Origin of the sequence: Paenarthrobacter sp. PAE-2, assembly GCF_026013155.1 — a bacterium.
Taxonomy (GTDB): domain Bacteria; phylum Actinomycetota; class Actinomycetes; order Actinomycetales; family Micrococcaceae; genus Arthrobacter; species Arthrobacter ureafaciens.
The window spans coordinates 55,965-108,715 of sequence record NZ_JAPDNV010000013.1; the positions used below are offsets into that span (position 1 = coordinate 55,965).

Here is a 52,751-nt window from a genome sequence, read left to right on the forward strand (position 1 = left end):
TCCTCGCCAAAACCGAGGTCGACGGCGATTTCCGCCAGTTCCGCCGCGGGAATCGCCCGGGGAGAGTTGGACTGCGTAAAGCAGAACTCCTCAGCCAGGCCGCCCAGTTGTTCCTGGAGTGTCTTGAGGATTTCCTCGGCGTCCTTCTCCTGGAGGATGCCGACCACCACCACGAGCTTGCTGAAACTGAAGGCCTCATGGATGGCCTCGGCAGAGACCTTGATGCCATCGGGGTTGTGGGCAGCGTCAACCACGATCGTCGGCGCGGTCCGCACTACCTCCAGGCGGCCCGGGGAGGTGACGTTGCCGAACGCTTCGCGGAGGACATCGGCGTTCAGCTCTTTCTCTCCCCCGCCGAAGAAGGCCTCCAGCGCGGCAACTGCCACCGCAGCGTTCTCCGCCTGGTGGGCGCCGTGCAGGGGAAGCAGCAGCTCCTCATACCGTCCAGCCAGTCCCTGGATTGTCAGCACCTGCCCGCCAACGGCCACGCTGCGGGATTCCACGCCGAATTCGACGCCCTCGAAACGGAACGGAACGTCCACTTCACGGGCCTTGTCCAGGAGCACTTGGGCGGCATCCACGGGTTGCGCGGCACTGACCAGGAAGCCGCCGGGCTTGATGATTCCGGCTTTCTCGTAGGCGATGTCCTCCGTGGTATCGCCGAGGAGGTCCGTGTGGTCCAGGGATATGGGCGTGATCACGGATACTTGGCCGTCGCCGACGTTGGTGGCATCGGTGATGCCGCCAAGGCCCACTTCGAAGACCGCAACATCCACCGGCTCATCGGCAAAGATCGCGAAGCCAAGGATGGTGACACACTCGAAATAGGTCAGGCGAGGCTGGCCCTCGGCGACGAGTTCGTTGTCCACGATCTCCAGGTAGGGCCGGATCTCGTCCCAAATCCTGACGAAGGTCTCGTCGGAGACGGGTTCGCCATTGATGCTGATGCGTTCGGTCACCTTGGAAAGGTGCGGGCTGGTGTACCGGCCGGTGCTGAGCCCGTGCGCGCGCAGTCCCGCCTCGATCATCCGGGCAGTAGAGGTCTTGCCGTTGGTTCCCGTGATGTGGATGATCGGAAAGGCCTTGTTCGGCTCGCCCAGGACCTCCATGGCACGGAACAGCGGAGCAAGGCGGGGTTCCATCTTGTTCTCCGGTGCGCGGCCGAGCAGTTCCGCATAGACGCTTTCGACCGAGAATTCGTCAGTCATGGATCAGGCCCCTGCCTTGGTTACTGTGACCCGCGGCTCGTCGGCGCCGGACACCAGCACCTCAAGCTCCAGGGTCAGGGTCTCAGTCTTGACGAGCCCGGCATTGGCCTGCAGCGCCTCAACCACATCCTGCTGCGCCTCCACCGTGGTCTTGATGCGGTCGCTCACGTTCAATCCGGCGTCCTTGCGCGCCTGCTGGATTGCACGGACCATGTCACGTGCCAGGCCTTCGGCGGCAAGCTCGGGTGTGACCTCGGTGTTGAGCACCACGAAACCGCCGCTCGGTAGAACGGCAGCCGCGGCAGCTCCGCCGTCGGGCGTTTCAGCCACGACGGTTTCGAGCGTGTACTCCTGGGGCTCCAGCTCGAGTCCACCGGCCACCACCACGCCGGCGTCGTTGACCGACCAATCGCCCGACTTGGAGCCCTTGATGGCCTGCTGGACGTTCTTGCCCAGGCGCGGACCGGCCGCACGGGCGTTGACCACCAGCTTCTGCTGGATGCCGAACTCTTCGGGCGAAGCCGCAGCGGTGTCCAGCAAGCGCACGGAGCGAAGGTTGAGTTCATCGGCGACGACGGCGGCGAAGCCTTCCAGCGCGTCAGCACCGGGTGCCACGACCGTCAGTTCCTGCAGCGGCAAGCGGACGCGCAGGTTCGCTGCCTTGCGCAGGCTGGACCCGGTGGAGCAGATTTGCTGCACGCGGTCCATGGCCTCCACGAGCTCCGGGTTTGCCGGGAACAGTGCAGCATCAGGCCAGTCGGCCAGGTGCACGGAACGGCCGCCGGTCAGGCCGCGCCAGATCTCCTCAGTGACGAGCGGGAGCAGCGAGGCTGCCACCCGGCACACCGCTTCCAGGGCCGTGTAGAGGGCATCGAACGCGTCAACGTTCTCGTCGAAGAAACGCTGGCGGCTGCGCCGGACGTACCAGTTGGTGAGCATGTCCAGGTAGCTGCGCAGCTCATCGCAAGCACCGGAGATGTCGTAGGTGTCCAGGCTTTCGGTGACGTTGCGGACGAGGTCGCCGGTGTTGGCCAGGAGGTACTGGTCAAGGGTGTCGGAGTATCCGTCGTAACGCAGCTTGGAATCGTAGCCCGAACCGCCATTGGCAGCGTTCGTGTACAGCGTGAAGAAGCTGTACACATTCCACAGCGGCAGGATGACCTGGCGGACGCCGTCGCGGATGCCCTGCTCGGTGACGATCAGGTTTCCGCCGCGAAGGATGGGGCTGGACATGAGGAACCAACGCATGGCATCGGAGCCGTCGCGGTCCAGGACCTCGGAAACGTCAGGGTAGTTGCGCAGGCTCTTGGACATCTTCTGCCCGTCCGAGCCCAACACGATGCCGTGGCTGATGACGTTGCGGAAGGCCGGGCGGTCGAACAACGCCGTGGACAGGATGTGGAGCATGTAGAACCAGCCACGGGTCTGGCCGATGTACTCCACGATGAAGTCCGCGGGGTTGTGGGTGTTGAACCACTCCTCGTTCTGGAACGGGTAGTGCACCTGGCCGTAGGGCATGGAGCCGGAATCGAACCACACGTCCAGCACGTCTTCCACGCGGCGCATGGTGGACTTGCCTGTGGGATCGTCCGGGTTGGGGCGGGTCAGTTCATCGATGAACGGCCGGTGCAGGTCCACCTGGCCTTCGTTGTTGACGGGAAGGCGCCCGAAGTCGGCCTCCAGTTCAGCCAGCGAGCCGTACACGTCCGTGCGGGGGTACTCGGGGTCGTCCGACTGCCACACGGGGATGGGCGAACCCCAGTAACGGTTGCGGCTGATGGACCAGTCGCGGGCGTTCTCAAGCCACTTGCCGAACTGGCCGTCCTTGACGTTGCCCGGGATCCAGTTGATGTCCTGGTTCAGTTCGGACATGCGGTCCTTGAACTTGGTGACTTCCACGTACCAGGAAGATACGGCGCGGTAGATCAGCGGGTTCCGGCAGCGCCAGCAGTGCGGGTAGCTGTGCTCGTAGCTGGCTTGGCGGACCAGGCGGCCATCGGCGCGCAGGACCTGGGTGATGGGCTTGTTGGCATCGAAGACCTGCAGGCCAACGATGCCCGCGAGCTCACCGTGGGCGAACAAAGGCAGGAACTTGGCGCCCTCGTCAACGGAGAGGACAACCGGGATGCCGGCCTCTTCACACACCTTCTGGTCATCCTCGCCGTAGGCCGGAGCCTGGTGGACGATGCCTGTACCGTCCGTCGTGGTGACGTACTCAGCCACCAGGATGCGCCAGGCATTCTGCGTACCGTACTTTTCGGCGTCGGCGAAGTCGTTCCACAACGGCTCGTACTCGAGGCCCGCCAACTGGGAGCCTGTGTACGTAGCGGTGACGGCGGCAGCCGCGGCCGCCGCGCCAGCGGCACCATCACCGTACCCCAAATCCTTGGCGTAGGACGCCACAAGGTCAGCTGCCAGCAGGAAGCTACCCGTGACCGGCGCTTCGGCAGCAGCGGCCTTGATGCCGTTCGGCCCGGCAGGCAGGACTGCGTAGGAGATGTCGGGTCCGACGGCGAGCGCCAGGTTGGTGGGAAGCGTCCAGGGCGTGGTCGTCCAGGCGAGCGCCTGGACACCTGCGAGCGCCTGCGAGACCTCGGACTCCCCCGCCTTGATGGGGAACGTGACCGTGACGGTCTGGTCCTGGCGGTTCTTGTAGACGTCGTCGTCCATGCGCAGCTCATGGTTGGAGAGCGGGGTTTCGTCTTTCCAGCAGTACGGGAGGACGCGATAGCCGTTGTAGGTCAGGCCTTTTTCGTGGAGTTGCTTGAAGGCCCAGAGCACGGACTCCATGTATTCGACGTTCAGCGTCTTGTAATCGTTGTCGAAGTCCACCCAGCGGGCCTGGCGGGTGACGTAGGCCTTCCATTCGTTGGCGTACTTCATCACGGATGCCCGGCAGGCGTCGTTGAATTTGTCGATGCCCATGGCTTCGATCTGGGTCTTGTCCGTCATGCCCAGTTGCTTCATGGCTTCGAGCTCGGCGGGGAGTCCGTGGGTGTCCCAGCCGAAGCGGCGTTCGACGCGCTTTCCGCGCTGGGTCTGGTAGCGGCCTACGAGGTCCTTGGCGTAGCCGGTGAGGAGGTGGCCGTAGTGGGGCAGGCCGTTGGCGAAGGGCGGGCCGTCGTAGAAGACGAACTCGTTGCTGCCGGCTGTCCCCCCGGGAAGGTCGGCTTCGCGTTGGTCGATGCTTGCCTGGAAGGTGCCGTCCTGGTCCCAGTATTTGAGGATGCGCTCTTCGATTTCCGGAAATTTCACGGAGGCGGACACGCCGTGCGTGCCGGAAGGCGATGCTGAGGCCTTGGGGTAGTGGGTCATCTCATATCCTGGTGATAGCTGGTTGACTGTCAGGATGCGAGGACGGCTCCCATGCTGCTTTTTCGACAGCGCAGGTACCGCGGTACCACCTCACTTACCGGAAATGATTTCCCGGCCGCTCATTACTGCTGTGACGGGCTTACCCGTCCGGTTCTACTGGGCACTGTTGGCTGTGGGCTTGCAGTGCCGTTCTTCCGGAAGCTCACCGGTGATGGCCGGGTCAAAGCTGCTTCCATCAGTCTAGCGGCAGCGAAGCCCCATGCTCCACTTGAAGGTTCATCCCTTGGGAGGACCGTGTTTGCCGGAGCCGCTGCATAGACTCGACCGCATGACTGAAGCTGCTGCCCTGCCGGTTGTCCGTTCCCGGCGGCCGGGGGCGCCGCGTGTTTGGACGGTATTGGCGCTGCTGGTGGTGTTGCCAGTGGTGGTTCTGTCGGTTTTCCGTGCTGTCCCGGCAGAGTGGCCGTTACTGGTTGTTCAGTTGGTGGCGTTCACGCCGTGGCTTGTGGTGCCGGCGGGGCTGGCGCTGATGCTTGCTGTGGCCGGCCGGCGGGCTTGGGCGGTGCTCACGACGGCGGTTGTGCTGGCGGTTCAATTGTTCTGGCTGTTTCCGTTGGACTACGGCCGTCCGGAAGCCCTTCCGGAGGGACGGCAGGCGGTTCCGGTGACGGTCATGACGCTCAACTCGGAATTCGGCCAGGCTGATGCGGATGAGGTGGTTCGCCTGGTCCGGGAGAAATCCGTCCAGGTGCTGGCAGTGCAGGAGTTCTCGCAAGCCTTGCAGGACCGGCTTGAGCAGGCCGGGCTGCCCAAGACTTTGCCGCACTTGGTCAGCGATCCAACCGACGACGCCGCCGGAAACGCCGTGTACTCGGTGTTTCCCCTTGAGTACGCCGGCCGCTTGCCGGACTCACCCTTCCACATGCCAGTGGTGAGGGTAGACGCGCGCCTGGACGGACTCAGCGCGGCTTTCACCCTCACCAGTGTCCATACCCTGCCGCCTGTGGACGAACGGCTGGCACAGTGGCGAAGCGACCTCGAGTCGGCTGCCTGGCAAGCCGGAGCTGCGGGCCGGCAGGTTTTCATGGGTGACTTCAACGCCACGTACGATCACCGGGAATTCCGCGACTTCCTGGCTTCCGGACGTGACGGGTCAACCTTGGTGGATGCGGGTGTGGTGTCGTGGGGCCGTCTTTCCCCCACGTGGCCCATGGAAGGCCCGGCCCTGCCCGGCATTGTCCTGGACCACGTGGTCACTACTCCACAGATCAGCAGCACCGGCTACGCAGTGCACAGGGTTGCGGGGACGGATCACGCTGCCCTTGTGGCTACGCTGCAGGTCCCTGCCCGGTAACGCAGCCCGGCTCAGCTAGTTCTCTTTGCGGATGAGCTTGTGGTTGGCGGCCTGGGCCACGGGGCGGACAGTGATGTGGTCAAGGTTGATGTGGTGGGTCAGGGATACCGCGTACTTCACGACGTCCGCTACGTCCGCCGCCGTCAACGGCTTCTCCACTCCGGCGTAGACCTTGGCCGCCGCGTCCTTGTCCCCCAGGCGGTTCAAGGCGAATTCCTCGGTCTGGACCAGGCCGGGCGCTACCTCGATGACCCGGACGTTGTTCGCCACTTCTTCAAGCCGCAAAGCATTGGTCATGGCGTGTTGGGCGAACTTGGCTGCGTTGTAGCCGGCGCCGCCTTCGTAGGCCGAAAGCCCCGCGGTGGACGTCAGGTTGAGGACAGTGCCCTCGCCCGTGGCCCGGAGCATGGGCAGAAAGGCCCTGGTGATCTTCATGGTTCCCAGCACGTTGACCTGGTACATCCATTCCCAGTCCTCTGTGCTGGCGTTGGCAATGGTGTCGGCCCCGCGGGCGCCCCCGGCGATGTTGATGAGCGTGCCTGCTCCCCCGGTGTCAGCCACGGCGGCAAGGAGGGCCGCGACGTCGTCGTCACTGGTGACATCGGCAGCGAACGGCACTGCCCCTGTTTCGGCGGCCAGCGCCTCGAGGCGTTCGGCGCGGCGGGCCACGGCGAAGACCTTCCAGCCATCGGCGGCGAGGGTCCGCACCGTGGCCTCCCCGATGCCCGTGCTGGCGCCCGTTACTACTGCGGTTTTGTTCTGCGTCTGTGCTGCCGAAGTCATGGGACCACCCTACAGAGCGATCCCGCCGCAGCCGAAGGCAAACTGTAACGGCGGACCATGAAACAATTGAGCCATGGCTGAATCAACGCAGGGTACAGACACGCCCGCCACCGCCCCGATCAACGTTCCCGACAAGCCGGCCCTTGAAGGCCTGGAGGCTGCCTTGACGCAGCGCTGGCTCACGGAAGGAACCTACAAGTTCAACCCGGACACCACCCGGGAGCAGGTCTACTCGATCGACACTCCCCCGCCCACCGCATCCGGCTCGCTGCACGTGGGACACATGTTCTCCTTCACCCAGACGGACGTCCAGGCCCGCTACATGCGCATGACGGGCAAGAACGTCTTCTACCCCATGGGCTGGGATGACAACGGCCTGCCTACGGAGCGCCGCGTCCAGAACTACTACGGTGTGCGTTGCGATCCCGCCATCCCCTACAACGCCGATTACCGGCCGCCTGCCCAGCCGGCCAAGAACCAGCGCGATTTCGACGTCGTTTCCCGCCAAAACTTCATCGAACTGTGCGAGGAACTCGCCGTCGAGGACGAGAAAGTCTTCGAGAACCTTTTCCAGACCCTTGGCTTGTCGGTTGACTGGAACCTGACCTACCGGACCATCGACGACACCTCCCGCGCCGTATCCCAGCGTGCCTTCCTCGCGAACCTCGCCGCCGGTGACGCCTACATGGCAGAAGCCCCTACGCTGTGGGATGTCACCTTCCGCACGGCTGTGGCCCAGGCCGAGCTCGAGGACCGGGAAGTCCCGGGCGCCTATTACCGTTACCCCTTCTTCACCGAGGACGGGGACAAGATCTTCATCGAGACCACCCGTCCCGAACTCCTGGCCGCCTGCGCCGCGCTGGTGGCGAACCCCGACGACGAGCGCTACCAGCCCTACTTCGGCAAGACGGTCACGTCTCCGCTGTTCGACGTCGAGCTCGAAGTCAAGGCCCACCCCCTCGCCAAGGCTGACAAGGGCTCGGGCATCGCCATGGTCTGCACCTTCGGCGACCTCACCGACGTCACATGGTGGCGCGAGCTGCAGCTGCCCACCCGGGCCATCATGGGCCGCGACGGCCGCATCATTGCCGAAACCCCCGAGTGGATCACCACCGAGGCAGGCAAGGAAGCCTACGCCGCAATTGCCGGCAAGACGGCGTTCTCCGCGAAGGAAGCCGTCGTGGAACTCCTGAAGGCCGCGGACCTCCTGGACGGCGAGCCCAAGAAGATCACCCACCCCGTGAACTTCTTCGAAAAGGGCGACAAACCCCTTGAGGTCGTCACCTCACGCCAGTGGTACATCCGCAACGGCGGACGCGACGAGGACCGCCGTGAACGCCTGATCGCCCGCGGCCAGGAAATCAACTTCCACCCGTCCTTCATGCGTTCCCGGTACGAGAACTGGATTGCCGGCTTGAACGGCGACTGGCTGGTCTCGCGCCAGCGGTTCTTCGGCGTGCCCATCCCTGTGTGGTACCCGCTGGATGCCCAGGGCAACCCGGACTATGACAACCCGATCCTGCCCTCCGACGACATCCTTCCCGTGGATCCTGCCGCCGACGCCGCCCCGGGTTACGACGAGTCGCAGCGCGACCAACCGGGCGGCTTCACCGGTGACGCGGACGTCCTGGATACCTGGGCCACTTCTTCGCTCACCCCGCAGATCGTTGGCGGCTGGAGCCGGGACGAGGACCTTTTCTCCAAGGTCTACCCGTTCGACCTCCGCCCCCAGGGCCACGACATCATCCGCACTTGGCTCTTCTCCTCCGCTGTCCGGGCCGATGCTCTGCAGAAGAGCGCACCCTGGAAGCACGCGGCCATTTCCGGATGGATCCTCGACCCGGACCGGAAGAAGATGTCCAAGTCCAAGGGCAACGTGGTGGTACCCACCGATGTGCTTAACGAATACGGCTCCGATGCCGTGCGCTACTGGGCCGCTTCCGCAAAGCTCGGCGCGGACACCGCCTACGAGATCGCCCAGATGAAGATCGGGCGCCGCCTGGCCATCAAGCTGCTCAACGCCTCCAAATTCGTCCTCAACTTGGGAGCAACCGAGAACTCCGTGGTCTCCGCCGATCTCTCGGTCCTGACCAACCCCTTGGACCGGGCGCTCCTGGCGCAGCTCGCCGACGTGGTGGCCCAGTCCACCAAGGCGTTCGACAACTACGACTACGCCCGCGCCCTCCAGATCACCGAATCGTTCTTCTGGCAGTTCACCGACGACTACGTCGAGCTCATCAAGGACCGTGCGTACGGAGCGGCCGGCGACGCCGAGCAGGCCTCCGTTTTGGCGGCCCTGGCAACCACGCTCGATTCCCTCCTGCGCCTCTTCGCCCCCTTCCTGCCCTTCGCCACCGAAGAGGTGTGGAGCTGGTGGCGGACCGGTTCGGTTCACCGCGCAGCCTGGCCGGCAGCCTTGGAAATCGCCGACGGCGACACCACCATGCTGGGCACGGTCGGCTTGGCGCTCAGCGGCATCCGCAAGGCCAAGTCCGAGGCCAAGGTCAAGCAGCGCACCGAGGTGCTTTCAGCCTCGATCACGGCCAACGAGATGCTCATTGCACAGCTGAAGGCCGGTTTGGGCGACTTGAAGGCCGCCGCCAACGCCCAGGAGATCAGCCTCCAGTCGGGTGAAGGTGACCTGGCTGTCAGCGACGTTGTCCTGGCCCAGCCGGAAGAGGCGCCGGCCTCGTAAACAGGCAACGGCTTCGTAGCCGGTTGCGGCCCAGCAGTTTTCGGGCAAAGGGGAAGCCCCATCAGCGTTTTGCCGTTGGTGGGGCTTCGACTTTTCGGCTGTCCGGTGACGGCTTGACAGTCTGGCGGAATCCTTGGAATTTCAGGTCGTCCTACCACGTCACTGGTAGCTTGTTTCCAACTTTGCCAAAGGCTGCGTTGGTCGCAATCACTGAATCTTCGGTTTCCGTGTCCAGCTTCTTTCGAAGTTGGTAAGAACTATTGTTGTCCCGCGTTTGGGCTTGCGCAAGGTCTTTGCGGGAACTACAGAATTGTAGTTTTCGGACACGTCTACCAGCAGGTTTCCGGACTCGTTTTCCAGACTCCATTTCCAATGGGGTTGTGGCAGAGTTATGCCATGCCGGAACTGCCCGAAGTGCACGGCCTGTGCACCTACCTGGACACCCAACTTCGCGGAGCCGAACTGACGGGCGTGCGCATCAACTCCATTGCCGCGCTCAAGACTGCGGATCCTCCGTATGACGCCCTTGAGGGCCGCACGATTGAAGGCGTCCAACGGTTCGGCAAATTCGTGTGCCTCGACGCCGGCGGAATGTTCTTCGTGTTCCATTTGGCCAAGGCCGGATGGGTCCGCTACACCGAGCACCCGTCATCTGCAGCCCTGCGCATGGGCAAGAGCAACATTGCTGCGCGCTTACTGTTCCACCGGTCAGCAGATGACACCCACATCGGGTTGGACCTGACGGAGGCCGGAACCAAGAAGAGCCTCGCAATATACGTGGTCCGTGATCCGCAGGACGTTCCGGGCATCGCCAGCCTGGGGCCGGAACCGCTCAGCCCGGATTTCGACGTCGACGCCCTGGCGGCGATCGTCCGGTCCAGTTCCCAGCAAATCAAGGGCCTGCTGCGCAGCCAAAGCGTCATTGCGGGTATAGGCAATGCTTACAGTGACGAGATCCTGCACGCCGCGAAGATCTCACCTTTCGCCATCGCCAAGTCCTTGGACGAGGAGCACATTTCCAGGCTCTACGACGCCATGCAGGAGGTCCTGGTGAGTGCGGTGACCGCTGCCTACGGCAAGCCGTCGAGCGAATTGAAGGACACCAAGCGAAGCAACTTCCGGGTTCATGCCAGGACCGGCCAGCCCTGCCCCGTGTGCGGGGACGCAGTAAGGGAGGTGTCCTTCGCGGACACCTCCCTGCAGTATTGCGCTACCTGCCAAACCAACGGCAAGATCCTTGCTGACAGGAGGACCTCACGGTTCCTGAAGTAGCCGGGGTGGCTGGTCAACCGTGAGCTAGTTGAATTCAGGGCTTTCAGTGCGGCTCCGCTTGAGCTCGAAGAAATGCGGGAAACCAGCCAAGGCCACCGTGGCGTCCCAGAGCTTGCCCGCATCTTCGCCGCGGGGAATCCGGGTCAGTACCGGGCCGAAGAATGCCGTCCCGTTGAAGGCAACCACAGGCGTTCCCACGTCCTGGCCCACCAGTGATATCCCGGCCTCGTGGCTGGCCCGCAGTTGGGCATCGTATTCGTCGGAATCGGCAAAGCGGGCCAGTTCCGCCGGTAGGCCCACTTCTGCCAGGGCTTTACGGATCACGGACGGGCGGTCCTTGTTGCCCTCATGGTGGATCTCTTCGCCCATGGCGTCGTAGAGGGGCTTGACGTATTCACTGCCATGGAGTTCCTGCGCAGCGATGATCACCCGCACAGGACCCCAGCTCTGATCCATCAGCGCCCGGTAGTCTTCCGGCAGATCGCGGCCTTCGTTCAGCACGGAGAGGCTCATGACGTGCCATTCGGTCTCGATGCCGCGGACCTGTTCAACCTCGCCGATCCAGCGTGAGGTGATCCAAGCGAAAGGGCATGCGGGGTCGAACCAGAAGTCGGCTTTGTTGACTGCTTGATCTGTCGATGTCTTTTCAGGCACAAGAAACTCCTCGGAAGGGTGAAAACGGCACGCGGAAACGTGAGATGCGGAGGATCAACCTCCTGTGGGCTGCAACCGGCGCTTACGCCGACTTATTCCGGCGCTTGGCCACGACGTCGTGCGCGATCATGGTCGGCTGCGCCTTCTTGGCCACGACATCGGCGGTGATGACCACCGTGGCGATGTCGTCCCGGCTGGGTAGATCGAACATGACGGGAAGCAGGACTTCTTCCATGATGGCCCGCAGTCCGCGGGCTCCCGTCCCGCGCTCCAACGCCTGGTCCGCAATCGCATCCAGGGCGTCGTCGTCGAACTGCAGCTCCACACCGTCGAGTTGGAACATCTTTTGGTACTGCTTGACCAAGGCGTTCTTGGGCGTGGACAGGATCTGGATCAAAGCCGGCCTGTCCAGGTTGGACACCGTGGTAATGACGGGAAGGCGACCAATGAACTCAGGGATGAGGCCGAACTTCAGCAGGTCCTCAGGCATGACTTCCCCGTAGGAGTCCACGTTGTCCCGGACTTCGTTGAGCTGGGCGCCGAAGCCTATGCCTTTGCGGCCCGACCGCGAACCGATGATGTCCTCCAGCCCGGCAAAAGCACCGGCCACGATGAAAAGGACGTTCGTGGTGTCGATCTGGATGAATTCCTGATGCGGATGCTTGCGGCCACCCTGGGGCGGTACCGAGGCCACGGTGCCCTCAAGGATCTTCAGCAGTGCTTGCTGCACGCCCTCGCCGGACACATCGCGGGTAATCGAAGGGTTCTCGCTCTTGCGGGAGATTTTGTCGATCTCGTCGATGTAAATGATTCCCTGCTCAGCCTTCTTGACGTCGTAATCCGCGGCCTGGATGAGCTTGAGCAGGATGTTCTCGACGTCCTCGCCAACATACCCGGCTTCGGTCAGGGCTGTGGCGTCGGCGACGGCAAAGGGGACATTAAGGCGGCGGGCCAGGGTCTGGGCCAGGTACGTCTTGCCGCAGCCCGTGGGGCCGATGAGCAGGATGTTGGACTTGGCGATCTCCACGTCCTCGTGGTGGGCGCCGTCGCCAAGGCTGCCGCTCTTGGGGGCGTGGCCTGCCTGGATCCGCTTGTAATGGTTGTAGACAGCCACGGCAAGGGAACGCTTGGCCGGCTCCTGGCCAATGACGTACTCCTGGAGGAAATCGAAGATCTCCCGGGGCTTGGGAAGTTCGAAGCTGCCCAGATCCGATACTTCTGCCAGCTCTTCTTCAATGATTTCGTTGCAGAGCTCGATGCACTCGTCGCAGATGTACACGCCGGGCCCGGCAATCAGCTTCCGAACCTGCTTTTGGCTCTTTCCGCAGAAAGAACACTTCAGCAGATCCGTGCTCTCGCCAATCCGAGCCATGTGGGAATCCCTTCGTTGCATGCGGGTGATGCGGCTCCGCGCCGTACTCAAGTGTGCGGCCTTGCCGCGGTCGGCACCACCGTGACTTCTTCCACTCTAGGTCACAAAGTGCCGCTTGGGTGGAAACAGAACGCCGGTGCGGTCCATATTTCGCGAACCGCACCGGCGTCGATTTCCGTGTGCTACCGGGCGATAGCCTGGGGCTTGATCTTCCGGGAATCCAGGACCTGGTCAATCAGGCCGTAGGCCCGGGCTTCCTCGGCGGTAAGGATCTTGTCCCGCTCGATGTCGTTGTTGACCTGCTCGGAGGTCCGACCGGAGTGCTGGGCCAGGGTGTCTTCCAGCCAGGTACGCATACGCATGACCTCCGCTGCCTGGATTTCCAGGTCGGATGCCTGGCCGCCCTGGCCACCTGAGAGCGCCGGCTGGTGGATCAGCACGCGGGCGTTCGGAAGCGCCAGCCTCTTGCCGGGCGTGCCGGCCGCCAGCAACACAGCTGCGGCACTGGCAGCCTGGCCAAGGCAGACCGTCTGGATCTCCGGCCGGATGTACTGCATGGTGTCGTAGATAGCCGTCATGGCCGTGAACGAACCGCCGGGCGAGTTGATGTACAGCGTGATGTCGCGGTCCGGGTCGGTGGATTCAAGGACCAGCAACTGGGCCATGATGTCATCGGCCGATGCGTCATCAACCTGCACGCCGAGGAAGATGATCCGGTCCTCGAAGAGCTTGGTGTACGGGTCCTGGCGCTTGAAGCCATAGGGCGTGCGCTCTTCGAACTGGGGCAGGACGTAGCGGCTGGTAGGAAGATTGCCGGCAGACCATCCGAAGTTGTAGTTCATGTCAATTGCTCCTGGTTTCAGTGGTTCTAATGCCGGCTAGTTGTTGTTGGAGTCCGACTGGTTTGCCGTTCCGCCGCCTCCGGCCACGGAACCGGCGTGTGCCGAGATCTTGTCGAAGAAGCCGTATTCCAGCGCCTCGGTGGCCGTGAACCACTTGTCGCGGTCGTTGTCCTTGAGGATGGTTTCGACAGTCTGTCCCGTCTGCTCCGCGGTCAGTTCGGCCATGACCTTCTTCATGTGGAGGATCAGCTCAGCCTGGATCTTGATGTCCGATGCCGTGCCGCCAATTCCGCCGGAAGGCTGGTGCATGAGGATGCGGGCGTTGGGGGTGGCGTAGCGCTTGCCCTTGGTGCCCGAGGAAAGCAGGAACTGGCCCATGGACGCGGCAAGGCCGGTTGCGACCGTGACGACGTCGTTCGGGATGAACTGCATGGTGTCGTAGATGGCCATGCCGGCGGTCACCGAGCCACCCGGGGAGTTGATGTAAAGGTAGATGTCCTTCTCCGGGTCTTCGGCCGAGAGGAGGAGAAGCTGTGAGCAGATGGCGTTGGCGTTCTCATCGCGGACCTCGGAGCCGAGCCAGATGATGCGCTCTTTCAGCAGGCGGTTGTAGATGTAGTTGTCCTGGGCCGCGGGATCGACAGTTGCCATCCGGGGAGCCTCTGATTGCTGTGACATAAGTACTTACCTCTCGCTGGTGCCAGTGACCTCACTGAACTTCACTACATTGGACACTAACCGCTTTGGCCGGCGTTTTGTTCGCCGGAATCGCACTGTTCGCTGACGGCGCACGGGAGGGCCCGGGCCTTGTGTTCTGCCCTTAAAGCGAACCGGCCCCGGATCCAAGGATCCGGGGCCGGTTGAAGCCGTATTAGAACTTCACTGCTGCGGGGTCGTCGCTGGAGACGGTCTCTGCTTCAGCCTCGGCTTCTGCAGTTTCTTCAGCGGCAACTTCACCGGCAGGGCGCACGAAGTCGGTCAGGTCAACCTTGTTGCCTTCGGAGTCCACAACCTCGGCCTGGCCCAGCACTACTGCCAGTGCCTTGCGGCGGCGAACCTCGGAAACCATCATGGGGACCTGGCCGCTCTGATCGATGATCTGGGCGAACTGGTTGGGGTCCATGCCGTACTGGCTGGCGGTGGTGACGATGTAGTCGATCAGCTCGTTCTGGCTGACGTTGACTTCTTCCTTGTCCGCAATGGCGTCGAGGATGACCTCGTTCTGGAAGGCGCGCTCAGTGTTTGCCTTCACCTCTGCGCGGTGCTCCTCGGTGTCGTGGTCGCCTTCGCCGTGGGAGTTTTCCTGGGTGAAGTGGGCCTCGACCTGCTCTTCGACGACGGATGCCGGGACGGGAACCTCAACCAGCTCGACGAGCTTGTCCAGGACCTTGTCGCGGGCTTCCACGCCCTGGCCAACAACCTTGGACTCAGCGGCCTGCTTGGCGAGGTCTTCGCGGAGTTCAGCCAGGGTGTCGAATTCGGATGCCAGCTGTGCGAAGTCATCGTTTGCCTCGGGAAGCTCGCGCTCCTTGACGGCCTTGACTACTACCTTGACCTGGGCGGCTTCGCCGGCGTGCTCGCCACCAACGAGGGTGGTGTCGAAGATCGCTTCCTCGTCGGCGGAGAGACCGGAAACAGCCTCGTCCAGGCCTTCGAGCATGGTGGCGGAACCAACCTGGTAGGACAGGCCGGAAGCGGAATCGATCTCTTCGCCGTCAATCGAGGCGGTGATGTCGATGGTGAGGAAGTCATCGTTCTGCGCCGGGCGCTCAACGGACTTGAGGGTGCCGAAGCGGCCACGGAGTTCATCCAGGGCCTTGTCAACGTCAGCGTCGGAGGACTCGGCTGCAGCAACCTCTACCTTGATGCCAGCGTAGTCGGGCAGTTCGATCTCGGGACGGACGTCAACCTCGACCTGGAACTTGAGTTCGCCGTCGGTAGCGGACGGATCCGGAACCTCGGTGATTTCCACCTCGGGACGGCTCAGCGGGCGCACTCCGGTTTCCTGGACAGCAGCCTGGTACCAGCCATTGAGGCCGTCGTTGATAGCCGTCTCCAGAACGTAGCCGCGGCCGACGCGCTGGTCGATGAGCTTGGAAGGAACCTTGCCCTTGCGGAATCCGGGCACCTGGATCTGCGAAGCAACGGTCTTGTACGCGGCATCGATGCTCGGCTTCAGTTCCTCAAAGGGAACCTCAACATTGAGCTTGACCCGCGTTGCGGTGAGGTTCTCGACAGCGCTCTTCACAGTCTAAGTACTCCTGAATTGGTGGGTATGGGGTTCTGCCGCACTCAAGGAAAAGAATGCGAAACACAGAGTCGGGGTGACAGGATTTGAACCTGCGACTTCCTGCTCCCAAAGCAGGCGCTCTAGCCAAGCTGAGCTACACCCCGAATGCACAGGACAGTCTACGGGCAAGAGCGCCGCGAATGCACATTTGACAGCGCCGCCCGAATTAGGTTTAGTTATATCCGGCTTGAACAGCCAACCGGAAAGAAGCCCTGAACAGGGAATCCTTCTGGGGACGTAGCTTAATGGTAAAGCCTCAGTCTTCCAAACTGATTACGCGGGTTCGATTCCCGTCGTCCCCTCCAAGGAAGAAGGCCTCCGATCCCAGGATCGGAGGCCTTCTTGCGTTGTGCCGGACCATCGTCCCCGGAGGCTCAGGCCCGGCGGGGAAGCTCAGACCTGGCAGCCCGGGCACCAATAGAGTTTGCGGGCTCCTATTTCCGCCATGCCCACGATTGTCCCGCACGCGCGGCAGGGCAATCCGTGCCGCTTATAGACAAAGTGGGCGTCGGCGTCGGACACCATGGGTGCACCTTCGGTCCACAGAGCCGGGGGCGTCGTCACAATCCTGCCGTCGCGGACGCCGTCGGACATGGTGGACACGGCATCGTCCCAGAGGCGGCCGGCAGTTTCGACATCCACGGCCGCTCCGGGCGTCCAGGGATCCACTGCCTGCCGGAAAAGGACTTCCGCGCGGTAGATGTTTCCGACTCCCGCGAGGACGGACTGGTCCATCATCAGGAGCGCGACGGCGGTCTTCCGCTTGCGCAGCCGGCGGATGAACTCATCGCGGTCCCCCGGAAGGTTACGGAGGGGATCCGGCCCCAGGCGGTCAAGTACCTTGGCCGCCTCATCGGACGTCACTACGGCGCAGGTGGTCGCCCCTCGGAGATCGGCCCAGCCATGGTCCGACACGAGGCGGACGCGCACGGCCCCTACCGGTTCCGGCGGCCCGGAGTATTCCGCGTCCCCACCGGCAGGCCCGGATTCACGCTCACCGATCCTGCGCGGTGCTCCGATGCTCGAGGCACCCGTAAAGGAACTGTCCCCGCCGAAGCTCCACGCACCGTATAAGCCCAGGTGGACGTGGAGGTAGAGCCCGTGGTCGAAGGCCAGGAACAACTGCTTTCCGTGGGCGAGCGCCTCCACCAGCACGTGTCCGTCCAACAGCGCGGCGCCTTCGGTGAAGCGTCCCTGCGGACTGCTGACATGAAGGCGCCGGCCGACGAAGACATCCTGGAACTGGCGGGCCAGCCGGTGGATGGAATGACCTTCAGGCACTACTCGACGATCTCGCCCGTGGTCTCGTACACAGCGATCTTTCCAATGCGGCGGACATGGCGCTCGTCATTGCTGAACGGTTCCTGCAGGAACGCTTCGATGATTTCGGTGGCTTCGTCGACGCTGTGCTGCCGGCCGCCTACAGCCACGACGTTCGCGTCGTTGTGCTCACGAGCAAGCTTGGCGGTGGAGAGGTTCCATGCCAAGGCCGCGCGGACTCCCTTGACCTTATTGGCGGCAATCTGTTCGCCGTTGCCCGATCCGCCCAGCACGATGCCCAGCGCATGGACTCCGGCTGCCTGGTCGGCAACGACGGCTTCCCCGGCATTGATGCAGAACGACGGGTAGTCGTCCAGGGCGTCATATTCCCTGGGCCCGTGGTCCACAACCTCATAGCCCTTGGCCGTGAGGTAGCTGACCAGGTGTGCGCTGAGTTCCATGCCTGCGTGGTCCGTAGCGATGTGGACGCGGGGAGTAGTCACTGTAGTCCGTTCTTTGTGGAGCGCCGGTAAGCCGCTGGGCAGGTGCACAGCCCGGGCCAGGCGCGGCGGGGAGGGATGCTTACCTAGATTACCGTGACCGGCTTCATTGGGGCTGCCCGTCGTCATGGGCCCGGGCAGCGGCCCGGTTGAGGATTCCGGCCAACGTATCAGCTGCTGCCGCCGTTCCGGCGCTCAGGGCCACCCGGCCGCCGTTGAGTTTCCTGACGACGACGGCGGGCCCGCTGCTCACCAGCATCGCGGTCGCGTCGTCGTGGTGCCGAAGGCCCCAGCCGCCGTAGTCGGCAGCTTTGACGTCGGCGGGTGCCGCTGCGGCAATATCGACGGCGGGAACGCTCAGCACCGGGACGAGTCCGCCGGCCAGCACCCGAAGTCCTCCCCTGTCCGCACGGACACGGGCGAAAAGGAAGCCCGCACCCAGCAGCGCCACGGCGGCCACCAGGGCTCCGAGCCAGGGCAGCGCCACGGCAATCAGGGCTGCCGGGAACAGGGCAGAAACGATGATCATGATGAACACTGAACTGCGGGCGTGGACCCAGATCCGGAGGGTGTCCCGGGTCAGGTCCGGATCGGCAAGCAGCATCCGTTCGGTTTCCAGGGCCTGGTCGTCCTCAGGGGTCCAGCGGGCATCGGGCTTGAAGGCGAACATCATGACGACACCCAGCGCCAGGGCCGCGCCGCTTCCCATGGCCAGGACGATCGGGTCCACATGGGACACTCTGGCCTCCCCGATCCCCGACTGGCCGACCAGCCCGGCAGCGAGCACCGTGGTGACGAAGAGACTGACCATGAGGCCCAGCCCCATCATGACCCGGCGCATGACAACGGGCCGGGAGAGCGGAACGGCCTGCATGAAGGCGAGCCAGCCAAACAAGGTGATCATGGCTGCGCCGCCGGCAACATAGGCGCCGAAGGGCGCAAAGGCGCTTCCGCCGTCGGCATTCCACATGACAGCCACAGGGTCCGGGAGGCTGTTCCTCAACATCTGGGCGCAAACAACGAAGCCGATGGCCAGCAGAAGCGGAAAAAACAGCGCAAACCGCAAAGCGCGGGTGTCAAGAGAGTCGCGAAACGTTCCCATGGTTCCAAACTACTCCGGAGCATCGACATGCAGGGAGTGGACTCCACGACACCGTACGGGCATCCCTTGCGATCGCGGCAGAGAGTGAAAGAATGACTTCACACCAGCGGCGGGAGAACCGACCGGCCGCCCAGTCCAACTTCCGGAGGCACATTTGCCAGGCCTTAATCTCACGCGCGGGGAAGCCGCGAGCCGCGCTGAACTCCTCAACGTCGAGTCGTACAACGTCACCCTGGACCTGACCAAGGGGCCGACCGTCTTCGGCTCCACCACCACCGTCCGTTTCTCGGCCCGCGCCGGAGCCTCGACCTTCATCGATGCCATTACCGACACCGTCCACAGCGTTACGCTGAACGGCACGGAACTTGACCCGGCGGTCGTTTCCGACGGCGTCCGGATCCAGCTCCCCGACCTCGCCGAAGACAACGAACTCGTCATTGTTGCCGATGCTCCCTACATGAACACCGGCGAGGGCCTGCACCGCTTCGTGGACCCCGTGGACGGGGAGGTATACCTCTATACGCAGTTTGAAGTGCCCGACTCCCGGCGCATGTTCGCCGTCTTTGAACAGCCCGACCTGAAGGCAAGCTTCACTTTCACCGTCACGGCTCCGTCACACTGGGACGTGGTCTCCAACTCCCCCACGCCTGCCCCGGAAACCATTGAGGCCGGGGACGACGGCGGTGCGCGCTCAGTGTGGAAGTTCGCCCCCACCCCCCGGCTCTCGTCGTACGTCACCGCACTGATCGCCGGCCCGTACCAATCCGTACGCTCGGAAGTGACAAGTTCGGACGGCCGGGTGGTCCCGCTGGGAGTATTCGCCCGGAAGTCCCTCATGCAGTACCTCGACGCCGACAACATCTTCGAGCTGACCCGGCAGGGCTTCGAATTCTTCGAGGCGCAGTTCGGCTGCCCGTACCCGTTCGAAAAGTACGATCAGCTCTTCGTGCCGGAGTTCAACGCCGGTGCCATGGAAAACGCCGGTGCCGTCACTATCCTCGAAGGCTACGTTTTCCGCGGCAAGGTCACCGGCGCCCAAGTGGAGCGCCGCGCTATCACCGTCCTGCACGAACTGGCCCACATGTGGTTCGGGGACCTCGTCACCATGCGCTGGTGGAACGACCTCTGGCTGAACGAGTCCTTTGCCGAATACATGTCCCACCTCGCAGCGGTGGAGAACACTGAATTCGACCACGCGTGGACCACGTTCGCCTCCGTGGAGAAGTCCTGGGCTTACCGCCAGGACCAACTCCCCACAACGCATCCCATCTTCGCGGACATCAACAGCCTCCAGGACGTGGAGGTCAACTTCGACGGCATCACCTACGCCAAAGGCGCTTCAGTGCTGCGCCAACTGGTGGCCTGGGTGGGCCCGGAACAGTTCATGGCCGGGGTCCGGACCTATTTTGCCAAGCATGCCTGGGGCAACACGGAACTTTCGGACCTTATGCAGGAGCTCGAAGCCGCCAGCGGCCGTGACCTGGACCAGTGGGGCGGGTTGTGGCTTGAGACTGCGGGCGTGAACACGCTCGCCCCCGAGGTCACTGTTGATGAAAACGGCGTCATCACCGGATTTGCCATTCTCCAGACCGCCGTCGCCGAACAGCCCACCATCCGCCCGCACCGCCTGGCGGTGGGCTTCTACGACGTCGTCGACGGCAAGCTTGAGCGCGTCCACCGCGAAGAGCTCGACGTCGACGGCGCCCGCACGGAGGTCCCCACCCTGGTGGGCAAGGCCCGGCCCGACCTTGTCCTCCTCAACGACGACGATCTCGCGTACGCGAAGGTAAGGCTTGACCCGGAGTCGCTCGCCACCGCGAAGGCCCACCTGAAGGACTTCACCTCAAGCCTTCCCCGCACCTTGGTGTGGGGTTCGGCGTGGGATGCGGCCCGCGACGGCGAGACTCCCGCCCGCGGCTACGTGGACCTGATCCTGGCCAACATCGCCCACGAGACGGACTCGTCGGTGATCCTCGTCCAGCTCCGCCAATTGGCAACGACCCTCACTTACTACGTGGCCGCAGAGCACAAGGAGGAAACGGCAGTCAGGGCCGCCGACCGCTTGTGGGAGCTCGCTTCCAGCGTGGAAGCCGGATCCGATGCCCAGTTGCAGTTCGTGAAGTCCTACGCCCAGATCTCACGCAGCGACTCCCAACTGGACCGGATCCAGGCCCTCCTCGACGGCACGTCAACCTTGGAAGGCCTGACTGTGGACCAGGACATGCGGTGGGAACTGCTGACAGCACTGGTAGTCGGCGGCCGCCACGGGCAGGACCGGATCGAGGAAGAACTCGAGCGGGACAACACCTCCAACGGCCACAACGCAGCCGCCCTCGCCAAGGCTGCGATACCAACCGCAGAGGCCAAGGACGCTGCATGGGAGTCGATCGTGGTCAAGGGCGAGCTCTCCAATGCACTCCAGTCCTCAGCCGTTGCCGGCTTCACCCGTGTTCCGGACACCGCGCTGCTGGAACCGTTCGCGGAGAGGTACTTCCAGGCAGTACCTGGAATCGTGAAGGAACGGACCCATGCGCTGGCCCAGCAAATCGTAGTAGGCCTCTACCCCGCCCAGCTGACCACCCAAGCCACCATCGACCGGACGGACGAGTTCCTGGCGGCTTTGCCGGAAGACAGCGCGGCGCTCAGGCGCATGATGCTGGAGAACCGCGACGCCGTGGCACGCGCCCTGCGCGCCCGGGCCGCCGACGTCGACTAGCCGTTCGCCTCCTCCCATGCGGACAGTCTGCGCTGGCTAGACTGTCCGCATGGGCCTGAATGAACACCATTACGCGCTGACCGTCCGCTGGACCGGAAACCGCGGTGACGGCACGGCAGGCTACCGGGCCTACTCCCGGGACCACGACGTCGTTATTCCCGGACTACCGACGTTGAAAGGGTCAGCCGATCCCACGTTCCACGGTGACCGGACACGCTACAACCCTGAGCAATTGCTGCTGGCAGCTTTGGCCCAGTGCCACATGTTGTCCTTCCTGCACGTCGCGGTCAAGCACGGTGTGGTGGTCACCGGATACGAGGACAATGCCGAGGGGCTCATGAAGCTCAACCGGGACGGCAGCGGGCAATTCGAGTCGGTAACCCTCAAGCCCCGCGTCACCATCGTCGATGCCGTTGATGAAAGCCTCATGTCGCAGCTTCACCACGAAGCCAACCAAGTCTGCTTCATCGCGCGCAGCGTCAATTTCCCCGTGCTTCACGAACCAACCACGACGACGACGGCTGCCTAGCCGGGTGGCCCGCCGCTGCGGTCCCTCCAGAGCTCCAGCAGCCTGCGTTCCGTCGGACGGCTCAGGCCCGCCCTGCGTTCGCGGTCGAGGCCCCTGTTCCGTTCGTCCTCAAGGGTGTCCTTGAGGGTTTCCTGCCAGGGCCGCAGCGCAAGGCCTGCCGCGACGGCGGCTATGTTGTTCCGGGCCTGGAACCCTTCGTGCCCTGGCGGCAACCACAAGGGAAGCGAGTCCGGGCCGGCCCAGTAGTCGATCCCCTGCTGCACCAGCCAGTCTTCGCTGACGGGGACAACTTCTTCCGTAGCCCCGGACGCACTCCGTGACGCAGCGATATACCCCGCAAAGGGAACCACTTCCCCCACAGCGTTGAAGGTTCCCGACAGTCCCCGGTCCGCACCGTAAAGAACCCAGGCTGCAACGTCCCTGACGTCGACGATCTGGGTCGGTGAGTCCGGAATGTCCGGGACCAGGACGGGGCCGGCCTTCGCGGCAAACCGGGCGGGCCAATAACCGTACCTGTCCGAAGCATCCCCGGGACCTCCGATCAGGCCGGGCCTGAGAATGTGGGCCTTCTCCCCTGCTGCCCGGCGCGTCATCTCCTCGATGGCTGACTTTGACTCGCCGTACGTCTCCGGCGTTCCGTGTTCTCCTTCCGGCAGGGGTTGGAGCAATCCGGCGTCCTCTGCTGCGCCGGGAACCGACGGATCGGCATAGACGGAGCAACTCGAAACGAACGTCCAATGCCCCGCCCGGCCGGCCAGGGCGTCAAGGGCTGCCTTCGCGAAGACCGGATCCCGGGCCACCTCCACTACCTCATCCCAGTGACCGTCGAGGTCCGTGAAGGCCGCCGCGCCAACGGCGCGATCCGCACGGACCCACGTGGCGCCGTCGGGCACTGCCGCGGAAGTACCGCGCGCCAGGCAGGTGACCTCATGCCCGGCGGCGAGGGCTTGCCGCGTGATTTCAGCGGACAGGAAAGCCGTACCACCCAGGACGAGGATTCGCATGCGGCCACGCTACGGCGCGATCATGCAACGGCGCTAGGGTTAATGGTGGACAGAGTGTTCACCCCTGGGAGAACACGGGCCGACGACAAGGAGCCAATACACCTTGACCTTCATCTCTTGGATGGAAACCCTCACGATCGAACCGGAAAAAATCGACGTTGTCTCAATCCTCATCACCGTAGGCGTGGGCCTGCTGGTATGGACCGTGGCACGCTTCATCATCCTTCGCATCACCCGAAGGGTCGCCTCCGGCAGTTCGCTCTTCAAGAAACCGCACTTCAAATGGGTGCAGCCTGCCATCCGGGCACTGGACCACGAGCGCCGCTCGCAGCGGGCCCAAACCATCGGTTCGCTGCTGACCAGCCTGGTGAGCGTGATCGTGGTGGTGATCGTCATCATCTACGTCCTGAAGTACATGAACGTCGACGTCGCACCCCTGCTGACCAGTGTGGGCATCCTGGGTGTGGCCATCGGCTTTGGTGCCCAGCAGCTCATCCGGGACTTCCTCGCCGGCATCTTCATCACCATCGAAGACCAATACGGCATTGGCGACGTGATCGTCACCAGCGAAGTCATTGGCACGGTGGAATCGGTCGGCCTGCGGATCACCCGCGTCAGGGCGGAGGACGGCGCCATCTGGTACCTCCGCAACGGCGAGATCCTCCGGGTAGGCAACCGCTCTCAAGGAGACTACGTACCCATCGACACACCTTCGCCGGACGACGACGGAGAAACCAAAGTGAGCGCCGGAGCCCCCGCAGGCACGGCCGCGAAGCCTGAGGAGAAGTCAAGTGAATGATGCCAATTCCGGGCAACCGGGCGCACCGCAGGCCGGGCCGCGACGCCAGTTGATGCAAAACGATCCCTTCAGCCAGCCTGCCTACACGGACAGCTTCTACGCGGCAGTCGGCGGGCACGACACCTTCGTGAAGCTGATCGACGTCTTCTATGACGGTGTGGCCGGGGATCCCCTGCTGCGGCCGATGTACCCCGAAGAGGACCTCGGGCCCGCCAAGCGGCGCTTCCTCATGTTCCTTGAGCAGTACTGGGGCGGCCCCACCACCTACAGCGAGGAACGCGGCCATCCAAGGCTGAGGATGCGGCACATGCCCTTCCGGGTAACGCCGGAAGCGAAGGACCGATGGCTGTTCCACATGCGCACGGCCGTGGACTCGCTGGGCCTGTCACCCCTGCACGAGGGAACCCTGTGGGACTACATGGAGCGAGCAGCGTTGACCATGGTCAACAGTCCGTCCGCGCAGTAGTTCTTCCGTTCTTGGGTTCTTGGGTTCGTCGCTGCTAGTACCGGAAGCCGAGGCCGGCGGCCGTCCTCACCAGAACGTGTCCGCGCGATCCGCTCAGCCGGAACCAGCGACCGTTGCGGAATACCTGCTGCTCTCCGCCGGCAAGGAAACCCAAAGCAAAAGCGGCAAAGGCCGCCCCTGCCGGGAGCTCTTCAAGCCCCGGCAGGGGCCGGCTCCAGACGGCGGCACGGGCACTGTTGACCACGGCAGCGCCTGCCACCGCGGGCACGGCCTCTGCCACCTCGGCGATACCGCCTTCGGCTGCGGACTTGAGTTCGACGTCGGCCATCGCGCCCAAGGCTTCCCAACCGGAGCGCGGAGCCCCGACGCCGGCCCACGACTCCGACACCGTGGACGGCGGGATGGGAAGCTCAACGTCCCCGGCACGCGAGCGGGCCAGCCGATCCAGGACGGAGGCAAGCGTCACGGTGGCGTCCGCTTGGGCTTCCTCGGCGAGGGCCATTGTCCGCAACCCGAGGATGGTGGGGGTGGATTCACCCAGGATCCGCGGCCTGAGGACGCACACATAGGCGGCCAGAACCTTGCCGGCAGCCTGCAGGCGGATGGCGCCGTCATCGATGGTTTTGGCGCGTGTCACGTAGGTCCGCAGGTCGCTGAGATCGTGGGGGTCGGCGAAACGGAAGGACTGGGTCAAGACGTCTGTCACAGCATCGACTCTACCGGCATGTCTTCGGTTGAGAGGGGTTGGGGCGCCGTCTAGAGTCGAACCATGACTGACACGAAGGCCAACCCGGACGCGGAGGCACCCGCAGAAGACCCCATGGAAGTGCTGATCGGCCTGCTGGACCTGGGCGACTTCGACGGAGCACGGACCAACGAGGACATCTTCCTGGGCCCGTCCCAAAGGCAGCCCAGGCACCGCGTCTTCGGCGGACAGGTCCTGGCACAGTCCATGATGGCCGGCATGCGCACGGTTGACGCGGACCGCGTTGCCCATTCGATGCACGGCTACTTCCTTCGTCCCGGGGACGCCAACAAGCCCATCACCTTTGGAGTCGAGCGGTTGCGCGACGGGCGTTCCTTCTCCGCGCGGCGGGTCCATGCTTACCAGGACGGTGTGCCGATCCTGTCCATGATTGCCTCGTTCCAGGTTGCGGACGAAGGGTTGGATCACCAGACGGCCATGCCGGAAGGCATCCCGGATCCCGAGTCATTGCCCAGCACAGCGGATTTGCTGTCCTCCTTCGACCACCCGTTGGCACGGCACATGTCCTCGGAGCGGCCGTTCGACGTCCGGCACGTCGATCCCGCGCTCTACGTCACCGCGCCAACCCGGCACGTGGCAACGAATGCCGTGTGGATGAAAACGATGGGCCCCCTCCCTGACGATCCCAACCTGCACCGTGCTGCCCTGGCGTACGCCAGCGACTACACCTTGCTGGAACCCATCCTGCGCAAGCACGGCCTCGCGTGGATGACTCCGGGCATGAGCGTGGCCAGCCTGGATCACGCGATGTGGTGGCACCGACCGGTGCGGGTGGATGAATGGATGCTCTATGTGCAGGAATCACCCAGTGCACAAGGGGCCCGGGGCTTGGCCACGGGGCGGATCTTCAACCGGGAAGGACTGCACGTCGCCACAGTCGCGCAGGAAGGCATGGTCCGGATTCCGTGACCAACGACGAATGGCCGTCCCTTTCGGGGCGGCCATTCGTCGTTATTACGCTTATTCGCTTTTGTGCTTGGGCGATTTTGCGGTTAGTCGCGATTGCGATTAATCGCGGGTCAGGCGGCGGTGCGTGACTCGGTGCGGTTTTGCCGCGTCAGGACCGAGCCGTTCCACCTTGTTTTCCTCGTAGGACTCGAAGTTACCCTCGAACCAGTACCACTTGGAGGGGTTCTCGTCATCGCCTTCGTAGGCCAGGATGTGGGTTGCCACCCGGTCCAGGAACCAGCGGTCGTGCGAGACCACAACAGCACAGCCAGGGAAGTCCAGAAGGGCGTTCTCAAGGCTGCTCAGGGTTTCGACGTCGAGGTCGTTGGTGGGCTCGTCGAGGAGCAGGAGGTTTCCGCCCTGCTTCAGCGTCAATGCCAGGTTGAGACGGTTACGCTCACCACCGGAGAGGACGCCGGCCTTCTTCTGCTGGTCCGGGCCCTTGAATCCGAAAGCGGAAACGTAGGCACGCGAAGGCATCTCGACCTGGCCGACCTGGATGTGGTCCAGGCCGTCGGAAACGACCTCCCACAGGGTCTTGTTGGGGTCAATGCCGCCACGGGACTGGTCCACGTAGGAGATCTTGACGGAATCTCCGATCTTCAGCTCGCCGCCGTCGAGGGACTCCATTCCGACGATGGTCTTGAACAGGGTGGACTTACCCACGCCGTTCGGGCCGATGACGCCCACGATGCCGTTGCGGGGCAGCGAGAAGGACAGGTCCTCGATGAGGACGCGATCGTCGAAGCCCTTCTTGAGGTTCTTGGCTTCGATCACCAAATTGCCCAGGCGGGGTCCCGGCGGGATCTGGATTTCCTCGAAGTCCAGCTTCCGGGTGCGCTCGGCTTCCGCAGCCATTTCCTCATAGCGGGCCAGACGGGCCTTGGACTTGGTCTGGCGGCCCTTGGCGTTGGACCGGACCCACTCAAGCTCTTCCGTGAGGCGTTTGGCCAGCTTGGCGTCCTTCTTGCCCTGGACTTCCAAACGGGCTTTCTTCTTCTCCAGGTAGGTGGAGTAGTTGCCTTCGTACGGGTACAGGTGGCCGCGGTCGACTTCGGCGATCCATTCGGCTACGTGGTCCAGGAAGTAGCGGTCGTGGGTGACGGCCAGGACTGCGCCCGGGTACGAGGACAGGTGCTGCTCAAGCCACAGGACACTTTCGGCGTCGAGGTGGTTGGTGGGCTCGTCGAGGAGCAGGAGGTCCGGCTTCTGCAGCAGGAGCTTGCACAACGCCACGCGGCGACGCTCACCACCGGAAAGCACGGTCACATCCGCGTCCGCCGGCGGGCACCGGAGCGCGTCCATTGCCTGCTCCAGCTGGGAATCGATGTCCCACGCGTCAGCGGCGTCAATGGCTTCCTGCAGCTTGCCCATTTCCTCAAGGAGGGTGTCGTAATCAGCGTCAGGGTTGGCCATCTCTTCAGAGATCTGGTTGAAGCGCTGGATCTTGCCGTAGATCTCGCCAACGCCTTCCTGGACGTTCCCAAGGACCGTCTTTTCCTCGTTCAGCGGCGGTTCCTGCAGGAGGATGCCCACGGTGTAGCCGGGGCTCAGGCGGGCCTCGCCGTTGGAGGGGGTGTCCAGTCCGGCCATGATCTTCAGGATGGTGGACTTGCCAGCACCGTTAGGGCCCACGACACCAATCTTGGCACCGGGGAAGAACGACATGCTGACATCGTCCAGAATAAGTTTGTCGCCAACGGCCTTTCGGGCCTTGGTCATCGTGTAAATGAATTCCGCCATGCCGTTAAATCTAGTGGCTAGGCGGGCAGAACTCACATTTGGACGTGGAACTCACATTCCGGCGGTGGACTGGCGCCTACCGGACGTCACCAACAAAGCATTTCCCGCTGGCGAGGACGGGAAGCACCGTCATCACCACCCCGCCGTCGCGGATTTGCCCCACGACGCAGCTGCTCCCGGCCAAGGCGGCAGCTTCCATTGCGTCGACATCGAGCCCGGTGGGCGTCCGGCTCACTGATACCTCCACGTTGCTTGCCGGGATGCCGGCAGCAACCAGGGCGCTCCGAACCGCTTCCCGTTCCGGTTTGGACGTCGCGGCGACTATTTTCTTGAGCGTAGCTTCGACAGTCTTTGTTGCCGCGGAAACTTCCGGCGCGAGCGTAGGCCCGGGGGATGCTGTCCCGGATATGGCCGGCGGCTCGGACCCGGTGGGCTCCGGTGCGGTCTGAGTGGTCTGTGCAGGCGGCGTGCAGGAGGCAAGTGCCATGGCCGCTGCGACGCACGCCAACACCATGACGCTGCGGCGCCTATGGGTCTTCAGGCGCTCCGGAGTATTCCTGCCCGGCGTTGTCCCGCTCCGTGTCATCAATTCCCCCACTCATTGCGCACTGACAGCAATCCCCCGGAACCCCTGTGGAGTTCCGGGGGTAACTGGCGCCCCAGGAGGGAATCGAACCCCCGACCGGCGGATTAGAAGGCCGCTGCTCTATCCCCTGAGCTACTGGGGCATACCGGCTGCCACGCAGGCTGAAGCTGCTGGCGCCACAAAGAGTTTACAGTGCATTCCTCCCGGCCCCTGCCAAGACACCCGCCACCAACGGTCCACTGCTCCTCAACATGCTGCCCCCGCGCCGGTTATGCACATAGCGCCGATAGATCATCGACCCTTCCGCGTGGCTGGTTGAAGCTGAGAAAGCCGGACAGGCAGCTTCCTACGTCAAAAGGATCACCATGAACGACATCCTCACCCTCCGCGGCTTCGTAGCCTCTGAAGTCAGAACCTCCACCACTGCCCGGGGAACCTCCACAGCTTCCTTCCGGCTGGGAACAACAGAGCGGCGGTACGACAGGGCCAGCAACACATGGGTGGACGGCAATACCAACTGGTACACCGTGCAATCGTTCCGCTACCTGGCCGCGCATGTGGGCTGCAGCGTGAAGAAGGGCCAGCGGGTGATCGTGCTCGGAAGGCTGCGGCTCAGGCAGTGGGAGCATGAGGGCAAGGTTTACCACGTTGCCGAGGTGGATGCCGAGGCGGTGGGGCACGATCTCATGTGGGGCTCAGCCAACTTCACACGCATGAACGGCACCTCAGCGCCGTCGGAAACAGTTGCGCCCCAGCCGCAGGACTCGGCTGAGGCTCCTGCACCTCCGGCCTCTGACGTGGGGTGGGATTCAACTCCCGAGTCCGCGGCTCCGCCGGAAGATGACGACGTTGTGGTGAACGTTGAGACCGGCGAGGGCATGTCAGTGAACCCGCGGACAGGAGAGCTCGTGGATGCCACCGCCTGAGAGCTGCGAGTTCCGGGGCACGGGCGATGCACCGCAATGGCGGCCGCCCTCCCCGGAACGGTGACCGTTCCCGCCCTAGAGTTGAGGCATGGACAACAGCGACCTTCCCAGGGCTATTCGTTCCACCCTTCGTTCTTCGGCCGACGCCGAACGCGGGCGCGGTGCACAGGCCTATATGAAGTCCGACATGCCGTCCTTGGGAGTCCGCGTCCCCGAGGTCCGACGGATCGTCAAGGAAGCCATCAAGCAGTTCCCGCCGCGTTCGGCGGAGGACCTTCGCGAGGCCGTCCTGGACTTGTGGCGGAAGGCGGAAGTGCGCGAGGAACGTTATGCGGCCATCGATCTGACCGGCATCCGCATGGTCAGGGACGATCCCGGCATGCTGCCTGTCTACGAAGAAATCATCCGGACAGGAGCCTGGTGGGACTTGGTCGATGGTGTGGCCCACCGCCTCGGGACCTTGCTCCTCAAACACCCGGAGACCATGACGCCGACCCTTCTCCAGTGGTCCAAAGACAGCGACATGTGGATCCGAAGGGCCTCCATCACCGCCCAGCTGGGATCCAAGGCAGCCACGGACACCTCCCTGCTGGCCGCGGTAATCCGTCCCAACATGGACAACAAGGAGTTCTTCATCCGCAAAGCCATCGGCTGGGCGCTGCGCGAATACAGCAAGACGGATCCAGGCTGGGTCAAAGCTTTCGCCGAGGAGAATGCATCCCGGCTCAGTCCCCTGTCCGCGCGGGAGGCTTTGCGCTTGCTGTCCACGCCATAGCCCCGGGAGACGCGGCCGGCCCTTAAATAATGGGGCGGGTCCCTGGCTCGTCTTAGATAATGGGACGGGTCCCGGGCTCGTCGCGTTTCCGGAAGAGGGTCTTCGTCTTGGGGTCTACGAAAATCAGGTACACGGCGAAGAGCAAAGCGATGATGGCCGCGGCGTTCCTGGCCAAGGTGAGGGCAAGCCCAAGATCTTCACTCTGCAGGTACGGGAAGACGTCGAGTTGATCGGAGATGGCATAGACCATGAAGAAGGAGACCACGAAGTAGAGCGCCTTGACCTGCCAGTCATTGCGGATTCCGGTCACCGCGAAAAGCGGTATCAGCCACACCACGTACCAGGACTGGATCATGGGGGCCAACAGGACGATCGCTGCGAAAGCAAGGGTCAACCGGCGCATGAGGCGGTCGTGCTCACCCCGGAAGACGAGCCATGCCACCGCGGCCAGCATGAGTACCTTGCCGGCGTCGTACACCCACTTGGCCATGCCCCAGCCGTCGAGCCCGAACACGTTCGAAATGGAAGCAACCACCAGTCCGATCAGGCCAACGGGTGCATACCAAATCCACACACTGCCCGGTGCCGAGAGGCCCTTGATCCATCCGAAGCCGAAGCCATTGACCAGGCTCATGGCATAGAGCAGCCCGAACGTCAGCGCAGCAGTCAGGAACCAGAAGAGGAACTTCCGCGGCCAAGAGGCGCCCTTACCGGCCCACAGGAGGCCAATGAAGGGAAGGAAGACCACAGTGATGGGCTTGACCGAGATGGAAAGCGCCACCAGCACGATTCCAAGCACTACCCGGCGCGTGGCGCAGTAGTAAAGGCCTGCCAGGGCCAGACCGATCATCAGCGAATCGTTGTGGACGCTGGCAATGAAGTTGGTGAGGAACAGCGGGTTGGCGGCCGTCAACCACAGCGCACGGTGGGGGTTGACGCCGTGAAGTTCCGCCAGCTTTGGTACGTAGATAATGCAGAGGATTACTCCGACCACTGCCACCAGGCGGAACAGCATGATGCTCGCTTCAGGTTGGACGTTGGTCACCCACACCACGAACTGTTCGATCCACAGGAAAAGCTGACCGTAGGGAACGGGCGCCTCGGTCCACATCTTGTCTGCGCCCAACTGGAAGTAGTTGGGAAGGGCGGAAATCCCGTTCTCGTAGGGGTTCATCCCCTCGACCATCAGCCGGCCTTGGCCGATGTAGGCGTACACGTCCCTGCTGAACAACGGGACAGTAAACATCATTGGCAGTCCCCAGGCAACCACGGCCTGAAGGGTGGCTTTCCGGGCTTCCAGGCCCCACACACGGACCCTCTGGCCCAACCGGAGCCATGCCCTCACCAGAAGCATGCCGCCCACGGCGAGGAGCACGATCGACAGTCCGACGCCGACGCCCTCTGTCCGCATCCAAATGAAAAGGGGCAGGCGGCGGAGTTCAGAAACCGGAGCAAGCCAGCCAACCCCGAGCGAACCAACAACCAGGAACATGGAACCGATGAAACCGGCGATCAGCGGGGACCTGGCGTTGTCCACTTCCCCGGTGGCCGCATCTTGCGTCGGCGCAATTTTCCCTGCCTTCGAGGCGGCGGGTACGGGCACCGTCATGTGGTTTGCATCCAATCGTTTGCCCGGCATGTTTCGGGACGAAGTTTCGAGTCTCAAGGGCAGGTCACAGCGGGAAAAAGTCACCGCCATGTCCAAAAAATCGTACCATCGGAGCACTTGGATCAGCCTGAACGATAGGCTAGGCGCGTGCCTATTACTAATGAACGCATCGTCTGGATCGACTGCGAAATGACCGGCCTGGACCTCGTGAACGACGCCCTCATCGAGGTCGCCGCCCTCGTCACGGATTCCGAGCTCAACATCCTCGGTGACGGCGTGGACGTGGTCATCAAACCCGACGACGCCGCTTTGGAGCAGATGAACGACTTCGTCCGCGACATGCACACCCGTTCCAAGCTCCTGGACGAACTGCCGCACGGCAAGACGATGGCCGAAGCCGAAGCCCTGGTGCTCGAGTACATCGAAAAATGGGTTCCGGATCCCCGCAAGGCGCCGCTGGGCGGAAACTCCGTCGGCACGGACCGCATGTTCCTCGCACGGGACATGCCCAACGTCATTGAGCACCTGCACTACCGCGTAATCGATGTCAGCACCATCAAGGAACTCTCCCGCCGCTGGTTCCCCCGCGCCTACTTCCAAGCACCTGCCAAGCACGGCGGACACCGGGCCCTTGGAGACATCAAGGACTCCATTGATGAACTCCGGTACTACCGCCAGGCTGTCTTCGTTCCGGCACCGGGCCCGGACACGGCCACCGCGCAACGCATTTCCAAGGAGACAACCGCTTCCGCCGAGACCCTCACCGGCTCCATCGGAGTGTGATCTGCGCCATTTTTAAAGGTTTTTTCGGCGAAACCGGCAAAAGTGGACTTTGAACCCGAAAACAGCAGGTAAGCTATTTGTCGTTGCCTTCACGGAAAGCCGGTCAAACGGTCAATCCACGAGGCACATGGTGGGCGTAGCTCAGTTGGCAGAGCGCCTGGTTGTGGTCCAGGAGGTCGCGGGTTCAACCCCCGTCGCTCACCCCACCGAGATTGGCTGGAAAGCCGGTTTCCATGAAGGCCGCACCGGTTATCCGGTGCGGCCTTCATTGTGTTTGGGATCGGCCGGGTCCAGCGGTCCGGTCGAAGGCGTCCAGCGACTGACAAGGAAGAACTGACATGACGGTCCTGCCGATCACCATCTGGGGCGAACCTGTCCTGCATCGCCGGGCCAGCGAAGTGGAAACCTTCGACGACGAGCTCCGCACCTTGATCGCCGACATGTTCGAGACCAACGAGGCCGCCAATGGGGTTGGCCTGGCAGCGCCGCAGGTGGGCGTCGGGAAGCGGATCTTTGTCTTCAAGTACGCCAACGATGACGACGCCCCTGATGAAGGCGTGGTGGTCAACCCGGTCCTGACACTCTCAAAAGTGTCCGGCGCCCTCCCCGATCCCGACGAACATGTGGAAGGCTGCCTGTCGTTTCCCGGCGAGCACTATCCCTTGCAGCGGGCCGACTGGGCACGGGTCCAGGGCTTCGACGGCCACGGCAAGCCGCTTGATTTCGTGGCGACGGGCTGGTTCGCCCGGGTAATTCAGCATGAGTACGATCACTTGGATGGCAAGCTGTACGTCAACAGGCTGGTGGACCGTTATGCCAGGAAAGCCATGAAGCAGGCCAAGAAGAACGGCTGGGGTGTCCCGGGCCTGACCTGGATGCCCGGCGTGGATCCGGATCCGTTCGGACACTGACCGTGGACGCTGCACACCTCAGAGGACTCCTCAAACACCTGGACATCAGGGGTGAGGATGCGCTTGAGTGTGCCGGGTTGCTCGCGTTGAAACCTTCACCGGGCGTCCGCGACGCCATCACCGCCATGGAACATAAGCTTGGGACATTCCCTTCAGAGGGCCTTCCAAGCGCAGGCCAGAGCGAAGCAGAGTGGATCGAGGCTTTCCTACGCTTCGCACCGACCGTTCACGACTACCACCTCGGCCTGGGCATCAACGCAGCGACGTCCTGGGCGTCCTTGGCCGACCTCGGTTTGCAGCTGCGCGTCAACCGGCGTGTCCACGGCCGGTTCGGGCTGGACACCTGGGGCTGGATGACGCTCCATATGGCAGGAAATATGTTCCGCCTGGGACGGTTGCAGTTCCACCTTGTCCGCAGCAATGGCAGCGAATCCCCAACATCGTCCGCTGCGGCTTCCGGCTGGGAACTGGGCGTGCACATTCCCGAAGACGGGAGCCTCTCTCCCGGGGTAGTCGATCAGGCCTTTGCGGAAGCCCGTACCTTCTTCGCCCAGCACTTCCCTGACAAACCGGTGACTGAGGCCATCTGCGATTCATGGATGCTGGACCCCTATCTCGCGGAGCACCTTCCCGCGGGCAACATTGCCTCGTTTGCCCGGCGTTTCACGGTGAGCCACTGCACCGATGCCCCCGCCGACGCCGTGTATTTTACGTTCCGGCAACGTGGCCTTGAGGGCTTGGAGGCTTTGCCGCGGAAAACTTCCCTGCAGCGTGTGGTCCTGGAAAGAATCGACGACGGCGGCAGCTGGCAGCTCGGCCACGGCCGGCTGGCCCTTTAGCCCGCCCGGACGGCCGGCAGCAAAGCCGTTACCTGGGCTGACTCACAGTTTGCTGATCCGGACAGGAATCGAGCACCCGCTTCATGGCGTCCTTCTCCGCCTGTGTGACCCACAGCCGATACGCTGCTTTGACCGAGATCTGGCGCGCTACGTAGTGGCACCGGAAGTTCTTGTTGGGCGGAAGCCAGGTTGCGGCGTCGCCGGCCCCCTTCTTGACGTTTTGCGGGCCGTCGGCTGCGATGAGGTTCAGGGGATCGTTGGCCAGCAGTTGCCGTTGTCCTGCGGAGAGCTGCTTGGCGCCTTTCTGCCACGCGTCAGCCAATGCCACCACATGGTCGATCTGTAGGGCGGCACTGGTTTTAGGTCCGCGGCGAAACGAAATCTCTGCCCCGGTGTAGGGCTCTTGAAGGCGCCCTGCCGTTACCTTGCATGGTGATCCAGCGCTGAACTCCACGGCGCTCAGATCCCTGCGGAGCACGTCGTTGCGGGTATCGCACCCGTTCCGGTCAGCGTCCAGCCATGCCTGCCCGAAGGCGGCCCGATCGTAGTCGTTGGCTGTCCCGCGTCCTTTGACCTCCAGCTGTTCAAGCGCTGCGACAGCGCTCCGGGCCGGTACGCGTGCCGCTCCCGGGAGGGGTTTCATCCAGTCCGGATTGAAGACCGGGGCAGCACTGGGTCCGGTGTTCCAGGGCCCGGCGGCGTCGAACTGCCCTGCGGTGAAGAACCAGCCGAGGCCTGCCGCGAGAGCAGCGGATGCCGCTGCGAGAATGGCCCAGGCCAGACGGTTCCGGCGGCGAGCCCGCGTGTAGGCAGGCCAAGTGCGGCTCAAGGAGGCTCCATCCGGTTGGTGACTTATTGCCCTTTGAGACTAGGACAAAGCACCGACATCGGAGCCTGTATCCACAGTGTGCAGGAGAAGTCACACGGTGGAGCAAGCCATGGGGTGGTTGTCGCCGTGGCTACTGTTCGCGCATGACGCGCCGCAGGTCGTCGGCGGCAACTTCCAGGAGAGTCCGCAATTGTGCAACGCGTTCATCGGAGACGTCCCCGGCGGCGTTGGCTTTGACTGCCTGGTCCAGGAGTTTCTGTGCCTGCTTGTGGTTTGCCTTCGCGACATCCAGCGCGTGTTCCAGCGTCGATTCGTTTTCCATGCACCCATTGTGGGCAGGTTTCCCGGCCGATTCCAGTGATCCGGCCGGGAAACCCCGGTCTGAGTACCGATGCTTAGGCGTTGGCTGCCTCAAGCACCGCAATGGGAGCGACCACGTCACGCGCAGGGAACGACGGCGGGTTGACCCCTGCCATCTCTTCCATCACGCGTACCACCTGGCAGGAGTACCCGAATTCGTTGTCGTACCAGACGTAAAGAACCAGGTTCTTGTCGGTAGAGATGGTGGCAAGCCCGTCAACGATGCCCGCACGGCGGGAACCAACGAAGTCCGTGGAAACGACGTCCGGGGAGTCGATGTAGTCGATCTGCTTCCGCAGCTGGGAATGCAGGGACATCTCGCGGAGGTAGTCGTTGACCTCGTCGCGGGTGGTGCTAGTGGAGAGGTTGAGGTTCAGGATAGCCATGGACACGTCCGGGGTAGGAACGCGAATGGCGTTGCCCGTCAGCTTGCCCTGCAGCTCCGGGAGGGCCTTGGCAACGGCCTTGGCAGCACCAGTTTCCGTGATGACCATGTTGAGCGCGGCGGAACGTCCGCGGCGGTCGCCCTTGTGGAAGTTGTCGATCAGGTTCTGGTCGTTGGTGAAGGAGTGCACCGTCTCAACGTGGCCGTGGACGATGCCGAATTTGTCGTTGATGGCCTTCAGGACCGGAGTGATGGCGTTGGTGGTGCAGGAAGCTGCGGTGACGATTTTGTCTTCGTCGGTGATGTCGCCCTGGTTGATGCCGTGCACGATGTTCTTCAGGTTGCCCTTGCCGGGAGCCGTCAGGAGCACACGGGCCACGCCCTTGCTCTGCAGGTGCTGGGCCAGTCCATCGGCGTCGCGCCAGCGGCCGGTGTTGTCCACTACCAGGGCATCCTTGATGCCGTAGGCCGTGTAGTCCACCGTGGCGGGGTTGTCCGAATAGATGACCTGGATCTGGACACCGTTGGCGGTGATCGTGTTGGCTTCCTCGTCCACGCGGATCGTGCCCTCGAAGGAACCGTGGACCGAGTCGCGGCGCAACAGGCTGGCTCGCTTGACGAGGTCGTTGTCCGCGCCTTTGCGGACCACGATGGCGCGCAGGCGCAGGCCGTGGCCTCCGCCGGCCTTCTCGATCAGGATGCGTGCCAGGAGGCGGCCGATGCGGCCGAAACCGTAGAGTACGACGTCGGTGCTGGTGCGGTTGTCAGCGCCGCGTTTGCCGACGATGTCCGCCAGTTCGGTACGGAGGAAAGCGTCCAGGGACGCACCTTCACCTTCAGCACGGTACTTCTCGGTGAGGCGTGCGATGTCGATTGCTGCCGCGCCGAGCTCCAGCTCAGCCAGTGCATTCAGCAGCGGTGCAGTCTCTTCCAGCTGCAGCTCAGTGTTGCTCATCCGACGCGCGAAGCGGTGGGCCTTCAGGATGTTCATGGTGGACTTGTTGATCAGGCTACGGCCGTGGATGCTGGTGACCACGTTGTTTTCCCGGTACAGCCGGCCGATCACCGGAATCATGGCTTCGGCGAGGGCCTCCCGGCCCATCCACTTATCAAGACAAGAATCTGACGTCTGGCTCACAGAACTACCTTCCTTGGGTCAACCACATACGTCCTCGTATGCAGATGGCGTCGGCCGCCCGGAGTAGTCCTGCGGCACATGCGCCGCAGGCTTCGGTCCACCCGCAGCGCCTTGAACGAGAGCAAAGAAAATCCGCCGGCTGCGAACGCAGACCAGCGGCAGAACCTCTACGTTCGCTAACCATTCTAGGGCGCCATTGGCGCCACTTCCTCGCCGAGGGGCGTGAAATCACTCACAGCGGCGTCACAATCGGAAAGCAGGGCAGGTACAACCGAAAAGGGGCGGCCACCGCTGCAGGAAGTGCAGCGGGAGAGTGGATGGGTTGGCCGATACGCCGGGTTCTGTCCTCGCCTGCCGTTGCCGGCAGAGGAGTGGCGGCCATCCATCTACGAACGCCGTTGCCGACGCCCTCCAGCAGCCTACCCGGACACTCGGGCGAGCAGCCCTCGAACGTGTCCTGTCTGGCCTTGCTCCGGGTGGGGTTTACCTAGCCTCCCCGGTCACCCGGGGAGCTGGTGGTCTCTTACACCACCGTTTCACCCTTACCTGCGCTCGGTGCGGGCACCAGGACGCGGGCGGTCTTTTCTCTGTGGCACTGGCCTGCGGGTTACCCCGAGTGGGCGTTACCCACCACCCTGCTCTGCGGAGCCCGGACGTTCCTCGAGCCACTTGCGTGGCGCGCGACCGCCTGGCCAACCCATCCGTCCTTCAGTCTACCGGCGTCAGGCGCCCGCCCTGTCACCGGTAATATCGACGGGTGCTGATTCTCCTGCCGCCTTCCGAAGGCAAGACCCCCGCTGCCAAAGGCCCCGCCATTGACTGGGAGGCTTTGAGCTTCCCGGAGCTGAACCCTTACCGGGCCAGGGTGCTGGACGCATTGGGGACGGTCAGCGCCCACGAGGACGCCCTCGCCTTGCTGGGCGTCGGCGCCTCCTTGCGGGACGACGTCGAACGCAATACCCGGCTACACGCCGAACCGGCGGCGCCTGCCCACCAGGTCTATTCGGGTGTGCTGTATGACGCATTGGGCTTTGGCACCATGACGCCGACCCAGCGACGGAAGGCAACGGAGTCCATTCTGGTGGTCTCCGCCCTCTGGGGCGCGATTGGCTTTGGCGACCATGTGCCCGCCTACCGGCTGTCCATGGGAACCGCACTGCCCGACGTCGGACGCCTTGCCTCCTACTGGAAACCCCAACTGACGGCCGCCCTCGCCGGCCGCACCGAGGGGGAACTGCTGGTGGACTGCCGCTCCAGTACCTACGCGGCTGCCTGGGCTCCCCCGCCGGCGCAGACCGTCTCTGTCAACGTGTTCACGGAGGCCAACGGCAAGAGGACCGTGGTAAGCCACTTCGCCAAGCACACGCGCGGCGAACTGGCCAGGCACCTGCTGACACGTCGCGGAAAAACACCGGCCACACCTGTTCAGCTCCTTAAAGCCACCAACGAGGCGTGGACCGCCGAACTTGTTGAGGGCACTGCACGCAAACCGCACGCGCTCAACATCATTCTGAGGGGCTAGTCGGCTAGTTCCACTCGGCGGACCGGACCAGGATGCATCCCGAATCCGGGCAGAAGACGATCTCGTCCTCGGCGGCTGCTTTCACTTCCGCGAGGTCGCCGGGGCTGAGTGTCATGCCGGACCCCTCGGACTTGCCGTGGAAGAGCCGGGCCGCACCTACGCCGCGCTTGGCAATGGTCTTTTCGTAGATCGCGAGCATGGTGGGGTCCAGGGTCTCCGCAAAAGCTGCCCGCTGCCCGCGGACAACCGCCTCTTCCGCGGCAACCTCCGCGATGGCCTCATCAAGTTCGGCCCTGATGGCACCAAAAGATCCTTGGATGTCGTCCACGATCGCCTGTTGCGCTGCCTGCCGTTCCCGCAGTCCGTCCAGGCGTTCAAGGATCTCCAGCTCGATGTCTTCCAGGTCCGAGCGGCGCTTGTTGAGGGAGGCGATATCGTTCTGCAGCGCAACCAAGTCCTTGGAAAGTCCTGTTCCGCTGTTGAGCCGGGCCTCGTCCCGGTCGATCCGTGAAACCACCTGCTCCACGTCAGCTTCCGCGCGGCGCAGCTCCGCTTCGGCGTCGTGTACGGCCAGCTTGGCCGCACCGAGTTCACCGTTGGCTACGGTGAGGGCATCAGTCAGGTCCACGATCCGGGGATCCGTCTCCAGGACCTTCCGGCGTCCGGCCAGCGACTTCAGCTTGGCGTCTAGTCCCTGCAGATCAAGCAATTTCAGTTGTTCTGCCGGTGCTGCTTTCGCCACGCTTACCTCCGCTGGTCTGTGTTTTCCCTACGGTTTGCCCGTATGTTCCTAGACTCTAGTCCCCGCCGGGAGTCAGGATGAAGTCCCAGGGATCGCTGTTGGTGCTGCTGACGCGGATCTCGACGTCGAAGCCCTGGTCCATGAGCACGTTGCCAAGCGCTTCGGCCGCGACGGGAAGCCACAGCCATTCGCTGGCGAAGTGCGAGACGTCAATGAGGTAAGGCCTGCCGTTCACCGCACCTTCGCGGGCTTCAGAGGCAGGGTGGTGGCGCATGTCCGCGGTCACGTAGACATCGGCGTGGTTGGCGCGGACGGCGTCGAACAGGCTGTCACCTGCCCCGCCGCAGACGGCAACCCTGCGCACCAAGCCGTCCTTGTCCCCTGCCACGCGCACACCGCCGGCCACCGCCGGCAGCATCCCGAAAACCCTGGCGGCGAAGTCGCCGAGTGTCATGAGCTCGGGGAGGTCGCCTACCCGGCCTATCCCTTCCTCCGGCAAGCCGTTGGCCGCGGTGGCCAATGGCGTAACGTTGTCCAGCCCCATGGCATCGGCAAGGACGTCGGAGACTCCCCCTACCGCCGAGTCCCCGTTGGTGTGCACGGTGAGCAGTCCCGTTCCGGCTTCGATGAGGCGGTGCACGGCCAGGCCCTTGGCCGAGGTGGCAGCCACGGAGTTCACCCCTTTGAGCAACAGCGGGTGATGGGTTATGAGGAGTTCGGCGCCCCATTCGATCGCTTCATCAATGACATCCAGGGTGGGGTCAACAGCGAAGAGGACTTTGGTGACCGGAACATCGGGGCGGCCAACAACCAGCCCCACCTCGTCCCAGTCCTCCGCGAGGGATTCGGGCCAGAGTTCCTCCACTGCCAGCAGGACCTGGCCCAGGGTCGGTTCCCCGTTCGCGTCGATCGTGCCGGCTTCATCGCCGGTGTCCCCGTTGGAAAGGGCGGTGTCTACTGCTTCCATACTCTTATTCTTACCTACGCAGCCGGATCGGTCAGGGTCCGGCCACGGGCCAAAGTGCAGGAAGGCTGCTCGATTCCGTCACCGTCCCGTAAGGTGTTGCGGGAATCATCACGCCCTGCGAGCCATTGAAGAGATCATGAAAACTTTCGTACTTGGCGGCGGCTGCTTCTGGTGCCTTGATGCCGTTTACCAAAAGACCCGCGGTGTCAGCTCGGTTGTCTCCGGCTATACAGGCGGCCATCTGCCCGATCCCGACTACTACGAGGTGTGTTCCGGAACCACGGGGCATGCCGAGGTGGTGGCGGTGACCTTTGACGAAGCCTCGGTTCCGGAAGAGGTCATCCTCGACATGTTCTTCGCCCTGCACGACCCCACCACGTTGAACCGCCAGGGCTACGACGTGGGCACGCAGTACCGCTCCTCGATGTTCTACACCACCACTGAGGAAAAGATCCTTTTCGAGGAAGCCATCGAGCGCGCCCAGGCATTGTGGTCGAATCCGATTGTTACGGAAGTGAGCAGGCTGGGTCATTTCTACGATGCAGAGGATATCCACCAGAACTACTACGCAAAATTCCCGAACCAGGGCTACTGCCAGGTGATTATTAACCCAAAGCTGGCCAAGGCCAGGAAATATTACTCCGCATGGCTAATTGCTTAGCGGGGTTTCCGCCCCGCTGGTTAGGCTGACCTCAGCAATCCCTCTTCAGAGATAGGCATACATTTTCATGGCAAGGATCTACGACGACGTCACCCAGTTAGTCGGACGCACCCCGCTTGTCCGGTTGAACCGCCTTACCGAAGGACTTGACGCCACTGTTGCGGTCAAGCTGGAGTTCTACAACCCGGCCAACAGCGTCAAGGACCGCATCGGCGTGGCCATCATCGACGCCGCCGAGAAGTCCGGTGCCCTGAAGCCCGGCGGCACCATCGTCGAAGGAACCTCCGGAAACACGGGCATCGCCCTTGCTTTGGTGGGTGCAGCCCGCGGCTACAAGGTCATCCTCACCATGCCGGAGACCATGTCCACGGAACGCCGTGTCATGCTCCGCGCCTACGGCGCCGAAATCGTCCTCACCCCGGGTTCCGAAGGCATGCGCGGTGCGGTGGAGAAAGCCCAGGAAATCGTAGCCAACACCGAGAACTCCATCTGGGCACGCCAGTTCGCCAACGAGGCCAACCCCCAGGTGCACCGTGACACCACCGCCGAGGAAGTCTGGGCAGATACCGACGGCGAAGTGGACATCTTCGTTGCCGGCGTCGGCACCGGCGGAACCATCACCGGCGTCGGACAGGTCCTGAAGGAACGCAAGCCCGGCGTCCAGATCGTGGCCGTCGAACCCAAGGACTCCCCCATCCTGAACGGCGGCGCCCCGGGCCCGCACAAGATCCAGGGCCTTGGAGCGAACTTCGTTCCCGAAATCCTGGACACCAACGTCTACGACGAGGTGCTCGACGCTACGCTCGAAGATTCCGTCCGTGTTGCCCGCGAACTCGGTGCCCGCGAAGGCATCCTGGGCGGCATCTCCTCCGGCGCGATCGTGTGGGGCGCACTGGAACTGGCCAAGCGCCCCGAAAACGCCGGCAAGCTGATTGTGGCTGTGGTCTGCGACTTCGGCGAACGTTACATCTCCACTGTGCTGTTTGACGATATCCGCGGCTGATCCTTCGCCCGCACCCAACCCGTTCCTGTAGAAAGGTCTTTGTGAGTTTCTTCGCAAGGCTTAAGGAAGACCTCGACGCCGCCCGGTCCCACGACCCGGCGGCTCGAGGTTCTTTTGAGAACTTTTTCGCCTACTCCGGCCTGCACGCCATTTGGGCCCACCGTCTGACGCACAAGCTGTGGCAGAATCCGGCCCTCCGTTTTCCTGCCCGGCTGATATCACAGCTGGCCCGGTTCATGACCGGAATCGAGATCCATCCCGGTGCCACGATCGGGCGCCGTTTCTTCATTGACCACGGCATGGGCGTGGTGATCGGAGAGACCTCGGAGATCGGTGACGACGTCATGATCTACCACGGGGTGACGTTGGGCGGCCGTTCACTGGCCAAGGTCAAGCGGCACCCGACCATCGGTGACCGGGTCACCATCGGCGCCGGGGCAAAGGTGCTGGGTCCCATCACGATCGGTGCGGACAGCGCCATCGGCGCCAACGCCGTGGTGGTGAAGAACGCTCCCCCGGAGTCCATCATCACCGGCATCCCCGCCACGTGGCGGCACAGGGATGCAAGGTCGGAGACCAAGCCGGCGGTGGACCCCGCCGAGTACTACATCGAATACCGGATCTAGCAAGCACGGTCCGGAAGAATCCTGGCGCCCCGGGATCCCTCGCCTCACGGCAGGGTTCCCGGGGCATTTCTTTGTCTTCAAGGCCCGGGTGATCGATGCGTTTTTGGGACGGCAAAGGCCGGCTCCGCCCTGCACATGAGGGGGGGAACCGGCCTTTGCGGTGATCGTGGTTAGTGGGTGTCCACTGCCGAGATTTCGGACTTGTCCTCGCCCCACAGCGTGTGGAACGTGCCCTCGGCGTCGACGCGGCCGTAGGTGTGTGCACCGAAGAGGTCGCGCTGGCCCTGGATCAGGGCAGCGGCGACGCGCTTGCGGCGCAGACCGTCGTAGTAGGCCAGGGAGGAGGAGAAGACCGGTACCGGGATACCCAACTGAACAGCGGTGGCCACCACGCGGCGCCATGCCGGCAGGACCTCCGCGATGGCCTTGGTGAAAGCCGGCGCGAAGAGCAGGTTGGCGGGCTTTTCCTCGGCAGCGTACGCGTTGGTGATGTCCTTGAGCAGCTCAGCACGGATGATGCAGCCTGCGCGCCAGAGCGAAGCGATCTCGTCCAGCTTCAGGTCCCAACCGTATTCCTTGGCCGCAGAGGTCAGCATGTCCAGGCCCTGGGCATAGGAAACCAGCTTCGAGGCGTAAAGCGCCTGGCGGACATCCTCGACGAACGTCTCGGGGATTTCGACGGCGGCTTCCGCCCCTTCCAGCAGCTCCTGGCCCAGCTTGCGCTGCTCAGCCTGCGAAGACAGTGCGCGGGCGAAGACGGACTCGGCAATGCCGGACACCGGCGAACCCAGCTCGAGCGCGGAAATAACCGTCCAGCGGCCCGTGCCCTTCTGCCCTGCGGCGTCAACCACAACATCCACGAAAGGCTTGCCGGTCTTGGCATCCACATGGCCAAGGACCTCGGCGGAGATCTCAATCAGGAAGGAGGACAAATCGCCCTTGTTCCATTCAGCGAAAATCCTGGCCTGTTCGGCCGGTTCGATGCCCGCACCCGAGCGCAGGAGATCGAAGGCTTCGCCGATGACCTGCATGTCGGCGTATTCGATGCCGTTGTGGACCATCTTGACGAAGTGGCCTGCACCGTCGGTGCCGATCCAGGCGCAGCACGGTTCGCCGTCGACCTTGGCGGAGATCTTCTCCAGCAGCGGGCCCAGGGCGTCATAGGATTCCCGGGAACCGCCGGGCATGATGGACGGGCCGTTGAGCGCGCCTTCTTCGCCGCCGGAGACACCGACGCCCACAAAGTGGAGGTCCTTCTTGGCCAGCGCGGCTTCCCGGCGGCGGGTGTCCTCATAATGCGAGTTACCGGCGTCGATGATGATGTCGCCGGCCTCGAGCAACGGTTCAAGCTGTTCGATGACGTTGTCCACGGGGGCACCGGCCTTGACCATGATCAGGACACGGCGCGGCTTCTCCAACGAGTCGACAAGCTCCTGCAGCGTTTCCGTGCGGATGAAATCGCCCTCTGACCCGTGCTTTTCAAGAAGAGCATCAGTCTTCTCCACGGAACGGTTGTGGAGAGCCACGGTGAAGCCGTTGCGGGCAAGATTACGGGCAAGGTTGGCGCCCATCACCGCAAGGCCGGTGACACCGATGTGTGCTGACATCAAAACTCCAATTCGATCGTGCATAGTCCTGCAGGCAGCAGGAAGCGATTTCGTTAACAGGGGCTGTAATAAACCATACGTATTAAATTCGCGGGCCGGTAGCCTGGCTCACGTTGTGGGACAGCGCCGCGTCATAAAACAGTCTAAGATGACGCGGCTTTTCGGCGCGGGCGGCACAAACGTCCCGCACGTGCCGAACAGGGCACAAGCAGGCAGCCTGCCTTCCGGGCGGAGTGTGCGCCACTATGCTTACCACTATGTCAACCAGCCTCCACCACCGCGCCGTCGAGCACCTGGGAACCCGGATCGTGGGTGGCACCCTCCCCACAGGCCACGTCATGCTGGCCGAGCACTTGGAAGAAGAGCTGAACGTCTCCCGTTCCGTCGTGCGCGAAGCAGTCCGGGTGCTCCAATCGCTGGGACTGGTGGAAACCATCAAGCGGGTGGGCATCAGGGTCCTGCCTGCCCACCGCTGGAACCCTTTCGATCCCCTGGTCATCCGCTGGCGGCTGGCCGGTGAAGCCCGCGGCGCCCAGTTGCGGTCGCTGGCTGAGCTGCGCTCCGCCGTCGAGCCCGTAGCTGCCGAACTCGCCGCCGGCAACGCACCGGACGCCCTCCGGCAGGAGCTCATGGACATCTCCCTTGCCATGCGGGAAGCGGGCGATGCCGGAGACACAGCCCGCTTCCTGGAATTGGACATCCGGTTTCACGCCTTGGTGCTGTCCGGCTCAGGCAACGAGATGTTCGCCAATTTGATCGGCCAGGTTACTGAAACGTTGACCGGCCGCACCGTTCACGGCCTGATGCCTGAGCACCCGCAGCAACAGGCCCTGCAATGGCACATCGATGTTGCCGAGGCGATCCATGCAGGAGACGGCCCCCGGGCCCGGGAGGCCTCGGATCAGATCATGCGGCATACTATTGCGGAGCTGGCCCCCATCTGGGAGAGCCAGCCCCGCGTCTTCGTTCCGGTGGCCAGGACCTAATCCCGGAAGTTCAGCAGTACCTTCCCGGACTCTGCCGAGTTCTTTGCCACCTCAAACGCTTCGAGGCCGTGGTTGAGGTCGAATTCGTGCGTAACCACGGGGTCCACGGCCAGCGAGCCGTCGGCCAATGCCGTAATGACCTCGTCGATCTCGTCGTTGAAGCGGAAGGAACCGAGCAGTTCCAGTTCCCGGGTAATGGCCAATGAAATGAAGACCGGCTGGGGACCTGAGGGCAGCAAGCCCACCATCACCACCTTGCCTCCCCTGGTGGCCCCCTTGATGGCCGACGCCAGCCCGAAGTGGCTGCCCGAGGACTCGATGACGATGTCGGCGTCGACGGCGGCAATGGCCTCGGCGTCGTCGCCCTTCAGAACCGCATCCGCGCCTACCGCGCGTGCAATCTCCAGAGGCTTGTCATGCATGTCGACGGCGACGATCCGCGACGCGCCGTTGCGCTTCAGCACCGCAACAGCCAAGGCGCCGATCGGCCCGCTGCCGATGACCAGGGCAGTCTTCCCGGCAACATCCCCGGCGCGCGCTACGGCGTGCCAGGCGACGCTCGCCGGTTCCACGAGGGCGGCTGTCCGGAGGTCCAGGTTTTCCGGCAAGGCCCGCAGCATCCTGGAAGGAAGGTTCGAGTAGCGGCTGAAGGCGCCGTCGGTGTGCGGGTACCGCGCAGCACTGCCCAGGTAGGTGCAGCCAGGAGACAGGTTAGGCCTGTCCTCCGGATACCGGACGTCGCCCGGGGCGGGAGTGGCAGGGTGAACAGCCACCGGCGTGCCGGCTTCCGGACCACTGCCGTCCGCCGCCTGCCGGAGGACGACCCCGACGATTTCGTGGCCAAGGACCATCGGTTCCTTGAGGATGGACTCACCGGCTGCGCCATGGAGCCAGTAGTGCAGGTCTGATCCGCAGATTCCCCCGTAGGCGATCTCAACGATCGCCTCGTCGGGTGCGGGGCGGGTGAGTGGAAGGTCTTCGATGCGCAGGTCGCCCTTGCCGTGGGCCACCACGGCGGGTCCTGTTGCTGGAAGCGTGATGCCCATCAGACCACCACCGTCATTCCGCCGTCGACGAAGATCGTCTGGCCGTTGACGAAGTTGGAGGCCTGCGACGCCAGCCAGACAGTGGGTCCGGCGAGGTCAGCCACCGTGCCCCAGCGGTTGGCGGGCGTCCTGCCCAGGATCCACGAGTTGAAGTCCTGGTCGTCAACCAGGTTCTGGGTCATTTCCGTGTGGATGTATCCCGGTGCAATGCCGTTGATTTGCAGCCCGGAAGCTGCCCATTCCGCGGTCATGGCGCGGGTCAGGTTCCGCAAGCCGCCTTTGGCCGCAACATAGGGGGCGATGGTGGGGCGTGCGAGGTCGGTCTGCACCGAGCAGATGTTGATGATCTTGCCGCTGCCCCTGGGGATCATGTGCCGGGCGGCTTCACGGCCCACCAGGAAGGCGCTGGTGAGGTCGGTGGTGATGACGCGTTCCCAGTCCTTGACGTCAAGGTCGAGCATGGGAACCCGGTGCTGGATGCCGGCATTGTTGACCAGGATGTCCAGTGGGCCGACGTTCTTCTCGACCCAGTCCACGCCCTCAGCGGCAGAGGCAGCGTCGGTGACATCGAAAGCCCGGCTTTGGACCCGTCCTTCGGGGTAATCGGCGGCCATTGCCTGCTGCGCAGCCTGCAGCCGCTCGCTGTTGATTCCGTTCAGCACCACCGTCGCCCCGGCGTCGGCAAGGCCCCGGGCGAGGGCGTTGCCGATCCCCCGGCTTGAACCGGTGACCAGCGCAACGCGGCCGGTCAGATCGAATAGTCCACTCATGGTTATGTTGATTTCCTTCGTGTTCGGATCCGGCAAGGGCTTGTTCGTGCCGGTCGGATGGGATTTTGTTAGCTGTTGGCCGGCGCCCCGGCGGGCGGTGACCAGGCGGGAATGGCGCCCAGGTTGGCGATGGCTTGCCGGACAACGGCCAGGTCCTGGTCACCCAGCCCTTGGCGCTTCAGTTCGGCGTAAAGCTCAGTAGCGGCCGTCGCGATCGGCACGGCGGTCCCGGCTGCCCGGGCGCTGTCCAGGACGAAGCCGAGATCCTTGTGCATGAACTTGGCAGGACCCGTGGGGTGATAGTCCTTGGCTGCGAGGCGGGGTCCAACGACCTCCAGGACACGGCTTCCCGCCAGCCCGCCGGACAGGACGTCAAACAGGGCTTCCACATCCATGCCCGAGTGTTCGGCGAGTTCCGCCGCCTCGGCGAGTGCCGCCGTCGTACTTCCCACGATCAACTGGTTGCACGCCTTGGCGAGCGATCCGGATCCCAGTCCGCCCATGCGCCGGACCGTGGAACCCATGGTCGAAAAAAGCGGGTGAAGCCGCTCGAAGTCCGTCTCGGATGCGCCCACCATGATGGCGAGCGTCCCCTGCTCTGCGCCCACCGTGCCGCCGCTGACCGGCGCGTCCACCACTACAACATTCCCGGCACTGGCCTCGGCCACGGTGCCACCGAACCGTCGGACTTCAGTCGGGGAGACACTGCTCATGATGACGACGGCGGTACCTGCCGCCGGGGGCACGGCCCGCCACGCGGACAGCAGGCCAGCGGCTGCATCCTCGATGAAGGGCAGGTCAGGCAGCATGAACACGATGACCGGCTCATCCCGCAGATCGGCGACGCTGGCCGCGCGCTTAATGGCCGGAACCGCGTCGAAGGCGCCTTCGGACCTGTTCCATCCCGTCACGTCCCAGCCGCCCGCAGCCAGGTTCGCGGCCATCGGAGCCCCCATTAGGCCCAGGCCTATGAAGCCTGCGCGCCTGCCGGGAGCCGATCCGGTGCTGTTCATGGGTTCGCCCTCACTTCTTCGTGGTCATGTCGGAGAAATCTGTTCAATATCCTAGCCGCCATTCAGTATGATGAACACTATGACGACTGATGAACTTACCATCGCGATCGCTGTACCCCTCGAAGCTGAGTATGTAGAGCAGATCCGTGCTGTTGACCCTTCCGTGACCGTCCTCTACGAGCCGGACCTGCTGCCCCCCGAGCGTTTCCCGGCCGACCACGCCGGCGACCCCCGCTTCGAGCGCACCCCTGAGCAGGAAGAGCGCTACTGGTCGATGCTGAACAAAGCCCAGGTTCTGTACGGCTTCCCGAACGAGAGCCCGGCAGGCCTGGCCAGGATCGCCGAAAGCAACCCCCGCCTGCAATGGATCCACGCCATGGCCGCGGGAGCAGGCGGCGCCGTCAAGGCGTCAGGCCTCGACACCGAAACCCTCCGGAAGTTCCACGTCACCACCTCAGCGGGCGTGCACGCGCTCCCCCTCGCTGAATTCTCCGCCTTCGGCATCCTGAACGGATTCAAGCGCAGTGCCGAGCTGGCCCAGGACCAGGCTGCCAAGGTGTGGCCTGAGCTGCGGACCCCCACCAGGCTTGCCAATGGCTCCAAGGTTGTCATTGCAGGCCTCGGCGAGATCGGCATGGAAACGGCGCGCATCGCACGGGCCCTTGGCATGAAGGTCAGCGGCACCAAGCGCAACGTCGAAGCCATTGAAGGAATCGACGAGGTCACCACCAACGACGGACTCGCCGGCCTGGTTGCCGACGCCGACGCCGTGGTCAACACCCTGCCCGGCACCCCCTACACGGAGAAGCTTTTCAGTACCGGGATCTTCTCCGCAATGAAGCCCGGGACAGTGTTCGTCAACGTAGGGCGCGGCACGGTAGTGGACGAGGACGCGCTGCTCGAAGCCCTCAACAACGGGCAGGTCTCCTATGCCTGCCTCGACGTTTTTGCCGTTGAGCCGCTCCCCCAGGACAGCCCGCTCTGGAGCCACCCCAAGGTGCTGGTTTCCCCGCACACCTCAGCACTCAGCGCTGCCGAGAACCGCCTCATTGCAGAACGCTTCTGCAGCAACCTCCGCAAGTTCATCGACGGGGAAGATCTCCCGCACCTCGTGGATCCGGTGCACTTCTACTAAACCCGCGCCGCCAACAAAGGCTCCAACCCCCGAACTGAACAGGCCGCCGGGGGTTGGAGCCTTTTGCTGTGTGGCCCACCCGCGGCGGGTTCGCGGGAATCCTGCGGGCACCCAGGGAAACTTCGCGCGGGCACGGCAGCTTTCCGGCGAACACGCGGGCCCGCGAACGCCAGCTTTCCCGCGAACGCGTGGGCCCGCTCCCGTCGCCGGAAAGCAGCCGCACACGCGAAAGGGCGGCTTCGCAGTGCGAAGCCGCCCTTTCAGGGGTTTACAGCGCCTACTTGGCGTCCTCCGTGCTGACGAGGTCGCGTCCCACCGTCTCCGGGGTGAAGAAGGTGGTGACGAAGGAGATCAGCGCCAAGACGAGCGAGTAGATGGCAAGGACCAGCCACGAATGGTTGGTGGCCGCCAGCAATACTGCTCCAAGCAGCGGGGCGATACCACCGGCGATGACTGCGGAAATCTCCCGGCTCATGGCCACGCCGGTAAACCGGTACTGCGAACCAAAAAGCTCAGGAAGCAAGGGGCACTGCGGGCCGAGCATGGACTGTACGCCGATCGCGATGCCCACTGCCATGACGATCCATACCAACGTGACGTTGCCCAGGGTGACCAGGTAGAAGGCCGGAACAGCAATGATCGCCTGGAAGAGGGCACCGTAACGGTAGACCGGAACACGGCCGAACCTGTCGGACAAAGCACCGAAGGTAACCACCAGGATGGCTGCGAAACCTGCGGCAATCAGCAGGCCGACGGGGCCAATGGAGTTATTGCCCGCGAAAACACCGGCCGGCATGCTCATGAACGACACCAGCAGCGCCGAGTAGATGGACGAGTTGCCGTTTTCTCCCATACGGAGCCCGATGCCCACCAGGACGTTCTTCTTGGAATGCTTCCACAGCGCACCGATGGGGTTCTTGACGACATTCTTGTGCTTCTCAAGTTCCTGGAAAGCCGGAGTTTCCTTGAGCTTCAGGCGAATGAAGACCGCAACGATGATAAGGATGAAGCTGGCCAGGAAGGGAACGCGCCACAGCCAGCCTTGAAGGACCGAGGTGTCCGCCATGGCAATCAGGGCAAACGTGCCGGCGCCCAGGAGCGTGCCGAGCTGGATACCCACGAAAGGCAGGGATGCGAAGAACCCACGACGGCGGCGCGGGGCCACTTCCGAGATGAGCGTCGTTGCGCCGGCCTGCTCCGCGCCGGCACCGAGGCCTTGGATGATCCGGAGGGTTACCAGCAGAACTGCGCCCAGCATGCCCGCCTGTTCGAACGTGGGCAGCAACCCGATGGCGAAGCTGGCGGTGCCCATTAAGGCGATGGTCAGGATCAATACCATCTTGCGGCCGAACCGGTCACCGATGAAGCCGAAGATCAGCCCGCCGAAGGGACGCGCCGCGAATCCGACGCCGTACGTGGCGAAGGACGCGATGAGGGCGCCGTCAGGCCCCAGAGGAGCAAAGAACAACGGCCCGAAGATCAAGGCCGAAGCCAAGCCGTAGATGTAGAAGTCGTAGTACTCCAGTGCGGAGCCTACGGAACTGGCCAGCGTTGCCCTTCGAAGCTGGTCCGGTTCTACAACCGCGTCGTCAGCCTCCGCTGCGAGCTTTGCATTGGTTTGAGTAATCACAAGCACTCCCTCAACATCACGCGAGGCCCCCGTTGGCCCGGCGAGATAGTGATGGCTTCAACCGCCAAGGTCACTATATTGAACAGCGTACAGCGAGTTGAATCACATGCCAATATTGAAATCAGATTTATTTGCAGGTCTGAGCGTGTCATCCCATTGGGTTACCCAAGGACCGGGCCAATTCCTTCAACTCCTTGACCATGAGCGCGCCCTGCTCTTCGGAATAGGTGGCCTTCAGTGCTGTTACGGACAGTCCAAGGCTGGGTCCATGGGCGCCGTGAGTAGGCACCGGCACGGCCAGGCAAACGACGCCGACGGTCGACTCCTCATCCTCGAAGGCGAAGCCTTGCTTCCGTATGGTCGCAATCTGGGCCTTTAACTCCTCGGCCGTCCTGAGGGAATTTGCCGTCATAACGGGCAGTGCCATGCCGTCCGGGAACATGGCCTCAATGTCATGGTCGTGGAGCTGGGCAATCAGCGCCTTGCCCACGCCGCACAGGGACACGGGCATTTTGTCGCCGATGTTGGACGTCAACCGGACAGCGGGGTGGCCCTCATAGCGGGCCAGATAAATGACGTGGTCACCGTCGAGCATGGCGATGCGCACCGTCTCCCCGGAGAGGGTGGGCGCTTGCTCGCAGTACTTGTAGAACTCCTGGACCTCATCAAGACGGCTCAGATACGCAGCGCCGAGTTCAACGAGCTTGCGACCCAACGCGAAATCGGCTCCTTGGCGGGTGATAAGCCGCGCCTCTTCAAGGGCAAGCAGCAGATTCGAGGTGGACGATTTGGGGATCCCAAGCTCCCTGGCGAGGTCACTCAGGGTCAGTCTCCCCGAGGGGGACCCGGCAAGGGCGTCCAGCACTGCGGCAGCCCGGGTCACGGCCGGAGCCGGCGACGATGCTCCCAACCCTTCTGAACGGGCGGTTCGGGAATCAGCCATGATTCTCCTTCGTCGTTGGATCCTGCTGTTCAGTCTGCTGAACAGATCCCATCATAGTGGGTTTCGGAGAGTGAGAACCTACGATTTCCGTCCCGGCGTTCCGGCAAAAGACACAGAACTGTTCATTGCAGTGATTGCTTTCCATTCATCCGGAGTTCGCTGTATATTCTTTTTCGAGCTCTCCACCGCGGCATCCCCCAATAGTCGCGGTGGAGAGCTCAGCCATTTCCGCGAAACAGCGGGTCCTGCCTTAAGCAACAGCGTTCATTTCTTCCCTGATGCACCACCCTCCGCCGGCGCCGTCGCGCACGAGTTCCCATGTGGCCAGGGCCGAACCCGGGTTGCTTCCGAGGCGGACCTGGACCTGGCACACTTCAATGTCCGCCCTGCCCTGCCCGCGAGGCATGCGCTTGGTAGTCTCCCACCAGGCCACCCGTTCAAACCAGCGAACGGGCTCGACCGCTATCTGCCATTCCCTGGCTCCCCGCACCACCGACTCGGGGGTGCCGTCAGCTTTGTTACGTATATAGACGTGCTCCATACCGAGGACACTAGGGGCAGGTACGGGTTATAGGACAAAACGTGTGTAACGGAGGGGCTTGCTTCTCAGTATCGGCGGGCGAAATTCGGGGTAGCTAAGCTTTTGGAGCTTAGTGTGGCTGGGGTGCTTGCATATCTGGGAAATGTTTGGTGTGTGGCCAAACGCTGGTTCGGAACGGGAAAACGTCAGCGGGCAAACAACGCTACCGGTGCCTGAACTGCGGGTCGAGCCGCTCTGGTGAACGCCCGGATGTCAGTCGCAGGGCCGAGTTGGAAGCGTTCCTTGGCTGGTTGATGGGCACCACCGGCCAGGCCGCTGCTGCCTCGTTTGGCACGGCCCGGTCCTTCCGTCGGCGCACTGCCTGGTGCTGGAACATCGTCCCGCGGATCCCTGCCACCGGTGAGGTCCATGACCAGATCCAGGTCGATGGGATCTACGTCGGCTCGTGGTGCTGTTTGATCGCTGTTGCCGGGGAACATGTGCTGGGCTGGCAGTGGTGTGACACCGAGAAGAAGACCGCGTGGGCGGCGTTGCTGCAACGGTTCCCGGCACCACGGGTGGTGATCACCGACGGCGGGTCCGGGATCGCCGCTGCCCTGTCGGAGTGCTGGTCCGAAACCGCGGTCCAACGCTGCCTGGTCCATGTCCAGCGGAACGTCCGCACCTACCTGACCAGCCGGCCCAGAACAGAGGCAGGCAGGGCATTGCTGCGGCTAGGACGGGCGCTGACACGGATCAACGCCCCGGCCGAAGCAGCAGCATGGCTGGCAGGGCTCAATGCCTGGCACCAGGAACACGGG

Annotated in this window: 48 protein-coding genes, 4 tRNA genes and 1 other RNA gene (1 of these 53 only partly in view); 22 read left to right on the top strand and 31 right to left on the bottom strand. The window is 63.5% G+C overall.

Translation table 11 applies throughout. The annotated features are described in order from the left end of the window. Positions 1-1,208 carry the 5' portion of a bifunctional folylpolyglutamate synthase/dihydrofolate synthase gene (locus OCL88_RS10470; RefSeq protein ID WP_062096983.1) on the bottom strand. It extends 154 nt beyond the left edge of the window, so the window shows 1,208 of its 1,362 coding nt (coding positions 1-1,208); the start codon lies at positions 1,206-1,208; the stop codon falls past the left edge of the window. Positions 1,209-1,211: 3 nt separating this feature from the next. Next, positions 1,212-4,523: an isoleucine--tRNA ligase gene (ileS, locus tag OCL88_RS10475; RefSeq protein WP_264962461.1), complete on the bottom strand. Its 3,312-nt coding sequence runs from the start codon at positions 4,521-4,523 to the stop codon at positions 1,212-1,214. A 328-nt stretch (positions 4,524-4,851) separates the two neighbouring features. Here ileS and OCL88_RS10480 point away from each other — a divergent pair, with 328 nt between their 5' ends. Continuing rightward, a complete protein-coding gene (locus tag OCL88_RS10480) occupies positions 4,852-5,877 on the top strand; it encodes an endonuclease/exonuclease/phosphatase family protein (protein ID WP_264962462.1) in 1,026 nt (341 codons plus the stop codon). 15 nt (positions 5,878-5,892) lie between these two features. On the opposite strand, the gene OCL88_RS10485 is transcribed toward OCL88_RS10480, so the two are convergent. Next, positions 5,893-6,660, bottom strand: a complete 768-nt coding sequence (locus OCL88_RS10485; protein WP_243541012.1) for an SDR family oxidoreductase — start codon at positions 6,658-6,660, stop codon at positions 5,893-5,895. Positions 6,661-6,733: 73 nt separating this feature from the next. Here OCL88_RS10485 and valS point away from each other — a divergent pair, with 73 nt between their 5' ends. Both valS and OCL88_RS10495 read left to right on the top strand, forming a co-directional pair. Next, positions 6,734-9,355 carry a valine--tRNA ligase gene (gene valS / locus OCL88_RS10490; protein ID WP_264962463.1) on the top strand — a complete coding sequence of 874 codons (2,622 nt, stop codon included), beginning with the start codon at positions 6,734-6,736 and terminating at the stop codon, positions 9,353-9,355. A gap of 396 nt (positions 9,356-9,751) precedes the next feature. Next, positions 9,752-10,627, top strand: a complete 876-nt coding sequence (locus tag OCL88_RS10495; protein WP_264962464.1) for an Fpg/Nei family DNA glycosylase — start codon at positions 9,752-9,754, stop codon at positions 10,625-10,627. A gap of 24 nt (positions 10,628-10,651) precedes the next feature. On the opposite strand, the gene OCL88_RS10500 is transcribed toward OCL88_RS10495, so the two are convergent. From OCL88_RS10500 to OCL88_RS10525, 6 genes are all read right to left on the bottom strand, one after another. After that, positions 10,652-11,281 carry a DsbA family protein gene (locus tag OCL88_RS10500; RefSeq protein WP_021470697.1) on the bottom strand — a complete coding sequence of 210 codons (630 nt, stop codon included), beginning with the start codon at positions 11,279-11,281 and terminating at the stop codon, positions 10,652-10,654. Between the two features lie 82 nt (positions 11,282-11,363). Beyond that, positions 11,364-12,653 carry an ATP-dependent Clp protease ATP-binding subunit ClpX gene (gene clpX, locus OCL88_RS10505; protein ID WP_021470698.1) on the bottom strand — a complete coding sequence of 430 codons (1,290 nt, stop codon included), beginning with the start codon at positions 12,651-12,653 and terminating at the stop codon, positions 11,364-11,366. A 182-nt stretch (positions 12,654-12,835) separates the two neighbouring features. After that, on the bottom strand, positions 12,836-13,495 hold the full coding sequence (locus OCL88_RS10510) for an ATP-dependent Clp protease proteolytic subunit (RefSeq protein WP_021470699.1): 660 nt from the start codon (positions 13,493-13,495) through the stop codon (positions 12,836-12,838). 36 nt (positions 13,496-13,531) lie between these two features. Next, the gene (locus tag OCL88_RS10515; protein ID WP_021470700.1) at positions 13,532-14,146 is read right to left on the bottom strand and encodes an ATP-dependent Clp protease proteolytic subunit; all 615 of its coding nucleotides are present in this window, start codon (positions 14,144-14,146) and stop codon (positions 13,532-13,534) included. Positions 14,147-14,366: 220 nt separating this feature from the next. Next, complete coding sequence (gene tig / locus OCL88_RS10520; RefSeq protein ID WP_021470701.1) at positions 14,367-15,743, bottom strand: trigger factor; 1,377 nt, start codon at positions 15,741-15,743, stop codon at positions 14,367-14,369. A gap of 71 nt (positions 15,744-15,814) precedes the next feature. Then, positions 15,815-15,889: transfer RNA gene (locus OCL88_RS10525), tRNA-Pro, on the bottom strand. A 127-nt stretch (positions 15,890-16,016) separates the two neighbouring features. On the opposite strand from OCL88_RS10525, the gene OCL88_RS10530 reads away from it, so the two are divergent. Next, a tRNA-Gly gene (locus OCL88_RS10530) sits at positions 16,017-16,090 on the top strand. A gap of 88 nt (positions 16,091-16,178) precedes the next feature. Here the strand turns inward: OCL88_RS10530 and OCL88_RS10535 are convergent. The 3 genes from OCL88_RS10535 to OCL88_RS10545 all read right to left on the bottom strand — a co-directional run bounded on the left by OCL88_RS10535 (position 16,179) and on the right by OCL88_RS10545 (position 18,647). Then, positions 16,179-17,066, bottom strand: coding sequence for an Fpg/Nei family DNA glycosylase (locus OCL88_RS10535; protein ID WP_264962465.1), 888 nt, complete (start codon positions 17,064-17,066; stop codon positions 16,179-16,181). Then, complete coding sequence (locus OCL88_RS10540) at positions 17,066-17,548, bottom strand: ribose-5-phosphate isomerase (protein ID WP_166185410.1); 483 nt, start codon at positions 17,546-17,548, stop codon at positions 17,066-17,068. Before OCL88_RS10540 ends, OCL88_RS10535 begins: the two co-directional genes overlap by 1 nt. Positions 17,549-17,651: 103 nt before the next feature. Beyond that, positions 17,652-18,647: a hypothetical protein gene (locus OCL88_RS10545; protein ID WP_264962466.1), complete on the bottom strand. Its 996-nt coding sequence runs from the start codon at positions 18,645-18,647 to the stop codon at positions 17,652-17,654. A gap of 154 nt (positions 18,648-18,801) precedes the next feature. Here OCL88_RS10545 and pepN point away from each other — a divergent pair, with 154 nt between their 5' ends. Together pepN and OCL88_RS10555 are read left to right on the top strand one after the other, a co-directional pair. After that, positions 18,802-21,363 (top strand): aminopeptidase N, encoded by a 2,562-nt coding sequence (gene pepN, locus OCL88_RS10550; RefSeq protein WP_264962467.1) that lies wholly within the window; start codon positions 18,802-18,804, stop codon positions 21,361-21,363. 49 nt (positions 21,364-21,412) lie between these two features. After that, the gene (locus OCL88_RS10555) at positions 21,413-21,892 is read left to right on the top strand and encodes an OsmC family protein (RefSeq protein ID WP_264962468.1); all 480 of its coding nucleotides are present in this window, start codon (positions 21,413-21,415) and stop codon (positions 21,890-21,892) included. On the opposite strand, the gene OCL88_RS10560 is transcribed toward OCL88_RS10555, so the two are convergent. Beyond that, complete coding sequence (locus OCL88_RS10560) at positions 21,889-22,896, bottom strand: NAD-dependent epimerase/dehydratase family protein (protein ID WP_264962469.1); 1,008 nt, start codon at positions 22,894-22,896, stop codon at positions 21,889-21,891. The two genes, OCL88_RS10555 and OCL88_RS10560, sit on opposite strands and share 4 nt — an antisense overlap. A 121-nt stretch (positions 22,897-23,017) precedes the next feature. Here OCL88_RS10560 and OCL88_RS10565 point away from each other — a divergent pair, with 121 nt between their 5' ends. Both OCL88_RS10565 and OCL88_RS10570 read left to right on the top strand, forming a co-directional pair. Further along, the gene (locus OCL88_RS10565) at positions 23,018-23,695 is read left to right on the top strand and encodes a mechanosensitive ion channel family protein (RefSeq protein ID WP_264962488.1); all 678 of its coding nucleotides are present in this window, start codon (positions 23,018-23,020) and stop codon (positions 23,693-23,695) included. A 52-nt stretch (positions 23,696-23,747) separates the two neighbouring features. Further along, positions 23,748-24,161 (top strand): globin, encoded by a 414-nt coding sequence (locus OCL88_RS10570; protein WP_082038915.1) that lies wholly within the window; start codon positions 23,748-23,750, stop codon positions 24,159-24,161. A 34-nt stretch (positions 24,162-24,195) separates the two neighbouring features. Here the strand turns inward: OCL88_RS10570 and OCL88_RS10575 are convergent, their stop codons facing one another. Next, positions 24,196-24,867, bottom strand: coding sequence for a hypothetical protein (locus tag OCL88_RS10575; RefSeq protein WP_264962470.1), 672 nt, complete (start codon positions 24,865-24,867; stop codon positions 24,196-24,198). A gap of 63 nt (positions 24,868-24,930) precedes the next feature. On the opposite strand from OCL88_RS10575, the gene OCL88_RS10580 reads away from it, so the two are divergent. Continuing rightward, a complete protein-coding gene (locus tag OCL88_RS10580; protein ID WP_193593536.1) occupies positions 24,931-25,836 on the top strand; it encodes an acyl-CoA thioesterase in 906 nt (301 codons plus the stop codon). 99 nt (positions 25,837-25,935) lie between these two features. On the opposite strand, the gene ettA is transcribed toward OCL88_RS10580, so the two are convergent. From ettA to OCL88_RS10595, 3 genes are all read right to left on the bottom strand, one after another. Further along, a complete protein-coding gene (gene ettA / locus OCL88_RS10585) occupies positions 25,936-27,618 on the bottom strand; it encodes an energy-dependent translational throttle protein EttA (protein WP_031215996.1) in 1,683 nt (560 codons plus the stop codon). Between the two features lie 76 nt (positions 27,619-27,694). Beyond that, the gene (locus OCL88_RS10590) at positions 27,695-28,204 is read right to left on the bottom strand and encodes a DUF6993 domain-containing protein (RefSeq protein ID WP_264962471.1); all 510 of its coding nucleotides are present in this window, start codon (positions 28,202-28,204) and stop codon (positions 27,695-27,697) included. 66 nt (positions 28,205-28,270) lie between these two features. After that, positions 28,271-28,346: transfer RNA gene (locus OCL88_RS10595), tRNA-Arg, on the bottom strand. A 223-nt stretch (positions 28,347-28,569) separates the two neighbouring features. Here OCL88_RS10595 and OCL88_RS10600 point away from each other — a divergent pair. Together OCL88_RS10600 and OCL88_RS10605 are read left to right on the top strand one after the other, a co-directional pair. Then, positions 28,570-29,130 (top strand): single-stranded DNA-binding protein, encoded by a 561-nt coding sequence (locus OCL88_RS10600; protein WP_264962472.1) that lies wholly within the window; start codon positions 28,570-28,572, stop codon positions 29,128-29,130. A gap of 88 nt (positions 29,131-29,218) precedes the next feature. Then, positions 29,219-29,905 carry a DNA alkylation repair protein gene (locus OCL88_RS10605; protein ID WP_264962473.1) on the top strand — a complete coding sequence of 229 codons (687 nt, stop codon included), beginning with the start codon at positions 29,219-29,221 and terminating at the stop codon, positions 29,903-29,905. A gap of 52 nt (positions 29,906-29,957) precedes the next feature. Here the strand turns inward: OCL88_RS10605 and mptB are convergent, their stop codons facing one another. Beyond that, positions 29,958-31,514, bottom strand: coding sequence for a polyprenol phosphomannose-dependent alpha 1,6 mannosyltransferase MptB (gene mptB / locus OCL88_RS10610; RefSeq protein ID WP_264962474.1), 1,557 nt, complete (start codon positions 31,512-31,514; stop codon positions 29,958-29,960). 147 nt (positions 31,515-31,661) lie between these two features. On the opposite strand from mptB, the gene orn reads away from it, so the two are divergent. The 4 genes from orn (at position 31,662) to OCL88_RS10630 (ending at position 34,047) form a co-directional block, all read left to right on the top strand. Beyond that, a complete protein-coding gene (orn, locus tag OCL88_RS10615; protein WP_079941272.1) occupies positions 31,662-32,297 on the top strand; it encodes an oligoribonuclease in 636 nt (211 codons plus the stop codon). Positions 32,298-32,427: 130 nt separating this feature from the next. Continuing rightward, positions 32,428-32,503 (top strand) — tRNA-His (locus tag OCL88_RS10620). A gap of 132 nt (positions 32,504-32,635) precedes the next feature. Beyond that, a complete protein-coding gene (gene def / locus OCL88_RS10625) occupies positions 32,636-33,208 on the top strand; it encodes a peptide deformylase (RefSeq protein ID WP_021470718.1) in 573 nt (190 codons plus the stop codon). Positions 33,209-33,210: 2 nt separating this feature from the next. Then, positions 33,211-34,047: an acyltransferase domain-containing protein gene (locus OCL88_RS10630; protein ID WP_264962475.1), complete on the top strand. Its 837-nt coding sequence runs from the start codon at positions 33,211-33,213 to the stop codon at positions 34,045-34,047. 28 nt (positions 34,048-34,075) lie between these two features. Here OCL88_RS10630 and OCL88_RS10635 read toward each other — a convergent pair whose 3' ends face one another. The 4 genes from OCL88_RS10635 to rnpB all read right to left on the bottom strand — a co-directional run bounded on the left by OCL88_RS10635 (position 34,076) and on the right by rnpB (position 37,459). Continuing rightward, entirely contained in the window at positions 34,076-34,876 is an 801-nt protein-coding gene (locus tag OCL88_RS10635) for an HNH endonuclease family protein (protein ID WP_264962476.1), read from the bottom strand. 130 nt (positions 34,877-35,006) lie between these two features. Further along, the gene (locus tag OCL88_RS10640) at positions 35,007-35,198 is read right to left on the bottom strand and encodes a hypothetical protein (protein ID WP_264962477.1); all 192 of its coding nucleotides are present in this window, start codon (positions 35,196-35,198) and stop codon (positions 35,007-35,009) included. A 73-nt stretch (positions 35,199-35,271) separates the two neighbouring features. Next, on the bottom strand, positions 35,272-36,759 hold the full coding sequence (locus OCL88_RS10645; RefSeq protein WP_264962478.1) for a glyceraldehyde-3-phosphate dehydrogenase: 1,488 nt from the start codon (positions 36,757-36,759) through the stop codon (positions 35,272-35,274). 314 nt (positions 36,760-37,073) lie between these two features. Continuing rightward, positions 37,074-37,459: RNase P RNA component class A (gene rnpB, locus OCL88_RS10650), an RNA gene on the bottom strand. A 57-nt stretch (positions 37,460-37,516) separates the two neighbouring features. Here rnpB and OCL88_RS10655 point away from each other — a divergent pair. Beyond that, entirely contained in the window at positions 37,517-38,281 is a 765-nt protein-coding gene (locus OCL88_RS10655; protein ID WP_264962479.1) for a YaaA family protein, read from the top strand. A 4-nt stretch (positions 38,282-38,285) separates the two neighbouring features. Here OCL88_RS10655 and OCL88_RS10660 read toward each other — a convergent pair whose 3' ends face one another. Then, positions 38,286-39,023: a zinc ribbon domain-containing protein gene (locus tag OCL88_RS10660; RefSeq protein ID WP_062097007.1), complete on the bottom strand. Its 738-nt coding sequence runs from the start codon at positions 39,021-39,023 to the stop codon at positions 38,286-38,288. Between the two features lie 55 nt (positions 39,024-39,078). Continuing rightward, entirely contained in the window at positions 39,079-39,990 is a 912-nt protein-coding gene (locus tag OCL88_RS10665; protein WP_069696367.1) for a Nif3-like dinuclear metal center hexameric protein, read from the bottom strand. Positions 39,991-40,126: 136 nt separating this feature from the next. On the opposite strand from OCL88_RS10665, the gene msrA reads away from it, so the two are divergent. From msrA to epsC, 3 genes are all read left to right on the top strand, one after another. Beyond that, positions 40,127-40,651 (top strand): peptide-methionine (S)-S-oxide reductase MsrA, encoded by a 525-nt coding sequence (gene msrA, locus OCL88_RS10670; protein WP_264962480.1) that lies wholly within the window; start codon positions 40,127-40,129, stop codon positions 40,649-40,651. A gap of 67 nt (positions 40,652-40,718) precedes the next feature. Then, positions 40,719-41,654: a cysteine synthase A gene (gene cysK / locus OCL88_RS10675; RefSeq protein WP_021470727.1), complete on the top strand. Its 936-nt coding sequence runs from the start codon at positions 40,719-40,721 to the stop codon at positions 41,652-41,654. 41 nt (positions 41,655-41,695) lie between these two features. Then, positions 41,696-42,280, top strand: coding sequence for a serine O-acetyltransferase EpsC (gene epsC, locus OCL88_RS10680; RefSeq protein WP_021470728.1), 585 nt, complete (start codon positions 41,696-41,698; stop codon positions 42,278-42,280). 170 nt (positions 42,281-42,450) lie between these two features. Here epsC and gndA read toward each other — a convergent pair whose 3' ends face one another. Next, a complete protein-coding gene (gene gndA / locus OCL88_RS10685) occupies positions 42,451-43,887 on the bottom strand; it encodes an NADP-dependent phosphogluconate dehydrogenase (RefSeq protein WP_264962481.1) in 1,437 nt (478 codons plus the stop codon). A gap of 257 nt (positions 43,888-44,144) precedes the next feature. Here gndA and OCL88_RS10690 point away from each other — a divergent pair, with 257 nt between their 5' ends. Continuing rightward, positions 44,145-44,873, top strand: a complete 729-nt coding sequence (locus tag OCL88_RS10690) for a FadR/GntR family transcriptional regulator (RefSeq protein ID WP_031215998.1) — start codon at positions 44,145-44,147, stop codon at positions 44,871-44,873. On the opposite strand, the gene OCL88_RS10695 is transcribed toward OCL88_RS10690, so the two are convergent. The 3 genes from OCL88_RS10695 to OCL88_RS10705 all read right to left on the bottom strand — a co-directional run bounded on the left by OCL88_RS10695 (position 44,870) and on the right by OCL88_RS10705 (position 47,702). After that, a complete protein-coding gene (locus OCL88_RS10695; RefSeq protein ID WP_264962482.1) occupies positions 44,870-45,919 on the bottom strand; it encodes an L-idonate 5-dehydrogenase in 1,050 nt (349 codons plus the stop codon). The genes OCL88_RS10690 and OCL88_RS10695 overlap by 4 nt on opposite strands. Continuing rightward, positions 45,919-46,689: an SDR family oxidoreductase gene (locus tag OCL88_RS10700; RefSeq protein WP_021470732.1), complete on the bottom strand. Its 771-nt coding sequence runs from the start codon at positions 46,687-46,689 to the stop codon at positions 45,919-45,921. Before OCL88_RS10700 ends, OCL88_RS10695 begins: the two co-directional genes overlap by 1 nt. A gap of 68 nt (positions 46,690-46,757) precedes the next feature. Further along, a complete protein-coding gene (locus OCL88_RS10705; RefSeq protein ID WP_264962483.1) occupies positions 46,758-47,702 on the bottom strand; it encodes an NAD(P)-dependent oxidoreductase in 945 nt (314 codons plus the stop codon). Between the two features lie 67 nt (positions 47,703-47,769). Here OCL88_RS10705 and OCL88_RS10710 point away from each other — a divergent pair, with 67 nt between their 5' ends. Further along, entirely contained in the window at positions 47,770-48,837 is a 1,068-nt protein-coding gene (locus OCL88_RS10710; RefSeq protein ID WP_166185464.1) for a D-2-hydroxyacid dehydrogenase, read from the top strand. Between the two features lie 277 nt (positions 48,838-49,114). Here OCL88_RS10710 and OCL88_RS10715 read toward each other — a convergent pair whose 3' ends face one another. From OCL88_RS10715 to OCL88_RS10725, 3 genes are all read right to left on the bottom strand, one after another. After that, a complete protein-coding gene (locus OCL88_RS10715; protein WP_043427679.1) occupies positions 49,115-50,473 on the bottom strand; it encodes an MFS transporter in 1,359 nt (452 codons plus the stop codon). 142 nt (positions 50,474-50,615) lie between these two features. Next, complete coding sequence (locus tag OCL88_RS10720; protein WP_021470736.1) at positions 50,616-51,410, bottom strand: IclR family transcriptional regulator; 795 nt, start codon at positions 51,408-51,410, stop codon at positions 50,616-50,618. 250 nt (positions 51,411-51,660) lie between these two features. Then, positions 51,661-51,951 (bottom strand): hypothetical protein, encoded by a 291-nt coding sequence (locus tag OCL88_RS10725; protein ID WP_264962484.1) that lies wholly within the window; start codon positions 51,949-51,951, stop codon positions 51,661-51,663. A gap of 293 nt (positions 51,952-52,244) precedes the next feature. Between OCL88_RS10725 and OCL88_RS10730 the strand changes: the two genes are divergently transcribed. Further along, positions 52,245-52,751, top strand: a 507-nt coding sequence (locus OCL88_RS10730) for a transposase (protein WP_264962485.1), incomplete at its 3' end; no start/stop codon positions are given.

Bases quoted from the DNA above. Each gene is read 5' to 3' on its own strand.
- OCL88_RS10485 (WP_243541012.1), bottom strand. From the start codon at position 6,660: ATGACTTCGGCAGCACAGACGCAGAACAAAACCGCAGTAGTAACGGGC.
- ileS (WP_264962461.1), bottom strand. From the start codon at position 4,523: ATGACCCACTACCCCAAGGCCTCAGCATCGCCTTCCGGCACGCACGGC.
- OCL88_RS10725 (WP_264962484.1), bottom strand. From the start codon at position 51,951: ATGGAGCACGTCTATATACGTAACAAAGCTGACGGCACCCCCGAGTCG.
- OCL88_RS10510 (WP_021470699.1), bottom strand. From the start codon at position 13,495: ATGAACTACAACTTCGGATGGTCTGCCGGCAATCTTCCTACCAGCCGC.
- OCL88_RS10570 (WP_082038915.1), top strand. From the start codon at position 23,748: ATGCAAAACGATCCCTTCAGCCAGCCTGCCTACACGGACAGCTTCTAC.
- msrA (WP_264962480.1), top strand. From the start codon at position 40,127: ATGAAAACTTTCGTACTTGGCGGCGGCTGCTTCTGGTGCCTTGATGCC.
- OCL88_RS10545 (WP_264962466.1), bottom strand. From the start codon at position 18,647: ATGGGAACGTTTCGCGACTCTCTTGACACCCGCGCTTTGCGGTTTGCG.
- OCL88_RS10495 (WP_264962464.1), top strand. From the start codon at position 9,752: ATGCCGGAACTGCCCGAAGTGCACGGCCTGTGCACCTACCTGGACACC.
- clpX (WP_021470698.1), bottom strand. From the start codon at position 12,653: ATGGCTCGGATTGGCGAGAGCACGGATCTGCTGAAGTGTTCTTTCTGC.
- OCL88_RS10605 (WP_264962473.1), top strand. From the start codon at position 29,219: ATGGACAACAGCGACCTTCCCAGGGCTATTCGTTCCACCCTTCGTTCT.
- OCL88_RS10665 (WP_069696367.1), bottom strand. From the start codon at position 39,990: ATGGAAGCAGTAGACACCGCCCTTTCCAACGGGGACACCGGCGATGAA.
- OCL88_RS10695 (WP_264962482.1), bottom strand. From the start codon at position 45,919: ATGGGCATCACGCTTCCAGCAACAGGACCCGCCGTGGTGGCCCACGGC.
- OCL88_RS10560 (WP_264962469.1), bottom strand. From the start codon at position 22,896: ATGCGAATCCTCGTCCTGGGTGGTACGGCTTTCCTGTCCGCTGAAATC.
- ettA (WP_031215996.1), bottom strand. From the start codon at position 27,618: ATGGCGGAATTCATTTACACGATGACCAAGGCCCGAAAGGCCGTTGGC.
- OCL88_RS10480 (WP_264962462.1), top strand. From the start codon at position 4,852: ATGACTGAAGCTGCTGCCCTGCCGGTTGTCCGTTCCCGGCGGCCGGGG.
- def (WP_021470718.1), top strand. From the start codon at position 32,636: ATGACGGTCCTGCCGATCACCATCTGGGGCGAACCTGTCCTGCATCGC.
- OCL88_RS10590 (WP_264962471.1), bottom strand. From the start codon at position 28,204: ATGACACGGAGCGGGACAACGCCGGGCAGGAATACTCCGGAGCGCCTG.
- cysK (WP_021470727.1), top strand. From the start codon at position 40,719: ATGGCAAGGATCTACGACGACGTCACCCAGTTAGTCGGACGCACCCCG.
- gndA (WP_264962481.1), bottom strand. From the start codon at position 43,887: ATGTCAGCACACATCGGTGTCACCGGCCTTGCGGTGATGGGCGCCAAC.
- OCL88_RS10705 (WP_264962483.1), bottom strand. From the start codon at position 47,702: ATGAACAGCACCGGATCGGCTCCCGGCAGGCGCGCAGGCTTCATAGGC.
- OCL88_RS10690 (WP_031215998.1), top strand. From the start codon at position 44,145: ATGTCAACCAGCCTCCACCACCGCGCCGTCGAGCACCTGGGAACCCGG.
- OCL88_RS10555 (WP_264962468.1), top strand. From the start codon at position 21,413: ATGGGCCTGAATGAACACCATTACGCGCTGACCGTCCGCTGGACCGGA.
- OCL88_RS10700 (WP_021470732.1), bottom strand. From the start codon at position 46,689: ATGAGTGGACTATTCGATCTGACCGGCCGCGTTGCGCTGGTCACCGGT.
- valS (WP_264962463.1), top strand. From the start codon at position 6,734: ATGGCTGAATCAACGCAGGGTACAGACACGCCCGCCACCGCCCCGATC.
- mptB (WP_264962474.1), bottom strand. From the start codon at position 31,514: ATGACGGTGCCCGTACCCGCCGCCTCGAAGGCAGGGAAAATTGCGCCG.
- OCL88_RS10580 (WP_193593536.1), top strand. From the start codon at position 24,931: ATGACTGACACGAAGGCCAACCCGGACGCGGAGGCACCCGCAGAAGAC.
- OCL88_RS10515 (WP_021470700.1), bottom strand. From the start codon at position 14,146: ATGGCAACTGTCGATCCCGCGGCCCAGGACAACTACATCTACAACCGC.
- OCL88_RS10565 (WP_264962488.1), top strand. From the start codon at position 23,018: ATGGAAACCCTCACGATCGAACCGGAAAAAATCGACGTTGTCTCAATC.
- OCL88_RS10640 (WP_264962477.1), bottom strand. From the start codon at position 35,198: ATGGAAAACGAATCGACGCTGGAACACGCGCTGGATGTCGCGAAGGCA.
- OCL88_RS10600 (WP_264962472.1), top strand. From the start codon at position 28,570: ATGAACGACATCCTCACCCTCCGCGGCTTCGTAGCCTCTGAAGTCAGA.
- OCL88_RS10720 (WP_021470736.1), bottom strand. From the start codon at position 51,410: ATGGCTGATTCCCGAACCGCCCGTTCAGAAGGGTTGGGAGCATCGTCG.
- OCL88_RS10710 (WP_166185464.1), top strand. From the start codon at position 47,770: ATGATGAACACTATGACGACTGATGAACTTACCATCGCGATCGCTGTA.